Here is a 56980-nt window from a genome sequence, read left to right as displayed (position 1 = left end):
CTGCCGCTGGACGGCGTCCCCGGGACCGGGGGAGGAAATTTGCGGGAACTCCACCGGTTCAAGAATCCGGGCCGGTTCAGGTGCGCGGGCAGGTTCAGGTGCGCGGGCAGGCGCGCCGGTGTTCTGTGACAGGTCGGCGATGAGGTCCGCGAAGGCGCTGGTGGCGGTGGAAACGTCCGGCAACGGCGGCGTCCTGGGACTGAGTTTGCTTTCGGCCTCTTCCGCGCTGGCCAGCAGCGCCCCGATGCCGGCCCGGCTGGGCAGGTCCGCCTCCACAGGTGCAGCGCGGCGGCCGCGGGGCGGCAGCTCTACCGTCACCTCGTAGTGGTGGCGGGCGAGGAACCCTCCGATACCTCCGACGGTGACCTTCTCTGCCCCGATGATCCGCGCCCGGGGTCCGTGTTCTGCGAGGACCTTGGCTTTCAGGGCGTCAATGGACGGACCCTCAAGCTGAAATCGTCTCGGTTCCACGGAGCACTCCTACTGTCTCAATGTTCACGTTTGCAGCGGTGGCCTCCTGGTAGGAGAGCACGGGCAGCCCGTTGGTCTGCGCTGCCACGAGGCGCCGGATGGCCGGCCGGAGCGCGGGTGCGCAGACGAGCACCGCCGTGTGGCCCGCGTTCTCCACTGTGGCCACAGTGGACTTAAGTGATCCTATGATGCTTTCGATCCGGGTCGGGTCAAGCAGGATCTGGGTGCCCTGGTCTGAGGGACGCAGGTTCTCGAGCATGGACTGCTCCAGCGAGGGATCGATCATGATCACCCTCAGCACCCCGGAGTTGACGTACTGGGCGGCCAGCGCCGGCCCAAGGGCCTGCCTGGCTGCCTCAACGAGCCCTTCCGGGTCCGGCGAGGCCTTCGCCTTGAGCAGCAGGGATTCGTAGATCCGGGGAAGGTCATTAATTGGAATCTGCTCCGCCAGCAGGCCCTGGAGAACCCGCTGGACCTCAGCCAGCGAGAGCACACCGGGGATGAGTTCATCCACGGCGGAGGGGCTGACCTGTTTGACGCCTTCGGTCAGCACCCGCACGTCCTCACGGGTGAGCAGCCGCGCGGCGTTGGCCGTGATGATTGCCGAAAGGTGGGTGACGAGCACCGAGACCCGGTCGATCACGGTGGCGCCGGCCATTTCCGCGGCATGCCGCATTTCGGTGGGCACCCACTTGCCGGCGAGTCCGAAGACCGGTTCGACGGTCGCGGTGCCGGGCAGGCCGTCCAGGAAGTCGCCCAGTGCCAGGACTTTCCCGGCGGGGGCTTCGCCGCGGCCGGCTTCCACTCCGGCAATACGGATCACGTAGGTGGAGGCCGGAAGGTCAACACTGTCCCGGGTCCGCACCGGGGGTACGACGATGCCCAGTTCCAGGGCGATCTTCCGCCGCAGGGCCCGGACCCGGGCCAGCAGGTCGTCCGAGCCGCCGGTGACAATGTCCACGAGGTCCGGGGAGAGCATCACCTCCAGTGCGTGCACGCGCATCTGTTCGATCAGGTCTTCCGTGGTGTCTGCCGCCGGGGCCGCGGTGAGCTGGGCAACGGGGTCCGCAGCAGCGGCCTCCTCGGCGGCCTGGCGTGCCTTGACGCGCTGGCTGGCGAAGATCAGCAGTGCGCCGATCACGATGAACGGGATCTTCGGCATACCCGGGATCAGTGCCATGACAATCGCTGCTGCGCCGGCGATCATCAGCGCGTTGCGGGACTGGCTCAGCTCGGCGGAAGCAGTGGATGCCATGTCCGATTCGGCATTGGACCGGGTAACGATCATGCCCGTGGAGACTGCCATCAGCAGAGCAGGAATCTGCGTGACCAGACCGTCGCCGATGGTCAGCAGGGTGTAGGTGTTGATCGCTTCCCCGGCGGACATCCCGCGCTGCAGCATGCCGATCGCGATGCCGCCGATGACGTTGATGATGATGATGATCAGGCCGGCGATCGCGTCGCCCTTGACGAACTTTGAGGCGCCGTCCATGGCCCCGTAGAAGTCTGCTTCAGCGGAGACCTCGGCGCGGCGTTCACGGGCCTGGATGTCCGTGATCAGTCCGGCGTTCAGATCCGCGTCAATGGCCATCTGCTTACCCGGCATGGCATCCAGGGTGAACCGTGCCCCGACTTCGGCGACGCGTTCTGCACCCTTGGTGACAACCACGAACTGGATGACAACCAGGATCAGGAAGATTACGGCACCGATGATCAGGGAGCCGCCCACTGCAACGTGTCCAAAGGCCTCGATGACCTGGCCTGCATACCCTTCGCCGAGCACCAGGCGGGTGGACGCGACGTTCAGGCCAAGCCGGAACAGGGTCGCTACCAGCAGCATGGACGGGAAGACGGAGAAGTCCAGGGGCTTCTTCACGAACATGGTGGTCAGCAGGATCACCAGCGCGAGCAGGATGTTGATGATGATCAGCACGTCCAGCATGCCCGCGGGGATGGGGACCACCAACAGCAGGATAATGCCGATCACGCCCACGGGAATGGTGAGCTTCAGGAGGTTGCGGTTCACAGCGGGGCCTTACGGTGTTGTGGGGCGGGGACAGTGGAAGCGGGGTCGGGTGCCATGGTGTGCACCCCGGCGGCGGCGCCGCGGTTCTTCAGGGCCATGACGAAGGCCAGGACCCGGGCGACTGCGTTGTACAGCTCGACCGGTATTTCCTGGCCCAGCTCGCAGGCCGAATGCAGGGCCCGCGCCAGGGGGATGTCGCGGACCATGGGCACGCCCTTGGTCTCGGCTTCTTCACGGATGCGCGCGGCGATCGTGCCGGCACCTTTCGCCGTGACACGCGGTGCGGACTTTCCGGGTTCGTACTTCAGCGCCACGGCCACGTGGGTCGGGTTGAGGAGCACGACGTCGGCGTCCGCTACCGCAGCCATCATGCGGTTTCGGCTCATCGCCAGCTGGCGGGAACGGCGCTGTGACTTGATCAGCGGATCGCCGTCGGTGTTCTTGTTCTCATCCTTGACCTCTTTTTTGGTCATCCGGGTCCTTTTACGGTTCCGGCGCATCACCATCAGGATGTCCGCGCCGGCCAGGGCCAGTCCCGCAGCGACGGCAAACTGAAGCAGCGTGGCCACTCCCCCGCCCGCCTCGGCGATCAGCGCGCTGATGGACATGCCGCCGGCCGTCATCAGCACCGGCATCAGGTTCTGGATGACTGCGTACAGAACGAGCCCGACGACGGCAGTCTTCAGCAGGGCCTTCACGCCGTTCCAGATGGCCTGCCCGCCGAAAACCCGTTTCATGCCCTTGACCACGTCAAACTGTTCGTACTTGCCCTTGAACTTCTTGAAGTGGATGCCGCCCTGCAGTGCTGCAGTGGCCAGCACGGCAACCACCACCACCGAGAGCATGGGCCCAAGGACGTAGGTCAGGCCGCCCAGTCCGTCCTGGAACATCCGCAGTGCGGCCTGCGGGCTGGGGTCAGCCATCAGCGAGTCGACCCGCATGAGGCTTTCAGCGCCTTTGTCTGCGCCGCGGCCAATGGTCGTCGGCATCATGGCTGCCGCCGCACCCACGCCCACCCAGGCGGTGAGGTCATCGGAGCGGGAAAGCTGGCCCTTTTCCCGGACTTCCTTCATCCGTTTTGGGGTGGCGGCTTCTGACCGCTCTCCGGAGTCCTGTTCCGGCATTTATCCCACCCCCGCCAGCGTGCGCACAATCTGGTCCACAAGCACCGAAACCACGCGGGGCAGGGCAACGAACACCACGGATACCAGGGTCAGGGTCAGCAAGATCTTCAGCGGGAAGCCCAGGGCAAAGGCGTTCAACGCCGGCGCAACACGGGTCAGCAGGCCAAGCCCTGCATCCGCCAGGAAGAGCACCACCAGCAGCGGTCCGGCGATCTGCACTGCGGCGATGAACATCTGGGTCACTGCGGTAATCATCGCCTGCGCCGGGTCGGAGAGGTCTATTCCGCCGGCCAGCGGCAGGGCTGAGAAGCTGCGGGCCAGTCCGGAGATGATCATCTGGTACCCGTCGGAGGCAAAGAGCAGGGCCAGCGCCGTGATCTGGAACAGGCGGGTGAACTGGGCACCGTTGACCATTGACTGCGGGTCGAATCCCTGGGCCAGGGAAAAGCCGCCAAAGAGGTCGATCAGCTGACCGGCCGACTGCACTGCCGAAAACACGATGAGGACCAGGAAGCCCAGCACTGCACCAACAACGAATTCAAGGACAAGCCCGGTGATAAAAGCCGCCGTCCCGAGGTTCGAGTAGCCCTCGGAGACCTGCGGGGCCACGGCCAGCGCCAGCCCGATGGCGAGCATCGCCTTTACCCTGCCCGGAAAAGCGTTGTAGGAGAACGGCGGGGCGATGACCAGGAACGCAACCATCCGCACACCGGCCAGCATTACCGCTTCCAGCCAGGCCTGGTCGATGGTGATGGACATGTCATCCTCCGCCGAGCAGCGACGGGATCTTCTCGAACAGCTGCTGCGTGAAGGTGATCATTTCCGTGATCATCCAGTGGCCGCAGACCAGCAGTGCGATGCACACCGCGATCGCCTTCGGCACGAAGGAGAGCGTGATTTCCTGGATCTGCGTGATGGACTGCAGCAGGGAGATCGAGAAACCGACCACCAGGGCGGTCAGCAGCACCGGTGCGGCCAGCTTCGCCGCTACCCAGAGTCCCTGGAGCCCAATGTCCAGGACAGCACTGGTATCCATCAGCCACCGCCCTGGTAGCTGTTCACCAGCGACGTGATAATCAGGCCCCAGCCGTCAACGAGCACAAAAAGCAGGATCTTGAACGGCAGGGAGATCATGACCGGCGGAAGCATCATCATGCCCATGGACATCAGCGCTGCGGAAACCACCAGGTCGATGACCAGGAACGGGATGAAGATAACGAAACCGATAATGAACGCTGCCCGCAGCTCCGAGATCATGAATGCCGGAATCAGTGTCAGCAGCGGCACGGTCTCCGGGCTCTCCGGGTTTGGCTGGCCCGCAGCACGGGTCATCAGTGCAATGTCCTCTTCCCGTGTGTGGGCCAGCATGAACTGCTGCAGCGGCCCGGAACCGGCCCCGAGCGCGTCATTAAAGGTGAACTCGCCGTTGAGGTAGGGCTGGACTGCCAGGTTGTTAATCTCCGTGAGCACCGGCGACATGATGAACAGGGAAAGGAACAGTGCCAGCCCGGCCAGCACCTGGTTCGGCGGAATGGAGGGCAGGGACAGCGCATTGCGGGTCATGGCCAGTACCACGAAAATCTTCGTGAAGGAGGTCATCATCAGCAGCAGGGCCGGAGCGACCGAAAGCAGTGTGATGCCGATGAGGGTGACGACGGCAGTGGACGGGGTCCCGTCAACACCGTTGATGTCTACCGAGAATCCACCGGTCTCCTCCGGATCCCCGGGCTGCGTCGGAGCAGCGGGATCAGCCGGCGCTACCGGATCGAAAGTCGTGGCGTGTCCGGCGGCAGCGCCGGCGAGAAGCAGCACCAGCGTGGCTGCAAGCACGAACAGTGCCGTGAGCAGGTAACGGCGGGGACCGCCGGACGCCTTCGAGGCTGCAGAGCCGCAAAAGGGCTCGGTAATAGCGGGACCTGTCGCGGGCATTACTCGGTCCGTCCGCGGCGGAGGAAGGCTGCGCCCTGCCGCCAGGTATCAGGAGAGAGAATCGAACCGTTCAGCATGGAGGCTGCGCCCTCCGGGGCGGCGCGCCGCGTATCGCGGCGGCGCGGCAGCCCGCCGTCGTCCGTTCCCGGAACAGGCACGCCGGAGGCGTCCTGGAGCGAGGCGGCAAACCCGGCGTCGGGCGCAGGCGGAGCCTCGGAGGTGTGGAGAACGTTCACGTTGGCCTCGGTGACTCCGAGGAGGAAGCGCTGGCCGCCGGTTTCCAGAACCACGACTGAAGCCTTGGGACTGATGGCCTGCCGGCTCAGCACCCGGACGGGCGCTTCGACGCCGGAGGAGGCACGTCCCCGAACCAGCCGGCGCTGGAGCCACCACAGGAGCCCCAGGACCACACCGAGCGATACCAGGACCCGCAGCGCCATGACTGCGGAATCATCCATTTAGCCCAGGCCCTCAGCTACATCCAGGATCTTGGTGATGCGGACGGCGTAGTCCTGGTCGACGACGACGATCTCGCCGTTGGCGATCAGCCGGCCGTTGAGCAGGATGTCTGCCGGAGCGCCGGCGGAACGGTCAAGTTCCACTACGCGGCCCGGTTCGAGGTTCAGGACGTCACGCACCGCCATGCGGGTGCGGCCGATTTCGACGGTCAGCGCCATTTCGACGTTGTTGATACGGCCAAGCTTGCCGACCACGGACTGGGCGGCCGTGCTGCCGTTTTCACCGGAGCGCACGCGCACCGCGAACCAGCCGGCGGTGCCTTCGGGCCCGCGCAGCTCAAATACGGAGGCGTCCATGTGGCTGAACAGGGCAGAGGCATCCTCCGTCCGGGCGTCACCGAGCACACCGGCGCCCAAAGTGGCGCTGGCTGCTTCCAGTGCAGGGCGCAGCACGTCGGCTGCGGAAACCACGGGGGAATCGGTTCCGGCGACGTCAGAGACGCTGCCCGCTGCGGACAGCAGTACAACGGCCAGGTCAGCGGAGACAGATCCGACGAAGGAGGCAGTGACGGCCTGCGTCATCGCTTCCAGCGGAAGACCCAGCGAAGAGTGCGGGGCGGGCTGGAGCGGAGCCGGGGTGGGCAGCAGGCCAACCAGGGCTGCTGCGGCTTCGGCGTGCTGGGCCAGGGTGGTGCTCATTAGATGTTCTCCTCGGTGCTTACGATCACTCCGGCCAGACGGGAGCCGCTGGCCCCCACCGCGGCTTGGGCCAGCGTCTGGCCGTCGACTGTGACATTCAGGGGTCGGTGCTGCGGATGTTCAAGGCTTAGGACGTCCCCCACGGAGAGCTCCAGCACCTTGCTGGGCTTCACCATTACGGGGTTCAGCTGCAGGGAGACGTCCACCGGCAGGTTGGCCAGCTGCTCGGTAATGAGTTCGGCCGGGGTCGCGTCCGAAAGGTTCGGACGGACAGGACCCAGCTGGGGCAGGATCGCTTCGGCGGGCAGGGCGACGGTGGCGGGAGCGACGGCGTCGCCCACCACCATCTCGAAACGGGCCACGATCATCGGCACTGTGGAGCCTGCTGCCTGGGCAAACTGCGAGTTGTACTGGATCGAAGACGGGGAGAGCGGAGCGGCCAGGAGGCTGCCGAGCGCGTAGTGGAGGTCTTCCAGTGCCTCGTCCATGATCCGGCCCAGGAGCGCCTGCTCAATGTGGGTCAGCTTCCGCTCCGGGGCGGGCTGGTTGCCGCTGCCGCCGAGCATGTGCCGGACCCAGGACAGCGCTGCAGCCATCGGGAACTGGATGACGGCCTTCGCGGAGATGTTCGGCATTGAAAAAAGAACCATGCCGGTGTTCTCGGGAAGTGTCGCAACGTACTCGTCGTACGTCATGGTCTGTACCTGCTCGGAGGTGACCTGGGACAGGACCCTCACCTTGGCTGTCAGCTGGGTGCCCCACTGGCGTCCGAAGGTATCGAAAGCCAGCTCCAGGACCCGGGCATGCTCGCGGGCAAGCGTCGTGGGCCGGCGGAAGTCATAGACTTCCACCTGCCGGGGGGATTTGGGGGGCATGCCAAGGGGTACATCTTGCTGGACCGTCACGCAGGGAACTATCGGTTACGGCCACCGCTTGGTTAGTGGTTGGACGCGGGCAAGATTTCCTGCCCGGCATCCTCTCCGCCACCTGGCGCAGAGGGCTCAGCAGGGAACACAATCTCCCCGTTGACGACCCCGGGCATCAGCTGCCGCACTGCCTCGGACTGTCCCGAGAGCACCACGATGTCCACCCGGCGGTTCTGCGCCAGTTCCGCCGCGGTGCCGCCGGCAGTGAGTGGCCGCGATTCTCCGTAGCCAACAGCCTTGATCCGGCTGTAGTCGATTCCGCCGGACTCCATCAGGTACCGGAGCACGTTGACGGAACGTGAAGATGAAAGCTCCCAGTCCAGTGCGGAGTCCGTGAACTGCCGCACCTGGGCGGTGTGGCCTTCCACCGAAAGGTCATAGCTGGTGGGCTGCAGGATGGGGCCAATAACGTTCAGGACGTCCAGCGCCTGCGGCGTGAGGTCGGACAGATCCGGCTCGAAGAACATCTCAGAGCTGACCAGGCGGATGGTCAGGCCGCGTTCATCGATTTCAAAACGGACATCGTCCTGGAGCCCCTTGTCTTCCAGACCGTGCTGCAGTCGGTCCCGCAGCTCGGTCAGGTCCTGGACTTCCATGGCCGCGAGCATGGCCAGGTCTGCGTCCGGGTCCAGGATCTCTTCGTCCTCCACCATGGCAGGGGGAACCACCACGCCCTTGGCGGTATCAACGGTGTTGCTTTCCACCTGGCCGAATCCTGTGGCGAGGGAGGCCTTCAGCTGCTCGAACTTTGCCTGGTCCACCGTGGACATTGCGAAGAGCACAATGAACATACACATCAGTACTGTGACCATGTCCATGTAGGAAGCCATCCAGCGTTCGTCCGGGTGGCTTTCTTCCTCGTCCCGGCTGCGGCGGCGGCGGTTGGGCGTGCTCATGCCGCTTCGCTGGTCTCGCGGGCCGGAGCGTTCAGTTCGTGGGCGGGGACCATGGCACGAAGGCGCTCACCGAGCAGCCGCGGCTGGCTGCCGGCCTGCAGGGCCAGCACGCCTTCCATGAGGAGCGTCATCTGTTCGACTTCAAGGTCGCTGAGCCGCTTGAGGCGGGCGCTGATCGGCAGCCAGATGAAGTTGGCTGACAACAGGCCCCACAGGGTCGCCACGAAGGCGGTGGCAATCATTGGGCCCAGCGTCGCGGGAGTTGAGAGGTTCTCCAGGACGTGGGTAAGGGAGACCACCGTGCCAATGATGCCGATGGTCGGAGCGTAACCGCCCAGGCTGTTGAAGAACTTGACGGCCACCTTGTCGCTGGAAGCCTTGGTGTTGATCTCGTCTTCGAGCAGGATCCGCAGTTCTTCACCGTCTGTTCCGTCGGCGATGTTCTGCAGTGCCACGCGCAGGAACGGGTCGTCCACCTCAGCGGCATCTCGTTCAAGGGACAGCAGGCCCTCGGAGCGGGCCTTTTCAGCCAGCGCCACCACGTTGTCGATGGTTTCCTGGGGCTTGGGCTTTTTGCCCATAAAGGCGCGGGGAAGTGACTTGAAGGAGAAGATGAAGTCCTTCAGCGTGCCGCCGGCCAGTCCCACCGCGAGCGTGGCACCAAAGACCAGGATCATCGGCGCCGGGAGCAGGATGGAGGTAAGGTGCGCGCCTTCGAGGGTGATCATCGCGAAGAGCGCACCGAACGCGAGGACTAAGCCGATGATTGTTGCCGGATCCATTATTTGTTCCTCGGACGAAGGGGCACGGTCTTGGTAATGCTGTCGCTCGCTGCCGGCGTCCCCCCGGCGCCTGCATCCGGCACCAGTCCAAGTCCTGTTCCCGGCCGCAGCGGGACCTGCGGAAGATCGCGGGCCATGGAAATTACCCTGGCCCGGAACTGGGCGATCAGGGCAATCACTTCGTCCAGGGACTCAGTGACGATGTACTTGGCTCCGTCCACCATCACCAGGGTGGTGTCCGGATTGGAGTGGATGCGTTCAATCAGGTCAGGGTTGATGGCAAACTGAGCGTCGTTCAGTCGCGTAAGAACAATCATGTGCCCGTCCCGGTTGCAGCGTCCGGCTTGGCTAAGCCGTCACCCATACTTTCGGCAGACGGCCGGTATCGGTAAGCAAACCGGGGCTCCGGCCCGGGTCCCGTTCCTAGTGGGAGGGCTGCTGGGCAAACGCAGCAGACCCCCGCACGCCGGTGCGGGGGTCTGCTGTTGCTGCTGGTGCGGGCTAGCGCTTGAGGTTGGTCAGTTCCTGCAGCACTTCATCCGAGGTGGTGATGATTCGGGCATTGGCCTGGAATCCGCGCTGGGCGACGATCAGGTTGGTGAATTCCTGGGAGAGGTCCACGTTGGACATTTCCAGCGAACCGGCGATGGCGTTGCCCATGCCGGGGTCGCCCGGTCCGCCCAGGACCGGGTTGCCGGAGTTCACGGTGGCGGTGTAGCCGGAGTTGCCGGCCTTCTCCAGGCCGGCGGGGTTGGCGAAGGTAGCGACGGCGATGCGGGCCAGGGACTGCTTGGCGCCGTTGGTGAAGGAACCGATGATGGTTCCGTCCTTGGAGATGGAGAAGGACTCCAGGGTTCCTGCGGCGCGGCCGTCCTGGCCGGTGACCGATGCGGTGCTGACGCCGGCGTAGCTGGTGAGGCCGGTGAGGTCCACGGCGACGTTACCGGAAGGACCGGCAACCGTCAGCGCAGCAGGGTTGCCGGCAGCCTGGGTGCCGTTATTGAACGCGAGTGAAACGGTAGTTGCGCCCGGTGCAGACACATCCCAGCCACCCGCGGTGCGGGTGAAGGTCAGGGATACAACAGTGGCGTTGCCGTTGGCGTCGTAGACGTCCATGTCCCGGACGATCGTCCCGGCTGCCACGGCCGGCACGGCAGTTGGATTTGCAGGCAGCGTCTCGGAGGGAAGGTTGCCGCCCATCGTGGCGTTTCGCGTGGCAACGGCCGGGGCGATAGCGCCGTCGGGCAGGGCCACGTTGCCCACGGCACCGCCGGTGTTGATGACGCCGTTCACGCCCGTCCAGCCCTGGACGATCTTGCCGTCCGTGGTGACCAGGCGGCCGTCAGCGTCGAGGTCGAAGGCACCTGCACGGGTGTACGTGGTCTGGTTGCCCGCCTTGGTCACGAAATAGCCGTCACCGGAGATCATCATGTCCGTGGCGCGGCCGGTCGACTGGGCCGAACCCTGCGTGAAGTTGGTGGTGATGCCGGAGACCAGCACACCCAGGCCCACCTGCGCCGGATTTCCGCCGCCGTTGTTGGCACCGGGCGCGGTGGCGCCCTGTGTCAGCTGGGACAGGGTGTCCTGGAACTGGACTGCGGTGGCCTTGTAGCCGGTGGTGTTCACGTTGGCGATGTTGTTGCCGGTGACATCCAGCATGGTCTGGTGCGAACGGAGTCCGGAAATTCCGGAGTACAGGGAGCGGAGCATGGGAAACGCCTTTCAGCTGATGGGTCTGGAAGCTTGTAAAACCTGAGATACCGGGAGTGCAGGGACCGGCGGCAGCCGGGTTACGCCGTCGTGCCCGGGTTGCCGGAGCCGTCGCCGGATCCGGTGTCCGCACCGTCACCCGGTGCCGGTGCCGGGACGCCTGGAGCCACTACTCCGGAGATGGCGTCAAGGAGGACATCCACACCACTAACGCTCACTGTCGGCACTCCGTAGAGATACGAAACCGAATTCGCGGTACCGGTTACTGATTCCCCGGCTTCGTTGGTGTAGGTGACGGTCTGGCCGATCAGGCCCGCTGCGGCCATGCGCATTTGCAGGGAGAAGTTCTCCTCGCTCATGGTGGCCATGTTGGTGAGCTGTTCCATGGTGGCCAGCTGCGTGGTCTGGCCGATCATTTCGTTGGTGTCCATGGGCGAGCTGGGATCCTGGTTGCGCAGCTGGGTGACCAGCAGGGTCAGGAACAGCTCGCTGTCCATGACCTGCTTGGGTGCGCGGACGGCCTGCGCGTCGGCGGCCCCGCTGGTTGGTGCTATTGCTTCTACCGGCATGGGTGGTTCTCCTTCTCAGGCCAGAATGTCGAGGGTGGTTTGCGGCCCGTGTGCCACGGGACGGAAGATCTGCTGCACGGGAACTGGTCCGGCGTCGGGCTCTGCGCCGGTACGGGCCGTGCCGCGCTCCGGTGCTTCCCCGCGTCCTTCAGCCTCGGTCCCCGGCTGGTCCTGCGCGGAAAGGGAGAGCGACGCGTTCATGCCCGAACCGGAGAGGTCCCGGCGCAAATCCGTAAGGATGGTCCGCAGTGCTTCGCGGCCGGCATCATTCGGGGCGAAGAGCTCTACCCGGATACCGTCCGCGCTGACATGGGCGCGGACGGTGACGGGTCCCAGGTTCTCGGGGGTGACGCTCAGGGTCATGACGTGTTCTCCGGCTGCTGCCGAGCTCAGGCTAAACAGCGGCTGCGCCACCTGGGTCAGGAGCGGAGCCGGCTGGGCCGGCACCGTGGCCTGGACGGGCACCGGAGCGGCCACCTGGACTGCCGGCACGGATACGACGGGCGCGGCGGCTGCGGCCGCGGCAGGCTGGGCAGCCGAGGGGAGAACCTTGACCGTTTCCGCCGCGGCTTCGGCAGCCGGTTCAGCTCCAGCAGGGACCGGTCCGGCGGTTCCGCCCTGAAGCACACCGGATTGGAACGTGCCTGACGCGGCCGAAGCAGCAGGAAGCGTACCCGCTGGAGCGGCACCGCGGTCCGGACGGCTGGAAGGGCCGGCTCCAGCCCCCGTGCCGGACCCGCCGGCGAACTGGGCTGCCGCCTGCGGAGCCTTCGCTGCCTCGCCCTGCGCTGCAGTGACCGGACGGGGCGTGTCGGTGTCCCCGCTGTCGGCGGAGGCCGGGTCGGCGTCGGTTGGAACGGTTGCAGCAGCGATGCCTGCTGCGGTTGCCATGGCCGCTGCTGCAGGCGTTTCAGCCGTCCCGGCAGCCGAGACTGCCGGGAGCAAAGTGCCGTCGCCGGTTAGGAGTGCTGACTCGGGATCGGTGCCCTCCGGGCTGCCCTCTGCGGTAGTCACCGCTTGCCGCGGCTGAAGTACCGCCACCGGGGCAACCAGCCCGTTCAGCAATGACGTGTCATCGAAGCTGAGACCGGCTGCACTGGCGGATGCTTCCGTGCCGGCAGGCATGGCTGCAGTCTCCGGCTCGGCAGGCTCTGCTGCGGAACCGGGTGCTTCCGGCAGCGTCTCTGCAGCTGCGCCGGCGGCCGCTTCCAGGGCTGATCCGAATCCGGCCCCGCCGTCGCTGCTGGACCGGGGACCGTTTCCAGCCGGCGCCAGCCGGGGGGTCAGGAATGTGACGGGGACGCTCATGCTCCGGCCCCCATCAGGGAAGCCTGCATGGCGCGGGCGGAAGCCACCATGTCAGTAATCGCCGCGGTGGCAGCGGGAGAGGCTGCGCCCTGGGCTGCCTCGGCCGGGAGGATGCGCCGGATGGTCGTGATGTTGGCATCGGTCTCCCAGGCGTCACGGATCTGGATGGTCTTCCCCGGCTGCGGGGCGTCCACCACCTTGCCGTTGCCCAGGTAGATGGAGACGTGCCCGCCGTCGTGCGTGAACAGCAGGTCACCGGCCTGGGCCTGGGCGAGGGACTCCACCTTGGTACCGGAGTTCATCTGATCCCAGGTCACGCGCGGCAGGCTGTAGCCAAGATCCTTGAAGACGTTCTGCACAAAGGAGGAACAGTCCAGGCCCACCGCCGGATCGTTGCCTCCCCACACATACGGGAGCCCAACGTACTTCTCCACCGAACCCATAAGCGCCTCGTTGGAAGCCCCGCCGGGCAGTCCGGAGCTGGCTCCGGTCAGCGCGGAAAGGGTGGCAGCGAAGTCCCCGGCGCCGTTTCCGGCAGCCGTGGCCGCAGCCGGACCTGCGGAAGCGCCCGCCGCGGCAGCGGCCGGGGTTCCGGACAGGGCGTCGATCGTGGAACGGATTTCCTGGATCCGGCCGATCGCGTCGGTCATGCTCATCTAGAGTGCTTCTTTCTGCCGGCGGTGCCAGGCGGTTCCGGCAAGTTCGTCCAGGATGTTCTGTTCAGTGCGCAGGTCTTCCACCGCAACGGCGTCTGAGTGCTTGGTTTCAAGCTTTTCCAGGCCCACGGAACGGGCGCGGGCAGCCTGGAATTCGGCCTGGGCCGAGTTCACTGCCGCGCTTTCGAGGGCTTCGGCTGCAAGCAGGTCTGCCAGCATGCTGCGCGAAGAGGCACGTGCAGCTGCGATGGCGGTGAGGGTTGCTGCGTCGGCTGCTTCAAGGGGTGTCGCCGCCAGCGAATCGTAGGCCTCGCTGCGCGCTTCGGAACTCCGGCGCAGGGCGGCGTTGGCAGCTGCCAGGTTACCGGCGGCGCTGTCCTGCTGGAGCCGGCGCAGGCGCAGCAGGCCGGCAAGCGGAAAGTCTCGTCCCATTCTCAAACCCCCAAATTCAGTGTGAGCCGGTGCAGTTGCTCCCACGCGGCGTCGGCCGGTGTCTGTTCATCCATCCGCTGCTGCAGGAACGTGTTGATCATGTCCTCGTTGGCAACGGCCGCGTCTACCAGGGGATTGGTGCCGCGCTGGTAGGCGCCAACGTCAATCAGGTCCTGCGCTGACCGGCGTGCGGCAAGCACCCGGCGCAGGCCTGACGCAGCCTGGCTGCGGTCCTTTGGATTGACCCTGGAGGCCACGCGGGAAATCGACCCAAGGGCGTCCACGGACGGAAAATGACCTGCGACAGCCAGTTTGCGGTCCAGGACCACGTGGCCGTCCAGGATGGAACGGGCAGAGTCAGCGATCGGTTCGTTGTGGTCGTCTCCGTCCACCAGGACGGTGTACATGCCGGTAACGGAACCGGATTTGTCCGTGCCGGCGCGTTCCAGCAGCTGGGCCAGCAATGAAAAGGTCGACGGCGGGTAGCCGCGGGTTGCCGGCGGTTCACCGACTGAGAGCCCTATTTCGCGCTGGGCCATGGCCACACGGGTCAGGGAGTCCATCATCAGCATGACGTCCGCGCCGCGGTCGCGGAAGGACTCGGCGATGCGGGTCGCTACGAAGGCTGCCCGCAGGCGCATCAGCGCCGGTTCGTCGGAGGTGGACACAACAACGATTGAACGTGCCAGGCCCTCTTCACCCAGATCGTCCTCGAGGAATTCGCGGACTTCACGGCCGCGCTCCCCCACCAGGGCGATGACAGAGACCTCGGCGTCGGTGCCCCGGGCGATCATCGACAGCAGGGAGGACTTGCCCACGCCGGACCCGGCGAATAGGCCCATGCGCTGGCCCTTGCCAACGGTGGTCAGGGTATCCAGCACACGGACGCCAAGCTGCAGCGGTTCAGTGATTCGGGAACGCTGCATGGCTGAAGGGGTGTCGTGGTCCAGCGGGACGTACTGCTCCACGTGCAGCGGACCCTTGCCGTCAATGGGCCGGCCCAGTCCGTCCAGGACGCGGCCAAAGAGTCCGTTGCCGGTCGGCACACGCAGCGGCATGCCCTTGGACCGGGCAGGGCTGCCGGCGGTGAGGCCGGCAAGCCGTCCGAACGGCATGCAGCGCACACCGTCCCGTGTGGCGGCAACAACTTCGGCGTCGACGTCCGATCCCGGGGCGCCCAGACTGACCAGGTCGCCCACAGCACAGTCCAGTCCGGTGACTTCCACGCTCAGCCCGACGACGGTGGAGACCCGCCCTACCCGCTGCGGCCGGGCAGCGGCCAGTGCATGGTTGAATGCCTCCGCGCGGGGACGCCAGGTGGCTGGTTTGGATGCCGCGGCACGGCGCCGCTCGCGCCGGCTCGGCGGCACGGCGGCGTTGGGCGCGGCGGGGTCCTGGGCTTGCAGGGAACGTGGATCTGCCGTCAAGGTCATGGTGTGTCGTCCCCCAGCAGGGCTGCCTTGGCACGGGCGAGGGCCGTTCCCAGCGTGGCGTCAAGGAACCCGTCCGGGAACTCCGTGACCGCGTCGCCGCGTTTCAGGGACGCATCCGGGGTGAACACAACGCCGGCTTGGTTAAGTACATCGTCCCCCAGGACGGCAAGGTCTGCGGGATGCATCCGGACCTGATGGACCAGCCGGGTATCGACTCCGGAAAGAGCCCGGTCAAGGGCAGCCCGTGCAGAGGTCTCTCCGTTGGCCAGTTCCCTGCCCAGCAGCGCTTCGGCCAGGTCCAGGGCAGCCGCGGCCAGTGAATCCTGGACCTCAGCCACCACTGGAACGGTCAGCTTGGCCAGGCTCTGCTCGGCGTTGTTCAGCAGCTGCAGGGCGTGGTCCGCGCGGGCGCGCAGGGCCGCCGTTTCGGCGTCGAACCGGATCCGAAGTTCTTCACGCAGACGCGCGGTCTCGGCCGCAGCGGCGTGCATGCCTGCTGCGTATCCAGCCGCGTGTCCCTGCGTCCGTCCCCGTTCCACGGCACGCTCCACGTCGTGGCCACCCAGCGCGGGGTAGGCCATGCGCGCGAAAGTGCGTTCCGGGGACTCAGTAGACATACTCTTCCTCGTCCGCGTGGTGGATGGTGATCGCACCCTGGGCTTCCAGGTCGCGGATCGCCCGCACGATCGTGGCGCGGGCCTCCTCCACCTGGGACAGGCGGGCGGGACCCGATGCTGCGATCTCGTCGTCCAGGATCTCGCGGTTGCGTTCGGAGACGTTGCTCCGCACGGTCTCCAGCACCGTCTCGCTGGCGCCCTTCATGGCCAGGGCCAGGACGCCGACGTCGATTCCGCGCAGCACCAGCTGCACATCGCGGCGTTCGAGCTTGGTGAGGTCCGCGAAGGTGAGCATCCGGGAGCGTACTTCTTCTGCCAGTTCCGGATCCCGTGCGTCCAGGGCTTCGAGGATGGCACGTTCGGTTGCGGCATCGGCCCGGTTGATGATGTCCACCAGCGGCTGGATGCCGCCGATCTGGTCCGCGGCTTCACGTGCGGCGCCGACGGCGGTGGCGCGCGCCTTGAGGGTCTCGGCAACAATCCGGATGGCCTCCGGTGTGGCCCGGGACATGTTGGCGATGCACTGCGCAATGTCGGTGCGCAGCTGGTCCGGGAACCCGCCGATTACGGCAGAGGCCCGCTGCGGACGCATGTGCGCCAGGACCAGGGCGATGGTCTGCGGCAGTTCGTGCTCCAGCAGGCTCACAATCTGGGAAGGTTCGGCCCGTTCCAGGAACTCGAAGGACTTGCCCGCCATCGAGGAGGCCAGCCGGTCCATCACGCCGGAGGCGCGTTCGGTGCCGAAGGAAGCCTCGAGCAGGCCCATGGCGACGTCGCGGCCGCCGTGGGCACGGCGCCGGCCGTCCACTGTCATGTCGTAGAACTCGTTGATGACCGATTCAACAACAGCCACGTCGACGCGGCGCAGGTTCACGATTTCTGCCGCGAGTTCCTGGGCCTCGGCTTCGGTGAACTGCTGGAGAACGGTGGCGGCGCGGGAGGTCTCAAGCTGCATGAGGATCACTGCAGCCTTCTGCATCCCGGTCAGCCTGGGCAGTACCGGGGTGGCCACGGGGGCGCGTACCGCTGGAACCGCTGCTGTGGGCGCTTCAGCCGGCCGTTCGGTGTCAGGATCCGGCAGAGTGGCTACTGCCGTTCCGGAATTCTGCTCGCTCATACCCGCTGCCCCTCATCCATGAAGTTGCGCAGATAGTCCGCGGTACGGACCGGGTCCTGCAGTGCCAGGTGGTCAAGTTCTTCGAGTTTGCGCTCGGAGTCCGCCGCGTTCGCCACGATCCGCAGTGAGGCCGTGTCAACCGGCGGCTCCAGGGCGGTCCGTCCCTGGTCCTGGCCAATCATGGCCAGGCCGGCCGGCGGGGCAAGGGGATCGAGTTCCGGCAGGATGCCAATGTCCACGGCCTGGCGGTTCTGCCGGCGTGAGCGCATGGCGTAGGCCACGAGGGCCAGGATGACGATGGCGACAATGCCGGCTGCCAGGATTCCCATCCGCACCAGCTCGGCCCGGCGTTCGGCTTCGGCTGCGGCGTCTGCCGCGGCCAGCGCTTCCTGGGCTGCTTCGGCGCCACTGGCGTTGAAGGCCACCATTTCCACGGTGAGTTCATCGCCGCGTGCCACGTTGATGCCGGCGGCGTTGGTAACCAGGGCGCGGATGTCCGCGACGTTCATGCCTGCTGCGGTTGCTGAGTTCAGTGCCACGGAGACGGTCTGCCGGTTGAGGGCACCGGCCGGGATTTCCCGGGTCTCGGTCACCTTGTTCACGGCGTTGTTCTTCGTGGTGGATTCAGAGGTGTACGCGCCGTCGTCGCCGTCTCCGTCCGGAACGGCGATGTTGTCCGGGCCAAGGATGCCCGCGGCCGTGTTGCCTGCTCCGCCGCCGGTGTATTCCTCGGTGGTGGTGGCTTCGTTCAGTGCGGGGTTCCCGGCCGGGTTGGTGAAGGTTTCCTCCACGCGGTTGGCGGATTCGTAGCTCATGTCCGCCGCAACAGCCACAGTGGCGTTGCCCGGTCCCACAACCTGGTCCAGCATGCCCTGGATGGAAGCTGCAATTCGCTGTTCGTAGTCGGTGGCCTGTTTGTCAGCCGACCCGGTGGCTCCCACGCCGACGGCGGAGAGCACGGTTCCGGCTGAGTCGATGACTGCCACGTTGGTGGCTTTCATGCCGTCGATGGCGGCAGAGGTGAGGTGGACGATTGCCTGAACCTGGTCACCGCTGAGCGTCACACCGTTCTCTGTGTCGATGAAGACCGAGGCGGTTGGGTCAACTTTTTCCGAGACGAAGACGGTGTCTTCCGGAATTGCCAGCTGCACGGAAGCTGTCTTCACACCGTTGAGCGCACCAATCGTCTTGGCGAGTTCGCCTTCCAGCGCCCGCTTGTAGGTCACGGACTGCTGGAACTCGGAGGAAGTCACGCCCATGTCATCGAGCAGGGAGTAGCCCCCGGTGGAGGACGCGGGCAGCCCGGCACCGGCGGCCTTAAGCCGCTGGTCGTATACGTTCTGCTCGGGCACCATGATGGTGCTTCCGCCGCCGGCGATCTCGTAGGGAACGCCGTCGGCCTGCAGCTGCTCAACAATGCTGTTGGCGTCTCCGGGCTGCAGCCCGGAGAACAGCGGAGTGAAGGAGGGCTTGGTGGCCCAGCTGGCCAGCGCGAAGATCCCGAGTGCCAGGACAGCGATCCCAATCAGCGCAAGAGTCTTCTGCGCCAAGGTGAACTGGCTGATGGTTTTTCCCAAACGGCCAAATGCCGCGTTCACCTGTGTCATTAGGCCTGCATCCGCATGATCTCGTTGAACGCGTCAACGCTCTTGTTGCGCACGGCGGCGACCAGTTCCAGCGTGACCGAGGCACGCGTGGAGGCGATCGTGGCTGCGTGGATGTCATCCAGGTCCCCGGTGACGGCCTTGACGGCCAGTTCCTTTGAGGCGGAGGAGAGCTGCTGCGCGTTGTCGACGGCACCGGCGAGCTGGGTCGCGAAACCTGAACCGTCCGTAGCCGGGACGGCCGGTGCGGTGTTCTCGATGTATGCGGTGGGCAGGGTTCCGGCAACGGCGCCGACTGCGGGAACGGGCATTAGGAGCGTCCAATCTGGAGAGCAGCTTCGTAGGTGGCCTTGGCACGGTCAACGACGGCGGCATTCGCCTCGTAGCCGCGCTGCGCCATGATCAGGGCGCTCATCTGTTCGGCCATATCGATGTCCGGGTAGCGGACGTATCCGTTTTCATCGGCGAGGGCATGGTTGGGTTCGTGGACCATCCGGCCCTCGGCGTCACCGTATTCAACACCGGAGACGTACACGCCGGTGTTGGCGGCGCCTTCCCTGGCGACCACGTACCGGGCCTGGAAGGCAGCGCCGTCGGTGGAGGAGGCGTTGTTCATGTTGGCGAGGTTGTCCGAGACAGCGTCCAGCCACTTGCGGTGGACGGTCAGGGATGTGCCGGCAATGCCGATGGCGTCAAATGTCATTACTGGGTCCTCATGGCGGTGCGGAGCGAGTTGGCTTCTCCGCCAACGGCCTGGGAAGCGAACTGGAACCGCAGGACGGTGTCGATGTTGGACAGCGTTTCGGTGTCCAGATTGACGTTGGAACCATCCAGGCGGGTCGGTTCGAGCGACCGGGCGGTGGCAGACTCCGTGAAGGACTTGCTTCCGGCCTTGACCGACTTGGCCAGGGCGTCTTCGAAGCTCACCCGCTGGGCGTGATAGCCGGGGGTGTTCACGTTTGCGATGTTGTTGGCGATGGCGCGCTGCCGCAGGGACAGGCCATTCAAAGCGCTTTGCAGCGCCACCGAGGACACGGAGTCGAACACAGGGAAAACCCGCTTCTTATGGGGGAACAGAGCGGCCTATCCGTGGCCTGTTAATTGAGCTATCCATGCTCACTGTTGGTTATCGGCGGCTTGACGGCGAGTGTAAGTACTTTCGGTGGGGACATAGGTATTTCCGATTCCTGGAGTAAGTAGAAAACGGATCAGGTTTGGAGAAGCGCAGTTTCCCGGGCCCCGGTAACGTGGCACTTCAAACCACAGCTCGCCCCGAGGAGAAACCATGAGCACGGCAACGGACCCGGCAACACAGCACGATGCCGTTCATCCGGCGGACAGCCACGGACTGATCCAGGTTCTTGGGGCGCGGGAGAACAATCTCAAGAACATCAGCGTCGACATTCCCAAGCGCCGTCTGACGGTGTTCACCGGGGTTTCCGGCTCAGGGAAGAGCTCACTCGTCTTTGCCACCATTGCCGCCGACTCCCAGCGGATGATCAATGAAACCTACAGTGCCTTTGTCCAGGGATTCATGCCGAACCTGGCCCGGCCCGACGTCGACCGCCTGGAAGGGCTCACGACGGCGATCATTGTGGACCAGGAGCGGATGGGCGCCAATCCGCGGTCCACCGTGGGAACGGCCACCGATGCCAACGCCATGCTGCGGATCCTCTTCAGCCGGCTGGGCGATCCGCACATCGGCTCCCCCAACGCCTATTCCTTCAACGTTCCCTCAGTGAAGGCGTCCGGCGCCATCACCGTGGAACGCGGCGGCAAGACCAAAGCGGAGAAGGCCACGTTCAACCGGCTGGGCGGCATGTGCCCGCGCTGCGAGGGCATGGGGAACGTCAGCGACTTCGACCTCACCGTGCTCTTTGACGACTCCAAGTCCATCCAGGAAGGTGCACTGACCATCCCCGGCTACAGCATGGACGGCTGGTACGGGCGGATCTTCAGCAACACCGGACTCTTCCCAGCGGACAAGCCGATTGCGCAGTTCACCAAGAAGGAGCTGCAGGCTCTGCTCTATGCGGAGCCGACCAAGCTGAAGGTGGACGGCATCAACGTCACCTTCGAAGGGCTGATCCCGAAGATCCAGAAGTCCATGCTGTCCAAAGACCGGGAGGCGATGCAGCCGCACATCCGGGCTTTCGTGGACCGCGCCATTACGTTCAGCACGTGCCCGGAGTGCGGCGGAACCCGGCTGGCACAGGAGGCGCTGTCCTCCAAGATCAAGGGGAAGAACATCGCCGACCTGTGTTCAATGCAGATCAGCGACCTGGCGGCGTGGGTGCGGAAACTCGACGAGCCTTCGGTGGCTCCGCTGCTGGCCGGGCTGCAGCACCTGCTGGACTCCTTCACCGAAATAGGTCTCGGCTACCTCTCGCTGGACCGGCCTTCAGGGACGCTGTCCGGCGGCGAATCCCAGCGAACCAAGATGATCCGGCACCTCGGGTCCTCCCTCACGGACGTCACCTACATCTTCGACGAGCCGAGCATTGGACTGCATCCGCACGACATTGAGCGGATGAACCAGCTGCTGCTCGCACTGCGGGACAAGGGCAACACCGTGCTGGTGGTGGAGCACAAGCCGGAAATGATTGCGATTGCCGACCACGTAGTCGACCTCGGTCCCGGAGCAGGTTCCGGCGGCGGGGAAATCTGCTTTGAGGGCACGCTCGACGGACTTCGCACTTCCGGGACCGTCACCGGCCAACACCTGGATGACCGGGCGCGGCTGAAGGACTCCGTGCGGACCGATTCCGGGAAGCTTGAGGTCCGCGGTGCGTCGTTGAACAACCTGCAGGACATCGACGTCGACATTCCGCTCGGTGTCCTCTGCGTCTTCACCGGGGTGGCCGGATCCGGCAAGAGTTCCCTGATCCGCGGTTCGGTGGCGAAGCGGGACGGCGTCGTCGTTATTGACCAGAGCGGGATCAAGGGGTCCCGGCGGTCCAACCCGGCCACCTACACGGGCCTGCTCGAACCGATCCGCAAGGCGTTCGCCAAGGCCAACGGGGTGAAGCCGGCGCTGTTCTCCTCCAACTCAGAGGGCGCGTGCCCGGTTTGCAACGGTGCCGGGGTCATCTACACCGATCTGGGGGTCATGGCCACGGTGGAGTCCACGTGCGAGGAGTGCGAGGGCAAGCGGTTCCAGGCCGCTGTGCTGGACTACACGCTGGGCGGGCGGAACATTGCCGAGGTGCTGGCCATGTCGGTCAGCGAAGCGGAGGAGTTTTTTGCCGACGGCGACGCGAAGACCCCGGCAGCCCATAAGGTCCTGGACCGGCTCGCTGACGTGGGGCTGGGCTACCTGAGCCTCGGCCAGCCGCTGACGACGCTGTCCGGCGGCGAACGCCAGCGCCTGAAGCTCGCAGCGCAGATGGCAGAGAAAGGCGATGTTTACGTCCTCGACGAACCCACCACCGGACTGCACCTCGCCGACGTGCAGCAGCTGCTGGGACTGCTGGACCGGCTGGTGGATTCGGGAAAGTCGGTGATCGTGATCGAGCATCACCAGGCGGTGATGGCCCACGCGGACTGGATCATCGACATGGGTCCGGGTGCAGGGCACGACGGCGGCAAGGTGGTCTTCGAGGGGACGCCGGCGGATTTGGTGGGCGGGCAATCAACGCTGACCGGTGAGCATCTGGCCGCGTATGTCGGCGGCTGAGCTGCCTGAAGGGCGAGTCAGCCCGCGACGTCGAGGTAGACCGCTCCGCCGGATGATGCGCTTGGGACGCTGCGAATAAGTTCCGCCTGCTGCCGAATCATTCTGGATTCGCTGCGCAGCTGGGCGTAGGCACGCTGCTGCGCCATTGAAAGCAGCCGGGCGCGGGTGGCGAGCTCGGCGGGCAGCGGGCCCAGCTCATGCGGCGGATGCCACGCGCTGGCTACTGTGCGGGCCTGGTCCAGGACGGTGGTTCCGTCCATAAAAGCCACCAGGTTGTCCTCCAGCTGGGTGAGGACTTCATCCCAGCGTTCCAGGTTCTCCTGGTGCGGAGTCAGGTACTCTTCTGCTGGTTCAGCCGACACCGAGGGTACCGCCGGTTCCTGTTGGTCCGGCGGCTGGCGCCTGGGCGGGCAGCTGGGCGGCAGCTTCGTGCCAGGCCGCGCGGAGCGGTTCGAGCAGGTTGATGCACTCCCGGGTCATCGCGGCGCTGTGCTGCAGGTTGGCTTCCACCATCGCCTTCATGACGTAGCCGTACATCGCCTGGAGGTTCTCGCCGCCCTCCCACTCGTCGACCTTCAGCGTGCCGCTGAGCTCGGCTACGATGCTCTGGGCGTGGATCAGCTGCTCGGACGCAGCGTTCCAGTTGCCCGCCTGCTGAGCCGCTTCAGCGCGGTTGAGATCCAGCAGCATCCGGTCGTACAGCATGGTCAGCAGCCGCACGGGCGACGCCGACATCACGGCATCGCGGATGAATTCGGCGCGCTTGGCCTGCAGCCCGTAGCTCACGGTCACTTCTTTCCTGAGCTGGAGGTGTTCAGCGAGGCGAGCTGGCCGGTTAGCCAGTCCTGCTGGCTCTGCAGCTGGCTGAGTTTGACCTCGAGGTTGCCCCAGATCATTTTCAGGGTGGACTCACGGCTGGCCAGCCGGCGGTCCCAGTCTTCGATCTGGGTGTTCAGGGACCGGATAGTCGATTCCTGGCCCGTGATGCGCTGGGTAAGCAGGCCGTCGTACTTGTCGGAGGCAACCTTGCCGGCCGCCTCAACACGCCCGGCAATAGTCTGCAGCGTTTCCTGCGTCTTAGTCGGGTCTGCTGCCATTGCTGCGGCGAACTTTTCCGCATCGAACTCAACGGTGCCGTCCTTGGTGATCACCACGCCGATTTCCGACGGCGACCGGCCGTCCACCGGTGAAGTGGCGGCTTCCATGATCTGGCGCTTGATGTCCCGGATGCCCGCATCGCCGGTGAAGACGCCACCGGAAGCGGCCGTGTTGCCCGAGGATGTGGACACGGTAACGGCACTGTTGCGGTTGATGTAGGCGAAGGCATCGGCCAGGCTCGCCACGAGATCCGAGGCAACCTTGGAGATCGCTTCGTCATCCCTGGCAACTTTGATGGTCAAGGCGGTATTGGCAGGGGTGTCCACGGCAAGGGTCACGTCTACACCCGGCATAAGTGCCTTGAACGTGTTGGTAGACGAGGTGATTTCCTGCGCGGCCGGCGTTCCTGCCCAGAGGGTCAGCTTCGCGTCCTGGGCCGGTTTGAGGACGTCCATGTCTGTGCCGCCCAGGCTGGCCGTGAAGGCGCCTTCGGAGCCGGTCTTAGCCGCCGTGAACTGCACCCGGTACTGCTGCACGCCATCCACACTGCCGGTGGCGATCTTCACACCCGTGACACCAAGATTGGCTTTGTTAACCTCACTGATCACCTGGTCCAGGGACTTGTCCGTGGTGTCGAACGATGTAACGGTGCCATTGGCAGAGATCGCGAGCACGCTGTTGGACGGCCAGGCAGCCAGGGCCGCGGAGAGCGAAACCTGAGCGGTGGCGGTTTGGGTGACAGAGATGTCGAGGGAACCAGCCGCAGCGCCTGCTGTCGTGGTGGCCGTGACTTTGTCCGAAGTCGTGCTGGCCTTGAACAGGTCCGTGCCTGCGGGCTTTGCAGTCTTTCCGGCAGCTTCCGTCAGGGAAGCAATCTTGGTGTTAAGGTTCTGCAGCGCCGTCACGAAACTCTGAGTGGTGGAGACCTTGTTCTTGAGCAGGGTCTGGGGGCGTGCTTCGATCTGCATAAGCTGCTTGATCATCGCGGAAGTTTCGATTCCGCTGATCAGTCCGTCGATGCCTAGCGCCATGCGAATGCTCCTTGTACGTTTCCCTCAGGTTCTGACCCGCTGCTGCGGAGGGAAAATGCCGGTGTGGTTCTGCTGAAAATGGGACCGCTGGCCGTAGCCGGATAAAACGCCGCAGGCAGGGAATGGGCTGACGGGAAAAGTGTGAGGTCCAAGTCATTCTTTTCCCGTCAGCCCATTCCCTGCCGGTCAAGCGGTTACTGCTGGTGCGGTGCAGCCGAGGGATTCCCGCCGATGATTCCGTTATTACTGCAGGAGCTGCATAACGCCGGAGTTCATCTGGTTGGCCTGGGCCAGCATTGCCGTGGCAGCGTTGGACAGGATCTGGGACTTGGTGAAGTTACCCATTTCCGTAGCCATGTCGGTGTCGCGGATGCGGGAGTTGGCAGCGGAGAGGTTCTCGACCGAGACCGCGATGGAGCGTGCGGTGGACTCGAGGCGGTTCTGCTGTGCACCCAGATCTGCGCGGGCCGTGGAGACATTGTTGATCTGCGCGTCGAGCGTGACAATGGCTTCGGATGCCGCAGTCTGGCTGGCAGCAGAGGTCATTGTCGGAGCACCGTCAGTAAATGTCTGAATAGCGATATCTTTGACAGCCGTAGCAACTGCCTCAATGTTAGCCAGGTTGACTTCGATCTCGTTCAGTGCGGCGTCGGTTGTACCACCGTTGGCACCGACCTGAATCTTCAGCGGAGCACCGGCTGCTTCTTCGGTCAGCAGGTCGATGCCGTTGAAGTTCGTGCTCTTAGCGATACGTTCCAGTTCAGAACCAAGTGCGGTGATTTCCTTCTGGATTGCTCCGCGGGAATCCTCGTTGTTCGTATCATTCGAGGCCTGCACAGCCAGGTCACGAACACGGTTCAGGATGTTGTGGACCTCGGTCAGGGCACCTTCAGCGGTCTGGACCAGGCTAATGCCGTCCTGAGCGTTGCGGCCGGCGACGGTCAGACCGGAGATCTGGTTCTTCAGACCTTCGGAGATGGCCAGGCCGGCTGCGTCGTCAGCTGCACGGTTGATGCGCAGGCCGCTGGAGAGACGCTCCACCGACTTGGACTGAGCCGTCTGGTTCAGGGTCAGGTTACGCATCGCGTTGAGCGAAGAGGTGTTAGTTGCAATTGTGAAACCCATGATGAATTCCTCCGTGATTGGGCGATAACTACGAGGCCCGTCCGTGGGCCTGTACCCCTAGCTATCGACCCTCATTCCACGGGTGTTAGGAATTCGGCAGAGATTTTTTGGGTTTTTTGAGAGCTAGGACACGGCAGCGTTAAGCCCGTGTCCCGGAACGTGGAAAGTGGGTCCGTGGTGCGGATCCTGGCGGGTTAGGCCGCCCGTGGTCCACTCCGCCACTGAGGCAAGATAGGCATTCCGGCGGGCCGGTGAAATCCGCGACTCGATCGGCGCCGGAGTGTCCGTGTCTGAGTAATGGGTGCCCAGACCGTCACGCAGCAGCCGGACGGCTTCGGCGCGCTGCTGTGAAACAGCGGAGTGGGTGGCACCCAGCTCGGCGGCCAGGTCCTTCACCGAGCGGTCGTGGAAGTAGACCTGCTCCACGATGTAGCGCATCTTCTCCGGCAGGGCAGCCACCGCGGCCCTGAGGTACTGCATGCGTTCGGCCGAGAGAGCAGATCCTTCAGGCGAGGGCAGGGCACTCACCAGCGAGTCCGCAGCGGCGTCATCCAAGTGGGAGACGGTGCGTGAGGCATCAGCCAGCGCGTCTTCGGCGGCGGTGCGGTCAACACCCATGGCGGAAGCGATCTCGTCCACCTTCGGTGACCGGCCCAGGGCAGCAGTGAGCGCTTCCTTGACGGCAAGGGTTTCCTTGATGCGCTTGCGTGCTGTCCGGGTTGCCCAGTCATTCGAGCGCATCTCGTCGGCGAAAGCGCCAACAATACGACGCCGTGCGTAGGCGCCGAAGGGCACCCCAAGCTCCGCATTAAAAGATTCAGCGGACGTAATCAGGGCAATTGCCCCAACCGAAGCCAGATCATCCCGGGAAAGGTGCGTTGCCTTGGCACACACCTCTGAGACCAGATATCCGACCAGCGGTAAGTTCTCCACAACCAGACGGTTGCGTTCTTCGCGATTCAACTTTTGGACCCCCAAGTCCTTGTTCCCCAACAAAATACGCTGACCGCTAGGAGGGGAGCTGAGTCTCCCGGTTCATTCCACACTTTGGCGCAGTAGCTGCAACATACCACTAACATTGGAATCACAAGCGCCGATAGGTGTTTCCAACGGATTAAAAGTTTTCAAGCCTGTGAGAGCGGGGTCTTTGAACCCGTTGCAGGATGCGGCTTTGCATCCTTCGGAGACAAGACATTCGCGCGAACCGCAGGAGGTGGGCAAAGCATGGGGACCCAAAAACTATCCGCATTACTCTGGGAAGAACGGGAGCTGCTTGAGCTCCTGACCTTCAAGCTGGAAGAAGAACAGCTGCTCCTCACCTCCGGCAAAACGCGCTGGCTCCAGCACGCTACCCGGGAAGTGGAACAGGTTCTTGAACGCCTGCGAGCCGCAAATCTGGCCAGGACGGTGGCCGTTTCCGAACTCGCACAGGAGTGGGGCATAGCCGAAGATGCAACTCTTCGGGAGATCATTGCCGCCGCGCCTCCGGGCCCGTGGACTGAGATCTTCACGGCCCATCTGCAGGCGATGACGGAACTTACTGTGAAGATTCGTGACCTGCGCGACACAAACGAGCAGTTCCTGCGGACTGCTGCGCGCTCTGCCCAGGAAACCCTCGCGGGTCTGGGCACCGAAAGCAAGACGTACACAGCAAGCGGCACGTCGGCCAAGCCCGGCAGCGGTGCCCGCATAGTGGACAAGCAACTCTAAAGACCGTGAACAAAGGAACCAGCACGCCATGAGCACCTTCAGCGGCCTGAACACCGCCTATACCGGTCTGAGCGCAGCCCGCAAGGGACTCGACGTCGTCGGCCAGAACATCGCCAACGTCAACACGCCCGGTTACACCCGCCAGCGCGTCACCACCTCCGCCATGGGCGGAGCAGCCATCACCGGCAAGTTCGCCACCGGCGCCCGTGTGGGTCAGGGCGTGTCTGTGGACGGCATAGCGCGTCTGGGCAGCATGCAGCTGGACACGCGGGTACGGGCCACTGCCGCAGCGTCCGGTTTCTCAGCCATCCGGGCCAACGCCCTGGCCGGCCTTGAGACCAGCCTGAACGAACCGGGCAAGAACGGCATCTCCGCCTCGCTGACCGAGTTCTGGGCAGCCTGGCAGGGTGTCGCCAACAAGCCCGGGAATGAAGCCGCGGCTACGGCATTGATCGGGCAGGCCACCACGCTCGCTTCCCAGATTTCAACCGGCTACAAGGCCGTTGAGGAGCAGTGGACCGGCGCCTACAAGCAGCTGAAGGACATGGAAGCGGAGCTGAACGGAACGGCGTCGCAGATCGCCTCGCTCAACGCGCAGATCCGCACCGTGCAGGCCTCCGGGGGCACCGCCAACGAACTCATTGACCAGCGCAACGCGCTGACCACCACCATCGCCGCCCTGGCCGGCGGCACCGTCCGCGAGTCAGACAACGGCATGGTGGACGTGCTGATCGACGGCAACGCCATTGTTTCCGGTGACATTGTCCGCCCGGTGCAGGTTGCCGGCGGCATCAAGATGGGCGACGAGGCGCCCCGGCTCGAATGGAGCCACCGCCCCGGAACCAACATGGCTGCCAGCGGCGAGATCGCCGGCGCCCTGAGTGTCCTGGCCCCGGCGGCCGACGGCGGCATCCTCGCCTCCGCTGCCGAGGGCTACAACAACTTCGCCAAGTCCCTGGCCACAGCGGTGAACGGGGCTCACAACGGGGGCATCAACACCAAGGGCGACGTGGTTGGAGACTTCTTCAGCCACGGCACCGACCCCGCCGCAAAGTCGCTGACGGTGGTGGCGAAGAGCGCCTCGGACATCGCCACGGGCGCCGTGGATATGGGCAACCTTGATAACTCCGTTGCGGACAAGATCGCCCAGCTGGGCACGGCCGCCAAGTCCCCCGACGCGGAGTGGGCCAACTTCGTCAGCGGCATCGGCGCGAGCACCCGGGTGGAAATGCAGCAGGCCGAACTGGCCGGCGTCGCAGCCTCCGCCGCCATCGACATGCAGCTTTCCAACTCTTCGGTGGACCTGGACGAGGAAAACCTCAACCTCCTGGCCTACCAGCACGCCTATCAGGGCGCGGCACGGGTCATGACAGCCATCGACGAAATGCTCGACACCCTCATCAACCGCACCGGCATTGTGGGAAGGTAACCCGTGATCACCCGCACCTCCAACCTGATGCTGACGCGCAACGCGCAGCAGAACCTTCAGGCCAACATGTCCCGGCTGGCCAAGCTCCAGGAGCAGGCCCAGACGTCCGCCGCCATCACCCGGCCGTCCGACGATCCGGCCGGAACCGCCGATGCCCTGAAGGTCCGCGCAGAAATGCGTGCCAACACGGCGTACAAGAGCAACATCTCGGACGCGAACAGCTGGCTCTCCACCGTGGACGCTGCGCTGACCCGCACCACGGATATCCTCACCCGGATCAAGGACCTGGCGATCACTGCATCGACGGCCACAGCAACGGCGGCGAACAAGGCTGCCATCGCCACCGAAATCGAGGGACTGAAGTCGGACCTGCTGGGGCAGGCCAACACGTCCTTCCTGGGCCGGAACATTTTTGCCGGGAACTCCGACGCCGGCGTGGCAGTGAAAGCGGAAACATCCGGCACTCCGCCTACACAGACCTACACCTTCACCGGTGAAGGCCACGGCCCTGTGAACCGCCGGCTTGATGCCAACACCGAGGTCCGCGTCGACGCCAGCGCCGCGGAGGTCTTCGGCGGCGTAAACGGGGAGCCTGACGTCTTCACCAAACTCGATTCCCTCGTCAGCGCCCTGCGGGACAACGGCGACATCAGCACGCACTTGCCCGGCATCGACGCCAGTACCCAGAGGGTGATCACGCAGCAGACGGACGTCGGTATCCGCCACGCACGTGTCCTGAAAGCAGAGGAAACCAACTTGGAGCAGTCCGTCAGCCTTGAAGCCCGGCGCTCCGGAATCGAGGACCTCGATACTGCCCAGGTCATCCTGGACCTCAAGCTGCAGGAACTCGCCTACCAGTCTTCCCTGGCTGTCACCGCGAAGGTCCTGCAGCCCACGCTGATGGATTTCCTGCGATGAGCACCGTAACGCCGGTTTCCTTTCTGGCTCCCCCTCCCGGCCTTGAACCGCTGACCGAGTTCGCACTTGAAGACATCGACGGTGCAAGCGGTCTGTATTCACTCACCGGGACGGACACCTCGGCCGGCGTCCGCCGCTTCTACGCCATCGATGCTTCGGTCTATCTCCCGGAGTACAACCCGGAGATTTCCGATGAGCAGGCAGCTCAGCTCGGGCTGCAGGATCCGGCCGATGCCCGTGTCCTGGTTGTCGCCAACCCGGCGGATAACGGTACTACCGTGAACCTGCTGGCTCCGGTCATCGTGAACACCCGGACCTGGCAGTGCGCCCAGGTGATCCTCGAGGGCAGGGACCTCCCGCTCCGGGCACCGCTGGAAGCCGTAGCCGCCGCGTAGCTCCCGCCAACATAAAAAAGCCCTTTCCGGAAGAATCCGGAAAGGGCTTTTTAGTTCCCGCCAAGGCGGGCGGAATGCTAGGCGAAGTCGGACGTTGCCGGATCTGCGCCGAAGCGGGTGCCGTTGTCCAGGGCGTTGATGGCCTGGATGTCCTCATCGGAGAGCTTGAGATCCAGTGCGGCCCAGTTCTCGCGGATGCGGGACTCGGTGACGGACTTCGGGATCACGATGTTGCCGAGGGCCAGGTGCCACGCGATGACCACCTGGGCGGGAGTGGCGCCGTCGTACTTTGCTGCAATGTCCTTCAGCACAGCGTCATCCAGCAGGCCCTGGCCGGAGCCCAGCGGCGAGTAGGACTGGTGCTTGATGTTGTGCTTGGCTTCGAACTCACGCAGTTCGGCCTGGGCCAGGTACGGGTGGGTTTCAACCTGGTTCAGGACGGGGACCACGCCGGTGGCGTCGATGATCTCCTGCAGGGCCTCAACGGTGAAGTTGCAGACACCGATGGACTTGACCCGGCCGGACTTCTGCAGCTCGATGAGCGCCTTCCAAGTGTCCACGTACTTGCCCTGCTTCGGCTGCAGCCAGTGGATCAGGTACAGGTCAAGGTATTCCAGGCCCAGGCGCTCCATGGAGGCGTCGAAGGCAGCCAGGGTCTCTTCGTAGCCCTGGTCCGCGTTCCAGACCTTGGTGGTGATGAACATGTCTTCACGCGGCAGGCTGGATGCGGCGATAGCACGGCCGACGCCGGCTTCGTTGCCGTAGATCTTGGCGGTGTCGATGTGGCGGTAGCCGGCCTCGAAGGCCATGCCCACCGTCTTTTCCGCGAGTTCGTCCTCAACCCGCCAGACGCCGTAGCCGAGCTGGGGGATGGTGTTGCCGTCGTTGAAAGTGACGAGGGGGGATGTAGTCATAGTCACTATCCTCCACCCAGGTCCGTGAACTCCGTGACCAAACGGGCTGGTGTTAGCTCGCCGCGAAATTTGTTCAGGGGCGGGAAGCTGCGAGGACGCGTTCTGCCTCAGCCACGTCTTCCTCTACCAGGGCCGCACGGCGGCGGACGTTCTCCACTCCGGCGGACGCGATCCCCCACCGTTCACCTTCCAGCCGGGACATGGCTGCCGCTTCGGCTGCGGCGGCGAGTGAATTGCCGGAGCGGGACAGCGCGCGGTGGACGGCGATCAGGCCGCCGGGGATGTCCTGTCCGGAGCTGGGCAGCTGCTTCTGCGCGCCTGCGCAGACGGAGCGGACCCGGGGAAGCAGCGCAGCGAGGCTGTTGGCGACGACGGCGAGCTCGTTGTAAAGCGCGTCGTCCTCCACTCCCTCCAGCATCTGGTGGTAGCGGTCAAGTCCCCGGGTGAACCGGTCGTGGGCGCGGCGCCACACACCCTTGCCGAGTTCGACGTCGTCCTTGCGCCCCTGACGGGCTGCTGCGAAAAGTGCCATCCTGCCGGAAATTCTACAGATACTGTCCGGGACCCGCGTGCGGCTCGGTGCGGCCGGCCCCTGGCTGCTGGCCCGGCTGCTGTGCGGTGCCCGCCCGCCGGGGCTCGCCGTTTTCACCAATCACGACGCCGGGTGCCAGGACGGTGCCCGGTGGCAGCTGGCGCAGCTGGAGCCTGCTCTGCAGCTGCTGGTTGGCGGTCTGCTGGGCTGCGATCGCCGTTTGGATGCCGCGGAACAGGCCCTCCAGCCAGCCGACGAGCTGGGCCTGCGCGATGCGCAGCTCCGCGTCAGTGGGGGTCGCGTCGTCCGGGAACGGAAGGTTGATGCGTTCGAGCTCGGTAACGAGTTCCGGAGCCAGGCCGTCGTAAAGCTCCTTGAGCGAGCGCTCATGGATTTCGGCGAGACGGTTGCGGGCGGCGTCGTCCAGCGGCGCGTTGCGGACTTCCTCAAGCAGTTGCTTGATCATGGTTCCGATCCGCATGACCTTGGCCGGTTCGTCCACCAGTTCGTTGAGCTTGGCGGGACCTGACTTCGCGCTGCCCGAAGGTGCGGCTGCGGACTCCCCATCATTGGCTGCGGCGATGGAGGATTCGCTGTCCGGCGACGGCATGTCCGTGCCGTCCCGGTCCGGGGACTCCGAAGGCCGGCCGGCCGGGGCGGAGGATTCTCCTGCCCCGTTCGCGGGCGCTGTGCCGTTCTGTTCAGTCATGAAATTAATGCTCTCACGCCTGGCTGGAGTTGTTCCGGGAGTCAGTCGCTTTCGAGCTCTTCCTCCCGCTTTTCTGCATACTCCCCGTCCGGGCTCAGCCCGGCGGCGAACTGTCCGGCATTCAGCTGGCCGGAGGTGTAGTGGCGGTCATCGAACTCGGGACCAACCCGTGATTCCTCCGGGAGTCCGGCGTCCTGCGCCAAGTGCTCGTCCTCGTTGTCCGGTTCCGGCAGCGGGATGCTGATGTCTTCACGCAGGTGGGGGTCATCGGGCAGGTACTTGTCTTCAGCCATTCCCCCAGCAAAGCAGCATCCCCGAAGCCTCTCAACCCCCTCCCCCTGCCACCGAGAGGCCAGTTACGGCTCTTTTCAGGACTGAAATGAGCCGCAACTGGCCTCTCAATGGGTTGGGCGGGGCCGCTAACGCATCAGCAGCAGCGGCTGCCGGGATTGGCGTCCTGACGGTCCATCTTGTCCCGCCAGAACTCCCGTTCCGTCAGCGGCGGCGACGAACAGCCCGACGCCGCGTGGTACGCCTGGTACTTGCGGTAGGCGTCCTCCCCCATCACGTCACGGAAGAAGCGCACCAGTCCGCGCAGGTGGACGGCGACGGTGCTCATCAGTGCCGCGTCCTTGCCGGCTTCCTGTCCTCAGGAAGGGCATCCCACTGAGCTTCGATCTGCTTCTCCAGCGGGGTGGCGAAGAAACCGGCGGGAGCGAAGGTGCGCGAGGGCACGGCCGGGTCCTCGGCGCTCGGGGCACCGCCCGAACGGAAGGAACGCACCGAAGCAATGACAGCCGTGATGATCACGATGATCGCCAGGGTCACGAACAGGATTGAAAGCACGCCCTGCACGAAGGTGTTCCGAACGACTGCCTCCATCGCTTCCACGGTCTTTGCCGTGCCGAAGCTGGTTTCCCCGGCCTCCAGCGCATTCCGGAAGGCGTTGTGCTGCGCCCAGTAGCCCACGGCCGGGACCGGCGAGAAGATCTTGTACATCGAGGCGGTGATGGTCACGACCGACGCGAACGCCAGCGGCAGCACCACAACCCAGATGTACTTGAAGACGTTCTTTTTCGCCAGGATCGCCAGGCAAATGGCCAGGGCGATCGCGGCCAGCAGCTGGTTGGCGATGCCGAAGAGCGGGAAGAGGGTGTTGATGCCGCCCAGCGGATCCGTCACGCCCATGATCAGGATGGACCCCCATCCCGCGACCATGATGGCCGTACAGATCCAGGCGCCTGTGCGCCACCCCGTATCCCGGAACTTCGGCACGAAGTTCCCAATTGAGTCCTGCAGCATAAAGCGGGCAACGCGGGTACCGGCGTCGACGGCGGTGAGGATGAACAGTGCCTCGAACATGATGGCGAAGTGGTACCAGAACGCCATCATGGCAGGGCCGCCGATGAAGCTCTGCATAATCATCGCCAGGCCGACGGCGAGCGTGGGCGCACCGCCGGTGCGGGAGACCACTGACTCCTCACCGACGTCGGCCGCAAGAGAGGTGAGCATGTCCGGTGTGAGGTTCACTCCTACCAGTCCCAGTGAGTTCACAAACGCGACGGCGCCTTCCACGGTTCCGCCCGTGGCGGCAGCAGAGGAGTTCATGGCGAAGTAGATGCCGCGGTCCAGGGAGATGGCCGCGACCAGGGCCATGATGGCCACGAAGGACTCCATGAGCATGCCGCCGTAGCCAATGAAGCGGGTCTGGCGTTCCTTCATGATCATCTTCGGTGTGGTTCCGGAGGAGATCAGGGCGTGGAAGCCGGAGAGCGCACCGCAGGCGATGGTGACGAACAGGAACGGGAAGAGCGGACCGGCGACCACCGGGCCGTCGTCGCGTGAGGCGAATTCGCTGAACGCCGGGACGGAGATTTCGGGACGGACAATGATGATGGCTACGGCCAGCATCACGATCGTGCCGATCTTCATGAACGTGGAAAGGTAGTCGCGCGGGGCCAGTAGCAGCCAGACCGGCAGGACGGCGGCGATGAAGCCGTAGATGATGATGCCCCAGGCAATGGTGACCCGGTCCAGCGAGAAGATGGCCACGCCCCACTCGGTGTCGGCGATCCAGCCGCCGCCCACGATTGCCAGCATCAGCAGTACGAATCCGATGATCGAGACTTCGCTGACCTTGCCCGGGCGCAGGTAGCGCAGGTAGACGCCCATGAACAGGGCGATCGGGATGGTCATGGCTACGGAGAAGACGCCCCAGGGGCTTTCGCCCAGCGCGTTCACGACCACCAGCGCCAGGATGGCAACGATGATGATCATGATGGTCAGGGTGGCGACCAGTGCTGCAGTGCCGCCGATCAGGCCGAGTTCCTCACGGGCCATCTGGCCGAGTGAGCGGCCGCCGCGGCGCATCGAGAAGAACATGACCAGGTAGTCCTGGACGGCGCCGGCGAGGATGACGCCCACGATGATCCAGACCGTGCCGGGCAGGTAGCCCATCTGCGCGGCCAGCACCGGACCAACCAGCGGGCCCGCTCCGGCGATTGCGGCGAAGTGGTGGCCGTAGAGAACACGTCGGTCGGTAGCGGCGTAGTCCTTGCCGTCTGCCTTGTATTCGGCGGGTGTTGCGCGCCGGTCATTGGGCTTCAGCAGGTGCCGCTCAATGTACTTGGAGTAGAACCGGTACCCGATGAGATAGGTACAGACGGCGGCGAAGACGAACCAGATGGCGTTGACGGTTTCACCGCGGACAATCGCGAGCATGGTCCAGCTGATGCCTCCGAGCAGCGCGATGGCCACCCAGACGGCGACCTTCAGCGGAGTCCAGCGGCGTTCCTCGGCCTCCGCCTCCTGCTCGTCGATCGCAACCGGAGGCAGGTCCGGGTCCTGGACCAGGAGCTCTGCGTCGGTGGCGCCGGAGCCCGGACGGTCCGGGTCCCTTCGGCGCCGATTCTCTTCTGTCATCGTGCTACCCCTTGTCAGCATTAGTCAGCAGTGCGGCCCCTGCCAATGCGGCAAGGCGCGGGTGATGCGCACGAGGGTAGCAGGACGGGTGCGACGCAGATCACATACACACGCCGGGGCAGCGGGGAGGTGCGGCGGACGGTGGCAGGTCCGCGCCCAGCGGCGTGCACGTTCACGCCCCTGGTCCAGCCGCCGGTCAGAGGGTCAGCAGGATCTTTCCGGTGTGCTGGCCCGAATCGAAGTACCGGTGTGCCTCAGCAGCCTCGGCCAACGGGAAGGTGCGGTCCACCAGTGGTTTGACGCTTCCGTCGCGCAGCATCGGCCAGACGTACTCTCCAACTGCGGCCATGATTGCGCTCTTCTCTTCCTCCGGCCGAGCGCGGAGCGTTGTACCCATGACGGCGCACCGCTTGCGCATAAGCGCGTTCAAATCCAGTTCGGCACGCGTGCCGCCCTGGAGTCCGATAATGACCAGGCGTCCCTCGACCGCGAGCGCGTCGAGATTGCGCTGCAGGTACTTGGCGCCCATGACATCCAGGATGACGTCCGCGCCGTGACCGTCCGTGGCCGCCCGGACCTCCTCCACGAAATCCTGGTCCTTGTAGTTGATGAGCACCTTGGCCCCCAGGCTGGCCGCAAGGTCCAGCTTGGCCTGGCTGGACGCCGTCACCATGGGCACGGCGCCGAAAGCTGCCACGAGCTGGATGGCCATCGTTCCAATGCCGCCGGCCCCGCCGTGGATGAGAACGTACTCACCCTCGCGGACTCCTGCAGACATAAAGAGGTTGGAGAACACGGTGGCAGCCACCTCGGGCAGCGCGGCTGCGGTCACCAGGTCCATCTCCGCCGGAACGGGCAGAACCTGGCCGGCAGGAACAACAACCTGCTCGGCATACCCGCCGCCGGAAAGGAGGGCAACGACGTCGGCCCCCACTCCCAGTCCTTCCACACCCGTGCCGATGGCGGCCACGCGGCCGGAGACTTCGAGTCCCGGATATTCCGGCGCACCCGGAGGAACAGGATAGTTCCCCTGCCGCTGCAGGACATCGGCCCGGTTCAGTCCGGCAGCGACGACGTCGATCAGGACTTCTCCCGGTCCCGGCACCGGTGCCGGCACATCGGAGAGGGTCAGGACTTCCGGACCACCCGGTTCGGTAATGACGATCGCTTTCATGGAACCTCCTGCTGGTGGGGAGAAATTTTGGTGATCTGCGCTCATCTGCAAGACTACTAAGCGGAGGAAGGTTGTCCGAGCGGCCGATGGAGCTGGTCTTGAAAACCAGTGTGCGGTAACCCCGTACCAAGGGTTCGAATCCCTTACCTTCCGCAGATGAGATGATCCGGCCTGTTTTATGGCTGGGCACGCAGCATCTCCGGCACCCCGGTCTTCGGACCGGGGTGCTTTTTTGTGCACCGGCAGGACGTCCTACTGCACCGCCGGGCGATGTTTCCGCTCAATGCCTATGCATATTGCTCTGGGATGTTACTTTCCCGATTTATAAGCATGCTTCCCCTGCACATAGTCTCACTTGGTGGTTTCCGGCCCATTGGGGGATGGACAACCTAAAACCAATTACTGCAGAAGGAGTTATCCGCATGAAACCCGCCCGCCAGATTCACCTGGCCCGCGCCGGAAAAACCATCACTGCCGCAGCTTTTGCCCTGGCCCTTGCCGGATGCAGCACCTCCGGAGCTTCGGCAGACAGCGATGACACCAAGTCAACGCAGCCGCCTGCAGCCTCGGCCTCGGCATCACCTGAAGCAGAAACAGTGGCCCAGGAGGAAGCGGCACCTGAATCCGTCGAGGCCACCAGCCTCAAGGTCGGTGACTGCCTGGCCGATGACCCGGACACCGAAGAGGTCTCCGACGTCGACGTAGTCCCCTGCACCCAGCCCCACGAGTCCGAGGTCTATGCAGCCATGGACATCGATGCAGGCGAGTACCCGGGCCAGGAAGCCGTGGAAACAATGGCCCAGGATTTCTGCCTCGCTGAATTCCAGCCCTACATCGGTACTGAGTACGCCGATTCCCTTGTAGACATCGGGTATCTGACGCCGACCTCCTATTCCTGGACGCTTGGCAATGACCGCGAGATCCTGTGCACCGCTTACCGCGTGGACGGCGAAAAACTGACCAGCACGGTCCGCAACTCCAAGGTTTAGCGGGATCCTCAAAAGGGGCCTAGCCGGAAACGGTTAGGCCCCTTTTTTGTGCACGGCCGCCCGCCCCCTTGCTGGTCCACCACCCCACGTTGCTTATCCGATTGTTATCCCCTCACTTGTCTACTCCTCCACAATCCCTGTTAGCTTCTCCGCTCGATGCGATCGCATCCACGGATCCGTTTTGACGAGAAAGCCATGGGGGACCTATGCCGTACCCGCCTTCCCGCGCAGCCATCACCGGCCGCGCCCGCCTTACAGCAATCCTGATGACCGCCCTCATCGCAGCCTCTGTGTCGGGGTGCTCAAGCACCAAGGCCAATGCAGAAGCAGAGACCTTGCCTTCCCCAACCACGTCCCCTTCGCCAACAGCAACGCCAACGCCCACGCCGACCAGAACCGTGGTGGCCGGTTCAGCCTGCTTTGCCGCAGGCAAGGTGGATAGCGCACCGGCCCCGATTCAGAGCCCCTCGCAGAACCCGTCCGAGAGTCCAACTGCCTCTTCACCATCCGCAACTCCGTCACCGAGCACTTCCGCTTCGGAAACAGCAGGCAGCGCAACCGTCGCCCTAATATGCGCCGAGGACGAAAACCAGATTCTTGTATGGATGGACAAGGACCGAGCTGACAGGCTGAAGGCAGAACGGGCCGCAGCGGAGGCTGAGGCAGCCCGTGCGGCAGCCGAGGCAGAGCTCGAAGCCCAGCGTTTGGCCGCAGAGCAGGAAGCAGCTGCGGCTGAAGCTCAGCGCCAGGCCAACGAACAGGCGGCTGCTGCAGCGGCAGCGGCGGCAGCTGCAGCTGCAGAAGCGCAGCGCGTAGCTGAGGAACAGGCAAGGCAGGCACCTGCTGCACCGGCACCGCCTCCTCCGGCGCCGCCTGCCTACTTTAAGAACTGCGATGCGGCGAGAGCAGCAGGCGCGGCCCCGGTGTATGCCGGACAGCCAGGATACGGACGGCACCTCGACCGCGACGGAGACGGCATCGGCTGCGAATAACCCGTCACAAAAGGGGCCTAGCCGGAAACGGTTAGGCCCCCTTTCTGCTCCTGTCAATAGTTACGCCCCGTTAGGGCGCCAAAGGGAGCGAATTCACATGCCTGTCACCCCGGGATGGTATTCAGAAGGGGTTCACCGCACCCGCTGCCGTTTTCCGAAGCCGTTACCGCGCGCCCCGAAGCCGGCATCCTTTCCCCCAAAGGAGCAATGAGGCATGAGATTTACCCGATGGAGGGCAGCGCTGGGCACAGCACTGTCTGCCGGCCTGCTGGCCGGACCACTGGCGGCACTGCCCGCCCACGCCGAGGAGGCGGCCCCGTCCGGCGTCGTCATCAACGAGGCGTATCTAAGCGGCGGCAGTGCCAACGCCCCGTTCACCAACAAGTTCGTTGAGCTGTACAACCCCACCAGCTCCGCGGTCAGCCTGGACGGCTGGTCGCTTCAGTACCGCGCTGCTGGCAGCACGGGGGCACCCACCGGAATCGGCCGGCTCTCCGGCAGCATTCCGGCCGGGGGTTACTACCTGATCCAGGGCGCCAGCAACGGCTCCAGCGGTGTTGCCCTGCCCGCAGCCGACGCGACGATCGGCGCCAGCTTCTCCGGAGCCTCCGGCACCCTGGTGCTCGCAAACCAGGCCGCCGCCGTCAATCCCCTGCCCACCGGCTCGGTAACCACGCAGCCCGGCGTAGTGGACCTGCTTGGCTACGGCAGCTCCAACACCTTCGAAACAGCCCCGGCCACCGCACCGGCGGGCAACTCCGACCCGAAGTCCCTGAACCGGACCGATTTCGCGGACAGCAACAACAACGCGGCAGACTTCGCCCTCAGCACCTCCGTCACACCTACGAACACCGCGGGAACGGGAACCGTACCCGACCCTGAGCCCACCGATCCCGAACCGACGGACCCGGAACCCACGGACCCTCCAGCCGGCACGGTTGCCATCGCGGAGATCCAGGGGACCGGCGACGCCAGCCCGCTGGTCGGTGCGAACGTCACCACCCGCGGCAACGTCACCGCCGCGTACCCGACCGGCGGCTTCAGCGGCTACTACATCCAGACCCCGGGCACCGGCGGCGAACTGGATCCGGCCACCCACACCGCCTCGGACGGCATCTTTGTCTTCTCCGCGGCCACAGTCGGCCAGGTCGCAGTCGGGGACTATGTCGAGGTCACCGGAACCGTCGGTGAATACTTCGGCCTGACCCAGCTCACCGTCCCTGCCGGCAGCATGACCAAGCTCAGCGAAGCAGCTGAAGAGGTCAAGCCGGCCACCGTTCCCTGGCCCGCCACGGACACCGAGCGGGAAACCCTTGAAGGCATGCTCCTGGCGCCCCAGGGTGAGTTCACCGTCACGGACAACTACACCCTGAACCAGTACGCGGAAATCGGCCTCGCAGCCGGCAGCGAGACGCTGGTCCAGCCCACCGCCGTCGCACCTGTGGGAACACCGGAGCACGCAGCGGTAGTCGCCAACAATGCGGCAAAAGCCGTAAAGCTCGACGACGGCGCCACCACCAACTTCCTTTCGGCCGCCAACCAGTCCAAGCCGCTGCCGTACCTGACCTCCACCGATCCGGTGCGGATCGGGGCGCCGGTATCCTTCACCACCAACGTGATCCTGGACTTCCGCAACAGCGCCTGGCGGTTCCAGCCGCTGACCGAACTGACTCCCGCCAACGCGGAGACCGTCCAGCCGGCGTCGTTCGAAAACACCCGCACCGCTGCACCGCAGAGTGTGGGCGGCAACCTGAAGCTCGCCGCCTTCAACGTGCTGAACTACTTCAGCACCACCGGCGACGACCTGACGGGCTGCACCTATTACAACGACCGCTCCGGCGCTCCGGTCACCGTCCGTGGCGGCTGCGATGCACGCGGCGCAGCCAACGAGGCGAACCTTGACCGCCAGCAGGCGAAAATCGTGGCAGCGATCAATTCCCTGGGCGCCGATGTCGTCGGGCTCATGGAGATTGAAAACTCCGCCGAACTGGGACAGGACCGGGACACTGCCCTGGCCCACCTCACCGAAGCGCTGAACGCGGCTGCACCGGGAACCTGGGACTACGTCCGCTCCCCCGCAGCCCTGCCCGACGACGAGGACGTAATCCGCACTGCGTTCATCTACCGGACCGCTACCGCCGAACCCGTGGGAGATTCGGTGATCCTGAATGACGAGAGCGTGTTCTCCAACGCCCGCGAGCCCCTCGCCCAGGCCTTCAAGCCTGCCGGCGGGGAAGACAGCGAAAGCTTCGTGGCGATCGCGAACCACTTCAAGTCCAAGGGATCGGCACCGTCCAGCGGCGAGAACGCAGACAACGGACAGGGCGGCTGGAATGCCGACCGCGTCCGTCAGGCCCAGGCCGTAGCTGAGTTCGCTGACACGGTGGCGCAGGAAGCCGGAACCGAGCGGGTCTTCCTGCTCGGCGACTTCAACTCCTACGCCGCGGAAGACCCCATGCAGGTCTTTGCCGAGGCAGGCTACGTGAACCTGGGCAAGGCTACCGGCAAGCACTCCTACGCCTTCAGCGGCCTGGTCGGATCCCTGGACCACGTCTTGGCTTCCCCGGCCGCCGCCGAGGACGTCACCGGCACCGATATCTGGAACATCAACTCGGTTGAATCGATCGCCTTCGAGTACAGCCGGTACAACTACAACGCCACTGATTACTACGCAGCCGATCCCTACCGTTCCTCGGACCACGATCCGATCCTCGTTGGGATGGACCTGACCCCGGCCGAGGCCGAGGTCACTGACCTGAACCTGCTCAACATCAACGATTTCCACGGCCGGATTGACGCCAACACCGTGAACTTCGCCGGAACCGTTGAACAGCTTAAGGCCGCCGCACCGGAGGGCAGCTCGCTGTTCCTCTCCGCCGGCGACAACATCGGCGCCTCCCTGTTCGCCTCTTCGGTGCAGGAGGACCAGCCGACCATCGACGTCCTGAACGCCCTGGACCTGCGGGCCTCGGCAGTGGGCAACCACGAGTTCGACGGCGGGTTCGCGGACCTCACCGACCGCGTGGTTCCGGCCTCGCAGTTCGAATATCTGGGCGCAAATGTGTACCTGAAGGGGACCACCACCCCGGCGCTGCCGGAGTACACCATCCTGGACGTCGACGGCGTGCAGGTGGCTGTAATCGGCGCCGTCACCGAGGAAACCGGAACCCTGGTCTCCCCCGGCGGCATTGCCGACCTTGAGTTCGGGGATCCGGTGGAAGCCGTGAACCGTGTCGCTGAACAGCTCGTCGCCGACGGCCTGGCCGACGTCATCATTGCCGAATACCACGAGGGTGCCGGTTCGGGAACGCCCGACGGCGCCAGCCTGGAAGAGGAAATCGCCGGCGGCGGTGCCTTCGCGGAGATCGTGACGGAGACCTCCGCCCTGGTGGATGCCATCTACACCGGCCACACGCACAAGCAGTACGCGTGGGATGCCCCTGTTCCCGGTGTGGACGGCAAGACCCGTCCCGTTGTCCAGACCGGCTCCTACGGCGAGTTCATTGGCCAGATCGAACTGGCGTACAACGCTGAGACTGACGAGGTGCTCTCCTACACCGCAGGCAACGTGGCCCGTACCACCACGCCCGCGGCGGATCTCGTTGCCGCTTACCCTGCCGTTGCCGAAGTCAGCCGGATCGTCGACGCCGCACTGGCGTACGCGGCCGAGGTCGGCAATCAACCGATCGGCTCGGTCACTGCGGACATCACCACGGCCTTCGCCGGGACTTCCCGCGATGACCGCGGCAACGAATCCACCCTGGGTAACCTGGTGGCCGATTCGCTGCTCTCCTCCCTGGGCTCGCCCGAGCGCGGCGGGGCCGAAATCGGCGTCGTCAACCCCGGCGGGCTGCGGGCTGAGCTGTACTACGGTGAGGACGGCGTGATTACCTACGCCGAAGCCAACGCAGTGCTGCCGTTCGTGAACAACCTGTGGACCACCACCCTCACCGGTGCGCAGCTGAAGTCGGTCCTGGAAGAACAGTGGCAGCCGGATGGAAGTTCCCGGACGTTCCTGGCGCTGGGACTTTCTGACAACGTGACCTACACCTACGATCCGGACCAGCCGCGCGGCTCCCGGATCCAGTCGGTCACCGTCAACGGCGAGGCCCTGGATACCACCCGGGCTTACCGGGTGGGAACGTTCAGCTTCCTGGCGCAGGGCGGGGACAACTTCTCCACCTTCGCGCAGGGCACGGACACCCGTGACTCCGGGCTGATCGACCGGGATGCGTGGATCAGCTACCTGCAGGCCAGCAGCCCGGTCTCCCCGGACTTCGCCCGCCAGGGCGTCATCGTCAAGGCCGCTCCGGCCAATGTGCAGGCCGGATCCAGTGTCTCCTTCGCGGTGGACAAGCTGGACCTGACCTCGCTGGGCAGCCCCGCCAACACCACGCTCGCGGTGAGCTGGGTGCCCGCCGGCGGAACCGCCGTCGCGCTTGGTTCGGTTCCGGTAACGGCCGGTGCCGCCAGCGTCACCGCTGCCATTCCGGCGTCGGCGTCCGGGAACGGAACCCTGGTTCTGACCGCGGATCCCTCCGGCACCACGGTGAGCATCCCGGTAACCGTGGATGAAGCACCCCAGCAGCCGACTTGTATCCGTCCCGTCCCGCCGAAGAACTGGTGGGACGTCCGGGGCTGGCTCAAGTACGCGGTGGACTACGCCCGGTACCTGATCTGCACGATCAGCCGCGGCTAGCCCGCACCGGCTAGGCAATAACGGAGCGGCGCCGTCCGGACCTTCGGGTCCGGGCGGCGCCGCTCTTTTACAGCGGACGAATCCAGCCGGCAGGAGTTCGAATGCTGAACCTGTCGATTACGCGGGATTTCGGACGTAGCGTGAAGGGACAAGGTGCCGGACTACTTCTGGGCGGGAGTGGTTCGGACGAAGTTCATTCTCGAGGATCCATGCCATGGAACAGAGCCAAGGCCGCCAAATGCAGGGAAGAACTGTGCTGGTCACCGGCGCCACCGGCGGGATCGGCCTGGCTACCGCGCAGAAACTGGCAGCAATGGGTGCGCGCCTCGCCGTCACCGGTCGCAGACCGGACCGCGCAGGCGGCTGCGGAAGAGATCAGGAAGGAAAGCGGCGGGAGGGTAGACGTCTTTACCTGTGACCTCTCTTCCCAGGCCGACGTTCGGCGGTTGGCGGGAGAAATCCTGGCAGTGCTTCCCCGCATTGATGTACTTGTCAACAACGTCGGCGGGTATTGGAACACCCGGCACGTCACCGCTGACGGTCTCGAGCAAACATTTGCCTTGAACCATCTGGCCCCGTTCCTGCTGACCAATCTGCTGCTGGCGCGGCTGCGGGAGAGTTCATCTGCCCGGGTGGTGACGGTCTCCTCCAACGCACATGCCTCGGGGCGGATCGATTTCGATGATCTCCAGGGGGCAAACTCCTACTCGGGAGCACGGGCCTACAGCCAGTCAAAGCTCGCCAATGTGCTTTTCACCTACGAGCTGGCACGGAAACTGGAGGGCAGCAGGGTAACTGCCAATGTTCTCCATCCCGGAATAGTAAGCACGTCCTTCGGGACGGAGGACCCCGGAGCGGCCCAGCGCGTGTTCGTGCCGCTGCTGAGGCCCCTTATGCAGCGTGCGGAGGCGGGGGCTGCCACTTCGGTCCGGCTGGCTTCCGCTTCCGAACTCGAAGCGGTGAGCGGGACGTACTTCAGCAGGGGCAAAGTGCGCAGGTCATCCAGACGCAGCTACGACCAGAGGGCCGCCGCACACCTGTGGGCGATCAGTGCAGCCCTCACCAGACTGTCGGACAACCGGTAGGACCGGGGCCGCACGTTGGAAGGTAGGCTAGCGGCCACGCGCCGCTGGCTGCAGCGCGGAGGAAAGCGTCCGGATGGAAGGAACATGACAGTGAGCCTCCTAGGAACCCGCCCAACTGCCCCCGCTCCCCTGCATCCCACCGAACGGCGAAGCTGGGTGAGAGGCCACGGTGCCCAGCTTGCGGTCTACGAATACGGCCCAGAGCCGGGACCGGGGGTGCCCGAGGTGCTGCTGGTGCACGGCTATCCCGACGACCATAGGGTCTTCGCCGGAGTTATCGCACTGCTGGCCGCAGACCACCACGTCATCGCCTACGACACCCGCGACGCAGGACTCTCCACGGTCCAGGAAACCGCGTTGTCGAACTTTCGGCTGCCGCTGCTGGTCGATGACCTGTACACGGTCCTGGAAGCGAAGTCGGCCGGACCCGTACAGCTGGTTGGCCACGACTGGGGTTCTATTCAGGGCTGGGCGGCTGCGCGGGATCCGCGGGCGCAGTCCCGGCTCTCCCGGTACCTCAGCATCTCGGGGCCCGACCTGCAGCATTTCCGCAGCTGGTTCGCCCAGCGGCTGCGGACGCCGCACCGCTGGCCCGATGTGTTCCAGCAATGCCTGCGCAGTTCCTACGTGGGGGCGTTCCAGATCCCGGTGCTTCCCGAACTCTTCTTTTCCGTAATCGGATCAAGCCTCTATCAGCGAACCCAGGAGCGGCCTGCCGGACGCAACCCGCAGCGCGGCCTGGCCCTGTACCGGGCCAACCTCGCTTCCCCGGAGCAGCCCGCGGTGCTGGGCACCGTCCAGATAGCCGTGGACGTGATTGTGCCGCTGCACGATCCGTTCCTTTCCCCGGCCCTAAACCAGGGTGTGGAGGAGTTCGCGCCTCAGGTACGGTTCACCGTCGTCGATGCCGGCCACTGGTGGCCGGCATCGCACGCCGCAGACCTTGCCGCCCGGCTCAGGGAGGGTTCCGCGCGTTTAATCCGCCCCTAACCGCGGCGGGGCCGGTGTCGCAGAGCTGTCCTCAGTCGCCAAACCTCGCCACCAGGCGGCCAAGGACCTCGTTGTTCTTCAGCCGTTCAAGGCCGTTGGCGATCTCTTCGAAACCGATTTCCTCGTAACCGGGGCGGATCTCCCCACGCAGCATCAGGTCAAAGACCTCCTCGATGTCCTCCACGGTGCCGCCAAGCGAGCCTTCTAGCTTCTTGCCCAGGATGGTGTTGGTTGCCACCGTGAACGTGGGTTTTCCCAGACCGACCTGCACGACTTTGCCGCCGCGCTTCACGGCGTTGATGGCCTTCTGCGTGGTGTCGAAGCCGGCGTAGTCCACGATGAGGTCAAAGTCCCCGCCGGCGCGCGGGTCCTGGACCCATTCGGCTGCATCCTTGACGCAGCTGACGGCACCAACCTCGCGGGCGTTATCCCAGGCTTCTTCCTTCATCTCCGCGACGTGGACTTCGGCACCGGTGAGCACAGCCGCTCGGGCGCCGATCTGCCCCAGGCCGCCGAAGCCGATGACACCTACTTTCATGCCTTTCGCCGCGCCGCCAACCTTGATCATGGCGTGGTAGGAGGTCATGCCCGCATCAGTGGCGAGGGCAGCCAGCGAGAGGTCCAGCCCTTCGGGAACCCTGGCAAGGTCCCGGTAGTCAGCTGCGAGTCTGTCGGCGAACCCTCCCGGCGTGAACATCCCCAGCGGTGGCTGCACTCCTGAGGAGCAGACTCCCACAACGTCGCCCACCTTGAAACCGGTGACCTCGTTCCCGAGGGCGGTGACGACCCCGGCGTTCTCATGTCCCTGCGTCATGGGCAGGAACGGCATGGCCTGGTCCCCGACTTCCATGTACATCACATCGGAGTGGCAGAGCCCTGCGGCTTTGACGTCGATGATTACCTGCGTTGGACCCGGAACCGGTTCCGGGATGTCATTTAGCTGGATCGGCTTGCGCCCCCCCATGTACTGCCAGGCTTTCACAACAACTCCTCTCACCGGGGCCGAAGGGCGGCATTGCCCCTGCGCGTGCACTCTGATGGCACGTTCCAGTGGTGGAATCCCCTTGGTTCCAGTTTAGAAGTGGGCGCAACCTAGGCCCCGCCCTACTGCCGGGGGTCGGGGTTCTTCGGATCCTCGGATCCCATGTCGGCTGCGCCGAGCACACTGGCCACGGGGTTGTCGGTCTTCTCATTGGCCCGCGGCTTGAGCTCCGGGTGGTGCAGGTCCAGTGCCGGCCGCTCGGACCGGATCCTGGGCAGCGACGTGAAGTTGTGCCGCGGCGGCGGGCAGGACGTGGCCCATTCGAGTGAGCACCCAAAACCCCACGGATCGTCCACTTCCACTTTCTTCCCGCGCCGCCAGGTCACGTAGACGTTCCAGAAGAACGGAATCATGGAGAACCCGAGAATCAGGGAACCGATGGTGGAGAGCTGGTTCATCGCCGTGAAGTTGTCCTCCACCAGGTAGTCCGCATAGCGCCGCGGCATGCCCAGCACACCGAGCCAGTGCTGAATCATGAAGGTCAGGTGGAAGCCCAGGAACAGCAGCCAGAAGTGGATCTTTCCCAGCCGCTCGTTGAGCATCTTGCCGGTCCACTTTGGCCACCAGAAGTAGAACCCGCCGAACATCGCGAACACCACCGTGCCGAAGACCACGTAATGGAAATGGGCCACCACAAAGTAGGTGTCTGAAACGTGGAAGTCCAGCGGCGGTGAGGACAGGATGATGCCGGTCAGCCCGCCGAACAGGAACGTGATGAGGAATCCGAGGGCCCACATCATGGGCGTCTCGAAGGTAATGGAACCGCGCCACATGGTGCCGATCCAGTTGAAGAACTTCACGCCGGTGGGCACGGCGATGAGCATGGTCATGATCGCGAAGAACGGCAGGAACACCTGCCCGGTGACGTACATGTGGTGTGCCCAGACGGTCATGGACAGGCCCGCGATCGCGATCGTCGCAAAGATCAGGCCCTTGTAGCCGAAGATCGGTTTGCGGCTGAACACCGGCAGGATTTCCGAGATGATCCCGAAGAACGGCAGCGCGATGATGTAGACCTCCGGATGGCCGAAGAACCAGAACAGGTGCTGCCAGAGGATGGCCCCGCCGTTCTCCGGATCGAAGATGTGGGCGTCGAACCTGCGGTCCGCTCCCAGGGCGAACAGCGCGGCTGCCAGCGGCGGGAACGCCATCAGTACCAGGATGGCGGTGACCAGCGTGTTCCAGGTGAAGATCGGCATGCGCCACATGGTCATGCCGGGAGCGCGCATGCAGATGATGGTGGTGACGAAGTTGACCGAGCCGAGGATGGTTCCGAATCCGGACAGCGCCAGGCCAAAGACCCACAGGTCCCCGCCGATACCGGGCGAGAACGTGGTGTTGGACAACGGTGCGTACGCCGTCCAGCCGAAGGATGCCGCTCCCTGCGGGGTCAGGAACCCTGAGATCGCAATCAGGGAGCCGAAGAGGAAGAACCAGTAGGCCAGGGCGTTCAGGCGCGGGAACGCGACGTCCGGCGCCCCGATCTGCAGCGGCATCATCACGTTCGCAAAGCCGGCGAAGAGCGGGGTGGCGAACATCAGCAGCATCAGTGTGCCGTGCATGGTGAACAGCTGGTTGTACTGCTCGCGGGAAGAGACGATTTCAAGTCCCGGCTGGAAGAGCTCGGCCCGGATGATCAGGGCCATGACCCCGGCCAGGCAGAAGAAAATGAAGGACGTGATCAGGTACAGGTAGCCGATCTTCTTGTGGTCGGTGGTGGTCAGCCAGTCGACGACGATGCGGCCGCGGGAGACCGGCACGACGCGCGGCGGTACGGTTGTTCCTTCATCTGCCGAATACTTCAACGTAGACATCAGCGCCGCCTAGGGGTCCGCAGGAGGTTCAGTCCGTACACGGGCCCCGCCGCTCGCAGGCCAGTGTGCCTTGTATCGTAGGACCCCCTACGGGGCAGGTCCATAGGCAGCACAGGGTTTTTGCCGTGTCCGCCCCGGCTTAGCTGCCTGCCCTTGTCCCGGGAACCCGCTTCCCGGCCCGCCAGACCGCAGCTGTGAGGGGCATCCCGGGGCGGTAGGCGAGGTAAGCGGCAGACGGCGCGTTCAGCAGGTGGATATCTGCCCGGTGCCCGACGGCGATCGAGCCCACCGCCCGCTGCCCGTCGGCGTCGTTCCCCGTGTGCCGCCGCAGTGCGAGCGCCCCGCCGTAGGTCGCGGCACGGATGGCTTCGGGAACGCTGAGTTCCATCTGCAGCACGGCCGTCGCCACACAGAACGCCATGGATGAGGTGTAGGACGTGCCGGGATTGCAGTTCGTTGCCAGGGCGATTTCGACGCCGGCATCCAGCAGTTCCCGGCCCGGGGCCAGCGGCTGCCGGGTGGAGAGATCGCAGGCCGGCAGGCAGGTGGCCACGGTCCCCGGAGTTCCCGTCCCTGTGGAGGAGTTCCAGCCGGTCCAGGTTCCGGCGAGTGCGTCGATGTCCTGCGCAGACAGGTAGTTCACGTGATCCACGCTGGCCGCTCCGAATTCGGCCGCCAGCTGCACCCCGGCGCCAGGGCCAAGCTGGTTGCCGTGGACGCGCAGGCCCAGGCCGGCGTCCCGGCAGGCATTGAGTACCCGGCGGGACTGTTCTTCGGTGAAGGCGCCGCGCTCGCAGAACACGTCGGCCCACTGCACGTAGGGCAGCACACCGGCGAGCATGGGACCGCAGACAAGGTCGGTGTATTCGTCGCCGTCCAGGCCGTCCGGGACCAGGTGCGCCCCCAGGTAGGTCACGTCATCCACCACGCTGGAAGCGATCCGGGCGCTGCGGGTTTCCTGCTCAACATCCAGCCCGTATCCGGTCTTGGTTTCCAGCCAGGTTGTTCCGCCTGCGGCGGCTTCGGCCCGGCGCGCCAGCAGCATCCGGGTGAGATCGTAGTCCCCGGCGGCACGCGTGGCTTCCATGGTCACGGCGATGCCGCCGGCACTGTAGCTCTCCCCCGCCATCCGGGCAGCGAACTCGGCGCTGCGGTCCCCGGCGAAGACCAGGTGTGTGTGCGAATCGACCCAGCCGGGAAGCATGGCCCGCCCGCCGGCGTCGACCATCCGGTCAGCGGCGGGGGCGGCGCCGGCGGAACCAAGCCAGCTGATGCGCTCGCTTTCGAACACCACCGCGGCATCCCGAATCACCGCGTCATCACCGCGGGCAGGATCCATGGTGGACAGTTCGCTGATGTTGGTAATCAGAATCGAGCCGCTCACCGCCGGCCCTCCTTTACGGGTTCTGCGGCGGGGGCGCTCCCAGCCAGATCGAGGTTCACGATGGCCGCGGCCAGCAGCGGACCAGGGTCTCCCAGGCGAAGGTGCCGCCCCCGGTCCGCTGCCGGAGCGCCGCCAATGACGACGGCGGTGACGTCCTGCGCGGTGGCGGTCAGTGCCAGCTGCGCAGGGTCGGATCCTGCGGTCCGGACGGTGTGCGGGTCTACCGCCATGAGGTCGCAGACCCTGCCCGGCGCGAAGCCCGGAGCGCGGCGGCCCTGGGCGGCAGCACCGCCGTCGGACAGTGATGCGTGCAGGGCCGCGGGACTGAACCGCCCGCGGACTCCGGAGGACAGCCGTTCGCCATGTTCCAGGGCTCGCATCTCCAGCCACGGATCAAGCACTGCGTGCTGGTCTGAGCCAAGGGCGATCCGCGACCCGGCCTCGGAGAGTGCTGCAGCAGGTCCGATTCCGTCTGCGAGGTCCGCTTCGGTGCTGGGACACATTACGACTGTTGCTCCGGCGTCCCCGAGCAGCGCGATGTCTTCCGGAGCCAGATGCGTGGCGTGCACGGCGGCCAGCCGGGGTCCCAGCAGCCCGTGCCGGTGCAGCAGCTGGACAGGGGTGAGCCCTGTCGCTTCGAGGCAGTCCTGGTTTTCCGCCGGCTGCTCGGAGACGTGAACGTGCAGCGGCAGTTCGGGGTCCAGTCCGTCGGCGATCGTCTGAAGCGCCTCCGCGGGAACCGCCCGCACGGAGTGTAGAGCCGCGCCGACGGAAACGTATGCCGGATCGAACTCCGCTTCAAAAGCGTGCCTCAGGTCGGTGAGCCGCCTGAGCCAGGCGTCTGCGCTGCCGTCGCTGAAGCGTGCCTGTTCTGCGCTGAGCGGCTCGCCGAATCCGCCGGACAGGTAGCAGGTGTCCAGCAGGGTCAAGCGGATTCCTGCGCTCTGGGCAGCACGCGCCAGTGCCAGTTCCATCGCGTGCCCGGCATACGGCGTTCCGTCGAGGCGGTGGTGGACATAGTGGAACTCCGCTACAGAGGTGTAGCCGGCCGTGACCATTTCGGCGAAAACGGCGGTGGCCAGTTCCTCGTAAAGCGCCGGGGTAAGCGCGCCGGCGGCGCGGTACATTTCCTGCCGCCAGGTCCAGAAACTCCCTGCACCGCCGAGGTGTGTGCGCCCGCGCAGGGCCCGGTGGAAGGCATGCGAGTGGGCGTTGGAGGCAGCGGGGAAAACGATGCCGTTCAGCACCAGGTCCCCCGGGCGGGCATCGGTGCCGGTTTCAACGGAGGCCACAATGCCGCCGGTGTCCACACTGAGCCGCACTCCGGCCCCCATCCGGCCGTCCCAAACGGCCCGTTCACACCAGACCGCCCTTGACGGGCGGGTCACAGCAGTGACTCCAGGACGTCGGCGAGGGCCTCGGCCGAATAATCGGCGTCGGCGTCTTCCACGTACTCCTCCGGGGAATGCGAGATGCCTGAGGGATTGCGGACAAAGACCATACCCGCCGGCACATGCCCGGCCAGGATCCCGGCGTCGTGCCCTGCTCCGGTGGCCAGGACGGGCGCCTGCGGCAGGGCAAGCTGGAGCTGGCGCTGCAGGGCCGGGTCAAACGAGGTGGTGGGGCTGAAGGATTCCTGGGCCAGGGAAACGGAGCAGCCTTCGAAGGCGGCGATCTTCTGGGCCTTGCCGTGGATGGTTTCCACCAGCTGTGCGGTGACCGCGTCCTCCTCGTGTCGGGCGTCCAGCCACAGGTCCACCCGTGACGGGATGACGTTGGTGCCCCCGGGGACGGCCGAGATCCGGCCGACGGTGGCCCGGGCCCCGGGCTCGGCCGACGCGGCCTGCTGCACGGCTGAGATGATCTGCGCTGCGGCCACCAAGGGGTCCGCCCGGTCCTCCATCAGCGTGGTGCCGGCATGGTTGCCCTGGCCGTGCACGGTGAGCTTCCAGCGGCCGTGGCCCAGGATCGAACTGCCGACGGCGACGGCCGGGCCGTCCTCACCGAGCCCGCGGCCCTGTTCCACGTGCAGTTCCACGAAATCGCCGATCCGGGCCAGTGCTTCCTCGTCCCGGCCGATATGTTCCGGGTCCAGCCCGGCGGCCCGGGCGGCCTCCGCGAAGGTGGTTCCGCCGTCGTCGCGCAGGTTCCGGGTCTTGTCCGGGTCGATGGCACCGGTCAGTAGCCGCGAACCGAGGCAGGCGACGCCGAAGCGGGAGCCCTCTTCCTCGGGGAACACCGTGATGGCCAGCGACCGGTTGCGCTGCACACCGCGTTCCTTCAGGACGTCGACGGCGGCCAGGGCAGCGGCGATCCCCAGCGGCCCGTCGAACGCGCCGCCGCCGGGAACTGAGTCCAGGTGGCTTCCGGTGACCAGGGCACCGTTCTGGGGTTCGCCCCACCAGGCCCACAGAATGCCGTTGCGGTCAGTCTCCACGTCGAGACCACGGGCCTGCGCTTCGGACACGAACCAGGAACGCAGGTCCGTCTCCGCCGCGGAGAAGACCGGACGGCTGTAACCGCCGCGCACCGGGTCGCGGCCGATGCCGGAGATCGCTTCGAGGAGGGTGGTAACTGCTGCCATGCTGGTGTCCTTGCCGGGGTTGGATCGGTGGTGCTGGTTCAAGCTTGGTATGGCCGGAGGCGCGGGCCTATTCGGCCATGGGGATGCGGACGCCGCGCTCTTTGGCGACCTGCGCCGCCTCGCCGTAGCCGGCGTCGACGTGCCGCATGACCCCAGTACCCGGGTCATTGGTGAGCAGCCGTTCGAGCTTGCGGGCGGCCAGTTCGGTGCCGTCCGCCACGGAAACCTGCCCGGCATGCAGCGACCGGCCGATCCCAACCCCGCCGCCGTGGTGGATGGAGACCCACGTGGCACCGGAGGACGTGTTCAGCAGGGCGTTGAGCAGCGGCCAGTCAGCGATCGCGTCGGAACCGTCCTTCATGGCCTCCGTTTCCCGGTACGGCGACGCGACCGATCCGGAGTCCAGGTGGTCGCGGCCAATCACGATCGGTGCGGACACCTTGCCTTCGGCGACCAGCCGGTTGAACAGCAGCCCGGCCTTGGCGCGTTCTCCGTAGCCCAGCCAGCAAATCCGGGCCGGCAGGCCCTCGAACTCGACATGTTCCGCGGCGGCGTCCAGCCAGCGGTGGAGGTGCTGCTTTTCCGGAAAGAGTTCCTTCAGTGCGGCGTCCGTGACGGCGATGTCCGCCGGGTCGCCGGAGAGCGCCACCCAGCGGAACGGCCCCATGCCCTCGCAGAACAGCGGCCGGATGTACGCGGGGACGAAGCCGGGGAAGTCGAAGGCGCGGTCATAGCCGCCCTGGCGGGCTTCGTCGCGGATCGAGTTGCCGTAGTCGAACACCTCGGCGCCGGCGTCCTGGAACCCGACCATGGCTTCAACGTGCCGGGCCATGGAAGCCTGGGCCTTCTTGGTGAAACCCACCGGATCGGCATCGGCTTCGCGGTGCCAGTCCTCCATGCGGATGCCTTCCGGGAGGTAGCTGAGCGGATCGTGCGCTGAGGTCTGGTCCGTGACGATGTCGAAGTCCGCACCATCGCCGGCGTTCCGGCGGCGGAGCAATTCGGGGAAGACCTCCGCGGCGTTGCCGACCAGGCCCACGGAGAGCGCCCGGCCTTCGGCCTTGGCCGCCATCACCTTGGCGAGGGCAGCGTCGAGGTCGGTCTCGACGTCGTCGAGGTAGCGTTTGCCGGCGCGGCGCTGCAGCCGGGACTCGTCGACGTCGACAATCAGTACCGCTCCGCCGTTGAGGGTGACGGCGAGCGGCTGGGCGCCGCCCATTCCGCCGCAGCCCCCGGTGAGCGTGGCGGTGCCGGCCAGGGTGCCGCCGAACCGCTTGTTCGCGATGGCAGCGAAGGTCTCGTAGGTGCCCTGAAGGATGCCCTGGGTGCCGATATAGATCCACGACCCGGCGGTCATCTGTCCGTACATAGTCAGGCCTTCGGCTTCCAGCCGGCGGAACTCGGGCCAGGTGGACCAGTCCCCCACGAGGTTGGAGTTGGCGATCAGTACCCGCGGCGCCCATTCATTAGTGCGGAAGACACCCACGGGTTTACCGGACTGGACCAGGAGGGTCTCGTCGTCGTCGAGAGTCTTCAGGGTGCGGACAATCGCGTCGAAGGATTCCCAGCTCCGGGCAGCCTTGCCGGTGCCGCCGTAGACCACCAGGCCCTCGGGCCGTTCGGCAACCTCGGGGTCCAGGTTGTTCATCAGCATCCGCAGGGGCGCTTCGGTCTGCCAGCTGCGGGCGTTCAGGCCGGTACCGCGCGGGGCACGGACGGTGCGCGGGGTGTTTTCGTTCATGGGGTTCTCCGTCGTCGTTGTCGGGAAGGTGGGTTAGCCGAAGGCGTGGACTGCGGCTGTCTCGGTGGCCAGTATCTGGCTGATGTCTTTGATCCGGCCGGGGGTCACGCGGTAGCTGGGTACCACGACGCTCATGGCGGCCACGGCTTTTCCGCCTGCGGTCAGCGGCACGGCGATGGCCGTGATGTCGGGTTCGACGCCGTCGCTCACCACGGCGCAGCCGGTCCCGTCGACCTCGCCGCGCATCGCCTTTCCAGCTGCACTGGTTTCCAGATCGAACCGGCGGCCCACCCAGTTGGCGTGCCGGACGGACTGCGTGCCTTCGGAGATCGCAATGTACAGGCCGTGGCCGCCCGCTGCCGGAATGCTGAGGTAGGTGGATTCACCGGTCTGATCCACGATCCGGTCCATCGCGTCGCGGTAGGTGGCGATCAGTGATTCGGAGCTCAGGGCGAGGACTCCGAGCTGAACGATCGCCGGCCCGGGGCGGTAGGTCCCGTTCTCTTCCCGCCGCAGGAAGTCGGTTCCTTCCAGGGTGCGGAGCAGACGCAGCGCGGTGCTGGTGGAAAGGCCTGCAGCTTTGGCGGCTTCGGACTGCGTCACCGCACCCTGCCGGCACACCACGCTGAGCAGGGACAGCGCGCGTTCAACTGTCCGGGTGGTGCTGTCTGCCTTGGCTGTCTCGGCCATGCTGCTGCTTTCGTCGCTCGGTATTGCCACCTAGTAAAACAGCAATTTCACTAGGTGGCTAGACTCCCACACTAGTTGAAGCTTCAATAAAGTTGTGCAATAGTAGTTGAAGCTTCAAGTTTTTGGCGGTTTTCGCCGCCGCCCCTATCCGAAAAGAATCCAGTGGCTTTCCGTTTCCCCCTCTTTCGAAAGAAGAAGACAATGACTGATCTCACCATCATCGGTACCGGCAACATGGCGCGCGGGCTGGCTGCCCGAGCAGTGGCAGCGGGACGTTCGGTCCAGCTCCTGGCCCACGAGGACAAGGCGAAGGCCGACTCCCTCGCGGCAGAACTGGACGGGAAGATCACCACCGGAGTCCTGGGTGAGCAGCTCACCGGCGCCCTGGTAATTCCGGCGGTCTACTTCGACGCCTCCCGGGCCATCGCGGAGCAGTACGGCGATGCACTGACCGGCAAGGTGTACGTGGACATCACCAACCCCGTGGATTTCGCAACCTTCGATTCGCTGTCCGTTCCCGCTGACAGCTCCGCGGCCGAGGAACTGCAGAAGGCAACTGGGGCAAAGGTGGTCAAGGCCTTCAACACAACCTTCGCCGCCACCCTCTCGAACGGAACCGTTGCCGGACACCCGCTGGATGTACTCATCGCAGGGGACGACGCCGCTGCAACCCAGGCCGTGGTCGAGTTCGCTTCCGCTGCAGGGCTGAATCCCGTCGTCGTCGGCCCGCAGCGCCGTGCCCGCCAGCTCGAGCACATGGGCTTCCTGCACATCCTGCTTTCCGCCAACGAAGAGCTTCCCGCCTACCAGTGGAATTCTGCGCTGAAGGTTGTTCCGGCCGCGTAGCTTTTCTCGCCGGTTTTACCGCTCCGGCCCGCGCTCCTATCCGGGGCGCGGGCCGGTCGTGGTTTTTTGAGTGGCTAGCTGCTGGTTATGAAGTAGAAGACCACACCCGCTGCCACCATAAAGCCCATGCCGGCCAGCCCCAGGCCCCTCAATTGTGCGGGGGTTGGCGGGTTTGTCCTGCGGACGACAGTCTGGATAAGCCCGAGTGCGCCGAACCCCAGGGCTATCAGCACCAGCACAATAAAAACGAGCACCAGCGGGTCGAATCCCTGACTCAAAGGATCAGGCCCGTCGTGGGCAGAACGTGCCATAACCCCGGTCAGGGACAGAATGACCAACACTGCTCCCATCACGATTCCGCCGAGGATCGGCAACAGGAGAGCTGCCTTCATACGCTCCGGGCCCGTGTCCACCTTCGTCGCGACCTTCTTCCCCAGAAAGAACTCAGGCTGGGAGCTGGCGAAACCGCTGATGGCGTCCCTCTTGCGAAAAGCGAAAATACAGGCGGCGGTCATCAGCGTTCCGATGATCAGTCCGGGCCAGGAAATGTCCACTCATCACTCCTCGTTGTCAGATGGCTGCGCGATGGACAGTCAAGACTGGTCGCATACCCACGAACTGCGGCCCATGCCGAACCTGCACATGAAGTCCGGGTGATTGATGTCGCCGCCATCCAGCACGAGCATTATCGCCAGCACCATGAGCGCCAGGCAGACGGCCATGATGGCCCAGAACCGCTTCCAGCTCATGGCCCGGTCGCCAGTATCGATTTTCCAAACAGCCTCACCTTCCCCTCTTTTCCACGTTTCTGCGATAAACGAGCCCGACCACGTAGATGAGCAACACGGTTCCGGGAGCGCCGAGAAGGGGCGAGCCGTCTGGAACAAGGAATGCCAGCAGTACAGTGGCGGCCACGAAACACAAAAACGCAAGGCCGATCTTCTTTGTGAGGGTCACTGCAACTCCGTTCTGGCCGGACCCGCGCAGGCAGGCTCACCTGAGTCGTTGCCTCCACCAGAATCCCCCGGGATACGAGACTGTGCCGGAACGGGCGCCCCGGCGGACCGAATCTAGCCCGAAACCCTCTGGCTGTCTGCTGTAGCCAGTACCTGAATTCCTACTCGTTGGTCCGCTGCTGCGGATTGGCCACCCGCGCGACCTGTGGCCCAGCCCGCCAAACCCTCGGTGACATAACGTCGTTTAGCCTCCATTTACGCAAACCCTCGGTGACTTGACGTCGCTAAAGTGGGGGCGGAGTCAACCGATTAGTGCAACGCGGGTTTCAGGCTGCTGCGGGGTGCAGCAGCTCCGCAAGTCTTTGGGCTGGTGTCGCCAGGCCCAACGTCGGCCGGGGCCGGCGGTTCAAGGAGTCCTGGACTTTTCGCAGATCGGCCTTGGAATACACGCTCAGATCCGTGCCCTTCTCGAACCAGTGCCGCAGCAACCGGTTTGTGTTCTCGTTCGTGCCTCGCTGCCAGGGTGAGTGAGGGTCGCAGAAATACACAGGCGCCCCCAGCTCCATGGTGATCTGCCGGTGCTTGACCATCTCCGCGCCCCGGTCCCAGGTCACCGTCCGCAGCAGGTCGGCCGGCAGGTGCTTCATAGCAGCGATCATCGCCTCGGCCACGGCCTCGGAGGTATGGCGTTCTGGCAGATGCAGCAGGATCGTGAACCGGGTCGAGCGTTCCACCAGTGTCCCGATAGCCGACTTGGAACCGGTCCCGATGATCAGGC

Annotated in this window: 57 protein-coding genes, 1 tRNA gene and 1 pseudogene (1 of these 59 cut by a window edge); 12 read left to right on the top strand and 47 right to left on the bottom strand. The window is 65.1% G+C overall.

The features are described from left to right. The 24 genes from AO716_RS10055 to flgB form a co-directional block, all read right to left on the bottom strand. Positions 1-471: the 5' end (the start) of a hypothetical protein gene (locus AO716_RS10055; protein ID WP_055240741.1), read on the bottom strand. Its footprint begins 498 nt before the window's first position; 471 of the gene's 969 nt are visible here — the first part of the coding sequence; the start codon lies at positions 469-471; the stop codon falls past the left edge of the window. After that, a complete protein-coding gene (locus AO716_RS10050; RefSeq protein ID WP_055240740.1) occupies positions 446-2497 on the bottom strand; it encodes a flagellar biosynthesis protein FlhA in 2052 nt (683 codons plus the stop codon). The genes AO716_RS10055 and AO716_RS10050 overlap by 26 nt, the downstream gene beginning before the upstream one ends. Next, positions 2494-3621 (bottom strand): flagellar biosynthesis protein FlhB, encoded by a 1128-nt coding sequence (locus AO716_RS10045; RefSeq protein ID WP_055240739.1) that lies wholly within the window; start codon positions 3619-3621, stop codon positions 2494-2496. The genes AO716_RS10050 and AO716_RS10045 overlap by 4 nt, the downstream gene beginning before the upstream one ends. Continuing rightward, positions 3622-4380, bottom strand: coding sequence for a flagellar biosynthetic protein FliR (locus AO716_RS10040; protein ID WP_055240738.1), 759 nt, complete (start codon positions 4378-4380; stop codon positions 3622-3624). It abuts the gene before it with no gap. 1 nt (position 4381) lies between these two features. Beyond that, positions 4382-4657 carry a flagellar biosynthesis protein FliQ gene (fliQ, locus tag AO716_RS10035; protein WP_055240737.1) on the bottom strand — a complete coding sequence of 92 codons (276 nt, stop codon included), beginning with the start codon at positions 4655-4657 and terminating at the stop codon, positions 4382-4384. Continuing rightward, positions 4657-5550 (bottom strand): flagellar type III secretion system pore protein FliP, encoded by an 894-nt coding sequence (gene fliP / locus AO716_RS10030; protein ID WP_082413481.1) that lies wholly within the window; start codon positions 5548-5550, stop codon positions 4657-4659. The genes fliQ and fliP overlap by 1 nt, the downstream gene beginning before the upstream one ends. Continuing rightward, entirely contained in the window at positions 5550-6008 is a 459-nt protein-coding gene (locus AO716_RS10025; RefSeq protein ID WP_055240736.1) for a FliO/MopB family protein, read from the bottom strand. Before AO716_RS10025 ends, fliP begins: the two co-directional genes overlap by 1 nt. After that, a complete protein-coding gene (fliN, locus tag AO716_RS10020; protein ID WP_055240735.1) occupies positions 6009-6707 on the bottom strand; it encodes a flagellar motor switch protein FliN in 699 nt (232 codons plus the stop codon). It abuts the gene before it with no gap. Beyond that, a complete protein-coding gene (locus AO716_RS10015) occupies positions 6707-7582 on the bottom strand; it encodes a flagellar motor switch protein FliM (protein ID WP_055240734.1) in 876 nt (291 codons plus the stop codon). The genes fliN and AO716_RS10015 overlap by 1 nt, the downstream gene beginning before the upstream one ends. Positions 7583-7644: 62 nt before the next feature. Continuing rightward, positions 7645-8529 carry a flagellar motor protein MotB gene (locus AO716_RS10010; protein WP_082413480.1) on the bottom strand — a complete coding sequence of 295 codons (885 nt, stop codon included), beginning with the start codon at positions 8527-8529 and terminating at the stop codon, positions 7645-7647. Beyond that, positions 8526-9311, bottom strand: coding sequence for a motility protein A (locus AO716_RS10005; RefSeq protein ID WP_055240733.1), 786 nt, complete (start codon positions 9309-9311; stop codon positions 8526-8528). Before AO716_RS10005 ends, AO716_RS10010 begins: the two co-directional genes overlap by 4 nt. Continuing rightward, on the bottom strand, positions 9311-9628 hold the full coding sequence (locus AO716_RS10000; RefSeq protein WP_055240732.1) for a flagellar FlbD family protein: 318 nt from the start codon (positions 9626-9628) through the stop codon (positions 9311-9313). Before AO716_RS10000 ends, AO716_RS10005 begins: the two co-directional genes overlap by 1 nt. Positions 9629-9812: 184 nt before the next feature. After that, positions 9813-11021 carry a flagellar hook protein FlgE gene (locus AO716_RS09995; protein WP_055240731.1) on the bottom strand — a complete coding sequence of 403 codons (1209 nt, stop codon included), beginning with the start codon at positions 11019-11021 and terminating at the stop codon, positions 9813-9815. An 80-nt stretch (positions 11022-11101) separates the two neighbouring features. Further along, positions 11102-11590: a flagellar hook assembly protein FlgD gene (locus AO716_RS09990; RefSeq protein WP_082413479.1), complete on the bottom strand. Its 489-nt coding sequence runs from the start codon at positions 11588-11590 to the stop codon at positions 11102-11104. 15 nt (positions 11591-11605) lie between these two features. After that, the gene (locus tag AO716_RS09985) at positions 11606-12898 is read right to left on the bottom strand and encodes a flagellar hook-length control protein FliK (protein ID WP_055240730.1); all 1293 of its coding nucleotides are present in this window, start codon (positions 12896-12898) and stop codon (positions 11606-11608) included. Beyond that, positions 12895-13554 (bottom strand): C40 family peptidase, encoded by a 660-nt coding sequence (locus AO716_RS09980; protein ID WP_082413478.1) that lies wholly within the window; start codon positions 13552-13554, stop codon positions 12895-12897. The genes AO716_RS09985 and AO716_RS09980 overlap by 4 nt, the downstream gene beginning before the upstream one ends. Next, entirely contained in the window at positions 13555-13986 is a 432-nt protein-coding gene (locus AO716_RS09975) for a flagellar FliJ family protein (protein WP_055240729.1), read from the bottom strand. Positions 13987-13988: 2 nt separating this feature from the next. Continuing rightward, positions 13989-15419 (bottom strand): FliI/YscN family ATPase, encoded by a 1431-nt coding sequence (locus tag AO716_RS09970; protein ID WP_082413477.1) that lies wholly within the window; start codon positions 15417-15419, stop codon positions 13989-13991. Beyond that, the gene (locus AO716_RS09965) at positions 15416-16036 is read right to left on the bottom strand and encodes a FliH/SctL family protein (protein WP_055240728.1); all 621 of its coding nucleotides are present in this window, start codon (positions 16034-16036) and stop codon (positions 15416-15418) included. The genes AO716_RS09970 and AO716_RS09965 overlap by 4 nt, the downstream gene beginning before the upstream one ends. Continuing rightward, positions 16026-17153: a flagellar motor switch protein FliG gene (gene fliG, locus AO716_RS09960; RefSeq protein ID WP_195840688.1), complete on the bottom strand. Its 1128-nt coding sequence runs from the start codon at positions 17151-17153 to the stop codon at positions 16026-16028. The genes AO716_RS09965 and fliG overlap by 11 nt, the downstream gene beginning before the upstream one ends. Then, positions 17150-18760 (bottom strand): flagellar basal-body MS-ring/collar protein FliF, encoded by a 1611-nt coding sequence (gene fliF, locus AO716_RS09955; protein WP_055240727.1) that lies wholly within the window; start codon positions 18758-18760, stop codon positions 17150-17152. The genes fliG and fliF overlap by 4 nt, the downstream gene beginning before the upstream one ends. Then, the gene (gene fliE, locus AO716_RS09950) at positions 18760-19068 is read right to left on the bottom strand and encodes a flagellar hook-basal body complex protein FliE (RefSeq protein WP_055240726.1); all 309 of its coding nucleotides are present in this window, start codon (positions 19066-19068) and stop codon (positions 18760-18762) included. Before fliE ends, fliF begins: the two co-directional genes overlap by 1 nt. After that, positions 19068-19460 (bottom strand): flagellar basal body rod protein FlgC, encoded by a 393-nt coding sequence (locus AO716_RS09945; RefSeq protein ID WP_055240725.1) that lies wholly within the window; start codon positions 19458-19460, stop codon positions 19068-19070. The genes fliE and AO716_RS09945 overlap by 1 nt, the downstream gene beginning before the upstream one ends. Next, complete coding sequence (gene flgB / locus AO716_RS09940; RefSeq protein WP_055240724.1) at positions 19460-19804, bottom strand: flagellar basal body rod protein FlgB; 345 nt, start codon at positions 19802-19804, stop codon at positions 19460-19462. Before flgB ends, AO716_RS09945 begins: the two co-directional genes overlap by 1 nt. A 238-nt stretch (positions 19805-20042) precedes the next feature. Between flgB and AO716_RS09935 the strand changes: the two genes are divergently transcribed. Further along, the gene (locus tag AO716_RS09935) at positions 20043-22433 is read left to right on the top strand and encodes an ATP-binding cassette domain-containing protein (protein WP_055240723.1); all 2391 of its coding nucleotides are present in this window, start codon (positions 20043-20045) and stop codon (positions 22431-22433) included. Between the two features lie 17 nt (positions 22434-22450). Here the strand turns inward: AO716_RS09935 and AO716_RS09930 are convergent, their stop codons facing one another. The 5 genes from AO716_RS09930 to AO716_RS09910 all read right to left on the bottom strand — a co-directional run bounded on the left by AO716_RS09930 (position 22451) and on the right by AO716_RS09910 (position 26650). Continuing rightward, positions 22451-22795: a hypothetical protein gene (locus AO716_RS09930; protein ID WP_055240722.1), complete on the bottom strand. Its 345-nt coding sequence runs from the start codon at positions 22793-22795 to the stop codon at positions 22451-22453. Beyond that, positions 22785-23225: a flagellar export chaperone FliS gene (fliS, locus tag AO716_RS09925; RefSeq protein WP_235472055.1), complete on the bottom strand. Its 441-nt coding sequence runs from the start codon at positions 23223-23225 to the stop codon at positions 22785-22787. The genes AO716_RS09930 and fliS overlap by 11 nt, the downstream gene beginning before the upstream one ends. After that, on the bottom strand, positions 23222-24562 hold the full coding sequence (fliD, locus tag AO716_RS09920; RefSeq protein ID WP_055240721.1) for a flagellar filament capping protein FliD: 1341 nt from the start codon (positions 24560-24562) through the stop codon (positions 23222-23224). Before fliD ends, fliS begins: the two co-directional genes overlap by 4 nt. Before the next feature lie 243 nt (positions 24563-24805). Then, positions 24806-25687: a flagellin gene (locus tag AO716_RS09915; protein WP_055240720.1), complete on the bottom strand. Its 882-nt coding sequence runs from the start codon at positions 25685-25687 to the stop codon at positions 24806-24808. 123 nt (positions 25688-25810) lie between these two features. Then, positions 25811-26650 (bottom strand): sigma-70 family RNA polymerase sigma factor, encoded by an 840-nt coding sequence (locus AO716_RS09910; RefSeq protein ID WP_082413476.1) that lies wholly within the window; start codon positions 26648-26650, stop codon positions 25811-25813. Positions 26651-26911: 261 nt separating this feature from the next. Between AO716_RS09910 and AO716_RS09905 the strand changes: the two genes are divergently transcribed. Genes AO716_RS09905 through fliW form a run of 4 tightly spaced genes read left to right on the top strand, consistent with a single transcriptional unit; the run spans position 26912 to position 30139 of the window. Further along, positions 26912-27397 (top strand): flagellar protein FlgN, encoded by a 486-nt coding sequence (locus AO716_RS09905; RefSeq protein WP_055240719.1) that lies wholly within the window; start codon positions 26912-26914, stop codon positions 27395-27397. 28 nt (positions 27398-27425) lie between these two features. Then, the gene (gene flgK / locus AO716_RS09900; RefSeq protein WP_055240718.1) at positions 27426-28826 is read left to right on the top strand and encodes a flagellar hook-associated protein FlgK; all 1401 of its coding nucleotides are present in this window, start codon (positions 27426-27428) and stop codon (positions 28824-28826) included. A gap of 3 nt (positions 28827-28829) precedes the next feature. Next, positions 28830-29744 (top strand): flagellar hook-associated protein FlgL, encoded by a 915-nt coding sequence (gene flgL, locus AO716_RS09895; protein WP_055240717.1) that lies wholly within the window; start codon positions 28830-28832, stop codon positions 29742-29744. Further along, a complete protein-coding gene (fliW, locus tag AO716_RS09890) occupies positions 29741-30139 on the top strand; it encodes a flagellar assembly protein FliW (RefSeq protein ID WP_055240716.1) in 399 nt (132 codons plus the stop codon). Before flgL ends, fliW begins: the two co-directional genes overlap by 4 nt. Positions 30140-30216: 77 nt before the next feature. Here fliW and AO716_RS09885 read toward each other — a convergent pair whose 3' ends face one another. From AO716_RS09885 to AO716_RS09855, 7 genes are all read right to left on the bottom strand, one after another. Continuing rightward, positions 30217-31053: an aldo/keto reductase gene (locus AO716_RS09885; protein ID WP_055240715.1), complete on the bottom strand. Its 837-nt coding sequence runs from the start codon at positions 31051-31053 to the stop codon at positions 30217-30219. Between the two features lie 73 nt (positions 31054-31126). Next, a complete protein-coding gene (locus AO716_RS09880; protein WP_055240714.1) occupies positions 31127-31585 on the bottom strand; it encodes a hypothetical protein in 459 nt (152 codons plus the stop codon). Positions 31586-31598: 13 nt separating this feature from the next. After that, on the bottom strand, positions 31599-32195 hold the full coding sequence (locus tag AO716_RS09875) for a bacterial proteasome activator family protein (RefSeq protein ID WP_055242098.1): 597 nt from the start codon (positions 32193-32195) through the stop codon (positions 31599-31601). Positions 32196-32335: 140 nt separating this feature from the next. Then, positions 32336-32587, bottom strand: a complete 252-nt coding sequence (locus AO716_RS09870) for a hypothetical protein (RefSeq protein ID WP_055240713.1) — start codon at positions 32585-32587, stop codon at positions 32336-32338. 134 nt (positions 32588-32721) lie between these two features. Further along, positions 32722-32913, bottom strand: a complete 192-nt coding sequence (locus tag AO716_RS09865) for a YbdD/YjiX family protein (protein WP_055240712.1) — start codon at positions 32911-32913, stop codon at positions 32722-32724. Further along, entirely contained in the window at positions 32913-35216 is a 2304-nt protein-coding gene (locus tag AO716_RS09860) for a carbon starvation CstA family protein (RefSeq protein ID WP_055240711.1), read from the bottom strand. Before AO716_RS09860 ends, AO716_RS09865 begins: the two co-directional genes overlap by 1 nt. Before the next feature lie 196 nt (positions 35217-35412). Continuing rightward, the gene (locus AO716_RS09855; RefSeq protein WP_055240710.1) at positions 35413-36390 is read right to left on the bottom strand and encodes an NAD(P)H-quinone oxidoreductase; all 978 of its coding nucleotides are present in this window, start codon (positions 36388-36390) and stop codon (positions 35413-35415) included. A 65-nt stretch (positions 36391-36455) separates the two neighbouring features. On the opposite strand from AO716_RS09855, the gene AO716_RS09850 reads away from it, so the two are divergent. The 6 genes and pseudogenes from AO716_RS09850 (at position 36456) to AO716_RS09825 (ending at position 45145) form a co-directional block, all read left to right on the top strand. Beyond that, positions 36456-36543 (top strand) — tRNA-Ser (locus AO716_RS09850). Positions 36544-36812: 269 nt separating this feature from the next. Continuing rightward, on the top strand, positions 36813-37379 hold the full coding sequence (locus tag AO716_RS09845; RefSeq protein ID WP_055240709.1) for a septum formation family protein: 567 nt from the start codon (positions 36813-36815) through the stop codon (positions 37377-37379). A 605-nt stretch (positions 37380-37984) separates the two neighbouring features. Continuing rightward, entirely contained in the window at positions 37985-38371 is a 387-nt protein-coding gene (locus tag AO716_RS17745; protein ID WP_055240708.1) for an excalibur calcium-binding domain-containing protein, read from the top strand. Positions 38372-38585: 214 nt separating this feature from the next. Beyond that, positions 38586-43070: an ExeM/NucH family extracellular endonuclease gene (locus AO716_RS09835; RefSeq protein ID WP_055240707.1), complete on the top strand. Its 4485-nt coding sequence runs from the start codon at positions 38586-38588 to the stop codon at positions 43068-43070. 214 nt (positions 43071-43284) lie between these two features. After that, positions 43285-44155, top strand: a pseudogene (locus AO716_RS09830) (SDR family oxidoreductase). 90 nt (positions 44156-44245) lie between these two features. Continuing rightward, the gene (locus AO716_RS09825) at positions 44246-45145 is read left to right on the top strand and encodes an alpha/beta fold hydrolase (RefSeq protein WP_235472054.1); all 900 of its coding nucleotides are present in this window, start codon (positions 44246-44248) and stop codon (positions 45143-45145) included. 31 nt (positions 45146-45176) lie between these two features. Here the strand turns inward: AO716_RS09825 and AO716_RS09820 are convergent, their stop codons facing one another. The 7 genes from AO716_RS09820 to AO716_RS09790 form a co-directional block, all read right to left on the bottom strand. Then, entirely contained in the window at positions 45177-46127 is a 951-nt protein-coding gene (locus AO716_RS09820; protein WP_055240705.1) for a zinc-binding dehydrogenase, read from the bottom strand. Positions 46128-46249: 122 nt separating this feature from the next. Next, complete coding sequence (ctaD, locus tag AO716_RS09815; RefSeq protein WP_055240704.1) at positions 46250-48001, bottom strand: cytochrome c oxidase subunit I; 1752 nt, start codon at positions 47999-48001, stop codon at positions 46250-46252. Positions 48002-48140: 139 nt separating this feature from the next. Next, positions 48141-49340, bottom strand: coding sequence for an amidohydrolase family protein (locus AO716_RS09810; protein ID WP_055242096.1), 1200 nt, complete (start codon positions 49338-49340; stop codon positions 48141-48143). Positions 49341-49381: 41 nt separating this feature from the next. Further along, the gene (locus AO716_RS09805; protein WP_055240703.1) at positions 49382-50719 is read right to left on the bottom strand and encodes a formimidoylglutamate deiminase; all 1338 of its coding nucleotides are present in this window, start codon (positions 50717-50719) and stop codon (positions 49382-49384) included. Between the two features lie 50 nt (positions 50720-50769). After that, complete coding sequence (locus AO716_RS09800; RefSeq protein WP_055240702.1) at positions 50770-51969, bottom strand: allantoate amidohydrolase; 1200 nt, start codon at positions 51967-51969, stop codon at positions 50770-50772. Between the two features lie 67 nt (positions 51970-52036). Further along, a complete protein-coding gene (gene hutU, locus AO716_RS09795; protein WP_055240701.1) occupies positions 52037-53710 on the bottom strand; it encodes a urocanate hydratase in 1674 nt (557 codons plus the stop codon). Positions 53711-53743: 33 nt separating this feature from the next. Beyond that, a complete protein-coding gene (locus AO716_RS09790) occupies positions 53744-54400 on the bottom strand; it encodes an IclR family transcriptional regulator (RefSeq protein ID WP_055240700.1) in 657 nt (218 codons plus the stop codon). Positions 54401-54601: 201 nt separating this feature from the next. On the opposite strand from AO716_RS09790, the gene AO716_RS09785 reads away from it, so the two are divergent. After that, positions 54602-55246: an NADPH-dependent F420 reductase gene (locus AO716_RS09785; protein WP_055240699.1), complete on the top strand. Its 645-nt coding sequence runs from the start codon at positions 54602-54604 to the stop codon at positions 55244-55246. Between the two features lie 74 nt (positions 55247-55320). Here AO716_RS09785 and AO716_RS09780 read toward each other — a convergent pair whose 3' ends face one another. From AO716_RS09780 to AO716_RS17575, 4 genes are all read right to left on the bottom strand, one after another. Further along, positions 55321-55800, bottom strand: coding sequence for a hypothetical protein (locus AO716_RS09780; RefSeq protein WP_055240698.1), 480 nt, complete (start codon positions 55798-55800; stop codon positions 55321-55323). Positions 55801-55839: 39 nt separating this feature from the next. After that, entirely contained in the window at positions 55840-55995 is a 156-nt protein-coding gene (locus AO716_RS17450; protein WP_160317923.1) for a hypothetical protein, read from the bottom strand. 34 nt (positions 55996-56029) lie between these two features. Beyond that, complete coding sequence (locus AO716_RS17445; protein WP_160317922.1) at positions 56030-56203, bottom strand: hypothetical protein; 174 nt, start codon at positions 56201-56203, stop codon at positions 56030-56032. Between the two features lie 325 nt (positions 56204-56528). Then, positions 56529-56980, bottom strand: a 452-nt coding sequence (locus AO716_RS17575; protein WP_200907614.1) for an IS30 family transposase, incomplete at its 5' end; no start/stop codon positions are given.

Origin of the sequence: Arthrobacter sp. Edens01, from assembly GCF_001307035.1 — a bacterium.
GTDB lineage: Bacteria > Actinomycetota > Actinomycetes > Actinomycetales > Micrococcaceae > Arthrobacter_B.
This window is presented reverse-complemented; position numbering and strand designations above follow the sequence as displayed.

Coding starts and splice junctions, on each gene's coding strand:
- AO716_RS10045 (WP_055240739.1), bottom strand. CDS start 3,621: ATGCCGGAACAGGACTCCGGAGAGCGGTCAGAAGCCGCCACCCCAAAA.
- AO716_RS10040 (WP_055240738.1), bottom strand. CDS start 4,380: ATGTCCATCACCATCGACCAGGCCTGGCTGGAAGCGGTAATGCTGGCC.
- fliQ (WP_055240737.1), bottom strand. CDS start 4,657: ATGGATACCAGTGCTGTCCTGGACATTGGGCTCCAGGGACTCTGGGTA.
- fliP (WP_082413481.1), bottom strand. CDS start 5,550: ATGCCCGCGACAGGTCCCGCTATTACCGAGCCCTTTTGCGGCTCTGCA.
- AO716_RS10025 (WP_055240736.1), bottom strand. CDS start 6,008: ATGGATGATTCCGCAGTCATGGCGCTGCGGGTCCTGGTATCGCTCGGT.
- fliN (WP_055240735.1), bottom strand. CDS start 6,707: ATGAGCACCACCCTGGCCCAGCACGCCGAAGCCGCAGCAGCCCTGGTT.
- AO716_RS10015 (WP_055240734.1), bottom strand. CDS start 7,582: ATGCCCCCCAAATCCCCCCGGCAGGTGGAAGTCTATGACTTCCGCCGG.
- AO716_RS10010 (WP_082413480.1), bottom strand. CDS start 8,529: ATGAGCACGCCCAACCGCCGCCGCCGCAGCCGGGACGAGGAAGAAAGC.
- AO716_RS10005 (WP_055240733.1), bottom strand. CDS start 9,311: ATGGATCCGGCAACAATCATCGGCTTAGTCCTCGCGTTCGGTGCGCTC.
- AO716_RS10000 (WP_055240732.1), bottom strand. CDS start 9,628: ATGATTGTTCTTACGCGACTGAACGACGCTCAGTTTGCCATCAACCCT.
- AO716_RS09995 (WP_055240731.1), bottom strand. CDS start 11,021: ATGCTCCGCTCCCTGTACTCCGGAATTTCCGGACTCCGTTCGCACCAG.
- AO716_RS09990 (WP_082413479.1), bottom strand. CDS start 11,590: ATGCCGGTAGAAGCAATAGCACCAACCAGCGGGGCCGCCGACGCGCAG.
- AO716_RS09985 (WP_055240730.1), bottom strand. CDS start 12,898: ATGAGCGTCCCCGTCACATTCCTGACCCCCCGGCTGGCGCCGGCTGGA.
- AO716_RS09980 (WP_082413478.1), bottom strand. CDS start 13,554: ATGAGCATGACCGACGCGATCGGCCGGATCCAGGAAATCCGTTCCACG.
- AO716_RS09975 (WP_055240729.1), bottom strand. CDS start 13,986: ATGGGACGAGACTTTCCGCTTGCCGGCCTGCTGCGCCTGCGCCGGCTC.
- AO716_RS09970 (WP_082413477.1), bottom strand. CDS start 15,419: ATGACCTTGACGGCAGATCCACGTTCCCTGCAAGCCCAGGACCCCGCC.
- AO716_RS09965 (WP_055240728.1), bottom strand. CDS start 16,036: ATGTCTACTGAGTCCCCGGAACGCACTTTCGCGCGCATGGCCTACCCC.
- fliG (WP_195840688.1), bottom strand. CDS start 17,153: ATGAGCGAGCAGAATTCCGGAACGGCAGTAGCCACTCTGCCGGATCCT.
- fliF (WP_055240727.1), bottom strand. CDS start 18,760: ATGACACAGGTGAACGCGGCATTTGGCCGTTTGGGAAAAACCATCAGC.
- fliE (WP_055240726.1), bottom strand. CDS start 19,068: ATGCCCGTTCCCGCAGTCGGCGCCGTTGCCGGAACCCTGCCCACCGCA.
- AO716_RS09945 (WP_055240725.1), bottom strand. CDS start 19,460: ATGACATTTGACGCCATCGGCATTGCCGGCACATCCCTGACCGTCCAC.
- AO716_RS09935 (WP_055240723.1), top strand. CDS start 20,043: ATGAGCACGGCAACGGACCCGGCAACACAGCACGATGCCGTTCATCCG.
- fliD (WP_055240721.1), bottom strand. CDS start 24,562: ATGGCGCTAGGCATCGACGGACTGATCAGCGGAATCGAAACTTCCGCG.
- AO716_RS09915 (WP_055240720.1), bottom strand. CDS start 25,687: ATGGGTTTCACAATTGCAACTAACACCTCTTCGCTCAACGCGATGCGT.
- AO716_RS09905 (WP_055240719.1), top strand. CDS start 26,912: ATGGGGACCCAAAAACTATCCGCATTACTCTGGGAAGAACGGGAGCTG.
- flgK (WP_055240718.1), top strand. CDS start 27,426: ATGAGCACCTTCAGCGGCCTGAACACCGCCTATACCGGTCTGAGCGCA.
- fliW (WP_055240716.1), top strand. CDS start 29,741: ATGAGCACCGTAACGCCGGTTTCCTTTCTGGCTCCCCCTCCCGGCCTT.
- AO716_RS09885 (WP_055240715.1), bottom strand. CDS start 31,053: ATGACTACATCCCCCCTCGTCACTTTCAACGACGGCAACACCATCCCC.
- AO716_RS09880 (WP_055240714.1), bottom strand. CDS start 31,585: ATGGCACTTTTCGCAGCAGCCCGTCAGGGGCGCAAGGACGACGTCGAA.
- AO716_RS09875 (WP_055242098.1), bottom strand. CDS start 32,195: ATGCCGTCGCCGGACAGCGAATCCTCCATCGCCGCAGCCAATGATGGG.
- AO716_RS09870 (WP_055240713.1), bottom strand. CDS start 32,587: ATGGCTGAAGACAAGTACCTGCCCGATGACCCCCACCTGCGTGAAGAC.
- AO716_RS09865 (WP_055240712.1), bottom strand. CDS start 32,913: ATGAGCACCGTCGCCGTCCACCTGCGCGGACTGGTGCGCTTCTTCCGT.
- AO716_RS09860 (WP_055240711.1), bottom strand. CDS start 35,216: ATGACAGAAGAGAATCGGCGCCGAAGGGACCCGGACCGTCCGGGCTCC.
- AO716_RS09855 (WP_055240710.1), bottom strand. CDS start 36,390: ATGAAAGCGATCGTCATTACCGAACCGGGTGGTCCGGAAGTCCTGACC.
- AO716_RS09845 (WP_055240709.1), top strand. CDS start 36,813: ATGAAACCCGCCCGCCAGATTCACCTGGCCCGCGCCGGAAAAACCATC.
- AO716_RS17745 (WP_055240708.1), top strand. CDS start 37,985: ATGGACAAGGACCGAGCTGACAGGCTGAAGGCAGAACGGGCCGCAGCG.
- AO716_RS09835 (WP_055240707.1), top strand. CDS start 38,586: ATGAGATTTACCCGATGGAGGGCAGCGCTGGGCACAGCACTGTCTGCC.
- ctaD (WP_055240704.1), bottom strand. CDS start 48,001: ATGTCTACGTTGAAGTATTCGGCAGATGAAGGAACAACCGTACCGCCG.
- AO716_RS09810 (WP_055242096.1), bottom strand. CDS start 49,340: ATGGATCCTGCCCGCGGTGATGACGCGGTGATTCGGGATGCCGCGGTG.
- AO716_RS09805 (WP_055240703.1), bottom strand. CDS start 50,719: ATGGGGGCCGGAGTGCGGCTCAGTGTGGACACCGGCGGCATTGTGGCC.
- AO716_RS09800 (WP_055240702.1), bottom strand. CDS start 51,969: ATGGCAGCAGTTACCACCCTCCTCGAAGCGATCTCCGGCATCGGCCGC.
- hutU (WP_055240701.1), bottom strand. CDS start 53,710: ATGAACGAAAACACCCCGCGCACCGTCCGTGCCCCGCGCGGTACCGGC.
- AO716_RS09790 (WP_055240700.1), bottom strand. CDS start 54,400: ATGGCCGAGACAGCCAAGGCAGACAGCACCACCCGGACAGTTGAACGC.
- AO716_RS09785 (WP_055240699.1), top strand. CDS start 54,602: ATGACTGATCTCACCATCATCGGTACCGGCAACATGGCGCGCGGGCTG.
- AO716_RS17450 (WP_160317923.1), bottom strand. CDS start 55,995: ATGAGCTGGAAGCGGTTCTGGGCCATCATGGCCGTCTGCCTGGCGCTC.